This window comes from Streptomyces sp. NPDC031445, from assembly GCF_055581365.1.
The window spans coordinates 226,640-282,104 of sequence record NZ_JBVIJO010000006.1; the positions used below are offsets into that span (position 1 = coordinate 226,640).

General features: G+C 73.5%; 52 protein-coding genes and 1 pseudogene (2 of these 53 cut by a window edge). 35 read left to right on the forward strand and 18 right to left on the reverse strand.

Going from position 1 to position 55,465, the window contains the following annotated elements; all coding sequences use genetic code 11:
- Positions 1–625 carry the 3' end of a glycoside hydrolase family 10-like protein gene (locus ACZ5DC_RS18345; protein WP_468653872.1) on the forward strand. Its footprint begins 650 nt before the window's first position, so 625 of the gene's 1,275 nt are visible here — the last part of the coding sequence; its start codon lies beyond the left edge, outside the window; the stop codon is at positions 623–625.
- On the opposite strand, the gene ACZ5DC_RS18350 is transcribed toward ACZ5DC_RS18345, so the two are convergent.
- Both ACZ5DC_RS18350 and ACZ5DC_RS18355 read right to left on the reverse strand, forming a co-directional pair.
- On the reverse strand, positions 626–823 hold the full coding sequence (locus ACZ5DC_RS18350; RefSeq protein ID WP_468653874.1) for a DUF1918 domain-containing protein: 198 nt from the start codon (positions 821–823) through the stop codon (positions 626–628). It lies immediately after the preceding gene.
- A 19-nt stretch (positions 824–842) separates the two neighbouring features.
- Complete coding sequence (locus ACZ5DC_RS18355; RefSeq protein ID WP_468653876.1) at positions 843–1,754, reverse strand: DMT family transporter; 912 nt, start codon at positions 1,752–1,754, stop codon at positions 843–845.
- On the opposite strand from ACZ5DC_RS18355, the gene ACZ5DC_RS18360 reads away from it, so the two are divergent.
- From ACZ5DC_RS18360 to ACZ5DC_RS18370, 3 genes are read left to right on the forward strand one after another with little or no spacing between them, the layout of a single operon-like run.
- A complete protein-coding gene (locus ACZ5DC_RS18360; protein WP_468653878.1) occupies positions 1,753–3,231 on the forward strand; it encodes an aminotransferase-like domain-containing protein in 1,479 nt (492 codons plus the stop codon). The two genes, ACZ5DC_RS18355 and ACZ5DC_RS18360, sit on opposite strands and share 2 nt — an antisense overlap.
- Before the next feature lie 10 nt (positions 3,232–3,241).
- Positions 3,242–3,694, forward strand: coding sequence for a GNAT family N-acetyltransferase (locus ACZ5DC_RS18365; protein ID WP_468653880.1), 453 nt, complete (start codon positions 3,242–3,244; stop codon positions 3,692–3,694).
- A gap of 49 nt (positions 3,695–3,743) precedes the next feature.
- Positions 3,744–4,337: a histidine phosphatase family protein gene (locus tag ACZ5DC_RS18370; RefSeq protein WP_468653882.1), complete on the forward strand. Its 594-nt coding sequence runs from the start codon at positions 3,744–3,746 to the stop codon at positions 4,335–4,337.
- Here ACZ5DC_RS18370 and ACZ5DC_RS18375 read toward each other — a convergent pair.
- Together ACZ5DC_RS18375 and ACZ5DC_RS18380 are read right to left on the reverse strand one after the other, a co-directional pair.
- Entirely contained in the window at positions 4,319–4,786 is a 468-nt protein-coding gene (locus tag ACZ5DC_RS18375; RefSeq protein ID WP_468653884.1) for a DUF6314 family protein, read from the reverse strand. The genes ACZ5DC_RS18370 and ACZ5DC_RS18375 overlap by 19 nt on opposite strands.
- A 111-nt stretch (positions 4,787–4,897) precedes the next feature.
- Entirely contained in the window at positions 4,898–6,130 is a 1,233-nt protein-coding gene (locus tag ACZ5DC_RS18380) for a cysteine desulfurase (RefSeq protein WP_468653886.1), read from the reverse strand.
- Between the two features lie 82 nt (positions 6,131–6,212).
- Here ACZ5DC_RS18380 and ACZ5DC_RS18385 point away from each other — a divergent pair, with 82 nt between their 5' ends.
- The 11 genes from ACZ5DC_RS18385 (at position 6,213) to ACZ5DC_RS18435 (ending at position 17,412) form a co-directional block, all read left to right on the forward strand.
- Entirely contained in the window at positions 6,213–6,815 is a 603-nt protein-coding gene (locus ACZ5DC_RS18385; RefSeq protein WP_468653887.1) for an ABATE domain-containing protein, read from the forward strand.
- A gap of 248 nt (positions 6,816–7,063) precedes the next feature.
- Positions 7,064–9,616, forward strand: coding sequence for a YfhO family protein (locus ACZ5DC_RS18390; protein WP_468653889.1), 2,553 nt, complete (start codon positions 7,064–7,066; stop codon positions 9,614–9,616).
- Positions 9,617–9,638: 22 nt separating this feature from the next.
- The gene (locus ACZ5DC_RS18395; protein ID WP_366750813.1) at positions 9,639–10,589 is read left to right on the forward strand and encodes a glycosyltransferase family 2 protein; all 951 of its coding nucleotides are present in this window, start codon (positions 9,639–9,641) and stop codon (positions 10,587–10,589) included.
- On the forward strand, positions 10,589–10,957 hold the full coding sequence (locus ACZ5DC_RS18400; protein WP_468653891.1) for a GtrA family protein: 369 nt from the start codon (positions 10,589–10,591) through the stop codon (positions 10,955–10,957). The genes ACZ5DC_RS18395 and ACZ5DC_RS18400 overlap by 1 nt, the downstream gene beginning before the upstream one ends.
- A gap of 46 nt (positions 10,958–11,003) precedes the next feature.
- Entirely contained in the window at positions 11,004–12,032 is a 1,029-nt protein-coding gene (argC, locus tag ACZ5DC_RS18405) for an N-acetyl-gamma-glutamyl-phosphate reductase (RefSeq protein ID WP_468653893.1), read from the forward strand.
- A gap of 88 nt (positions 12,033–12,120) precedes the next feature.
- Positions 12,121–13,275 carry a bifunctional glutamate N-acetyltransferase/amino-acid acetyltransferase ArgJ gene (gene argJ / locus ACZ5DC_RS18410; protein WP_468653895.1) on the forward strand — a complete coding sequence of 385 codons (1,155 nt, stop codon included), beginning with the start codon at positions 12,121–12,123 and terminating at the stop codon, positions 13,273–13,275.
- The gene (gene argB / locus ACZ5DC_RS18415) at positions 13,272–14,180 is read left to right on the forward strand and encodes an acetylglutamate kinase (RefSeq protein WP_468653897.1); all 909 of its coding nucleotides are present in this window, start codon (positions 13,272–13,274) and stop codon (positions 14,178–14,180) included. Before argJ ends, argB begins: the two co-directional genes overlap by 4 nt.
- A complete protein-coding gene (locus tag ACZ5DC_RS18420; protein WP_468653899.1) occupies positions 14,177–15,403 on the forward strand; it encodes an acetylornithine transaminase in 1,227 nt (408 codons plus the stop codon). The genes argB and ACZ5DC_RS18420 overlap by 4 nt, the downstream gene beginning before the upstream one ends.
- 7 nt (positions 15,404–15,410) lie before the next feature.
- Positions 15,411–15,956, forward strand: a complete 546-nt coding sequence (locus ACZ5DC_RS18425; protein ID WP_468653901.1) for an arginine repressor — start codon at positions 15,411–15,413, stop codon at positions 15,954–15,956.
- Positions 15,957–16,064: 108 nt separating this feature from the next.
- Entirely contained in the window at positions 16,065–16,652 is a 588-nt protein-coding gene (locus ACZ5DC_RS18430) for an RNA polymerase sigma factor (RefSeq protein WP_468653903.1), read from the forward strand.
- Positions 16,642–17,412 carry a hypothetical protein gene (locus ACZ5DC_RS18435; RefSeq protein ID WP_468653905.1) on the forward strand — a complete coding sequence of 257 codons (771 nt, stop codon included), beginning with the start codon at positions 16,642–16,644 and terminating at the stop codon, positions 17,410–17,412. The genes ACZ5DC_RS18430 and ACZ5DC_RS18435 overlap by 11 nt, the downstream gene beginning before the upstream one ends.
- A gap of 70 nt (positions 17,413–17,482) precedes the next feature.
- Here the strand turns inward: ACZ5DC_RS18435 and ACZ5DC_RS18440 are convergent, their stop codons facing one another.
- Complete coding sequence (locus ACZ5DC_RS18440) at positions 17,483–19,297, reverse strand: ABC transporter ATP-binding protein (RefSeq protein ID WP_468653907.1); 1,815 nt, start codon at positions 19,295–19,297, stop codon at positions 17,483–17,485.
- Between ACZ5DC_RS18440 and ACZ5DC_RS18445 the strand changes: the two genes are divergently transcribed.
- The gene (locus tag ACZ5DC_RS18445) at positions 19,289–19,690 is read left to right on the forward strand and encodes a hypothetical protein (RefSeq protein WP_468653909.1); all 402 of its coding nucleotides are present in this window, start codon (positions 19,289–19,291) and stop codon (positions 19,688–19,690) included. The two genes, ACZ5DC_RS18440 and ACZ5DC_RS18445, sit on opposite strands and share 9 nt — an antisense overlap.
- A 33-nt stretch (positions 19,691–19,723) precedes the next feature.
- On the opposite strand, the gene ACZ5DC_RS18450 is transcribed toward ACZ5DC_RS18445, so the two are convergent.
- The 5 genes and pseudogenes from ACZ5DC_RS18450 to ACZ5DC_RS18470 all read right to left on the reverse strand — a co-directional run bounded on the left by ACZ5DC_RS18450 (position 19,724) and on the right by ACZ5DC_RS18470 (position 24,324).
- Positions 19,724–20,515, reverse strand: coding sequence for an FAD:protein FMN transferase (locus tag ACZ5DC_RS18450; RefSeq protein WP_468653911.1), 792 nt, complete (start codon positions 20,513–20,515; stop codon positions 19,724–19,726).
- 13 nt (positions 20,516–20,528) lie between these two features.
- Positions 20,529–20,981 (reverse strand): annotated as a pseudogene (locus tag ACZ5DC_RS18455) (FMN-binding protein); the annotation flags it as partial.
- Between the two features lie 16 nt (positions 20,982–20,997).
- Positions 20,998–22,380 carry a ferredoxin reductase family protein gene (locus ACZ5DC_RS18460; RefSeq protein WP_468653913.1) on the reverse strand — a complete coding sequence of 461 codons (1,383 nt, stop codon included), beginning with the start codon at positions 22,378–22,380 and terminating at the stop codon, positions 20,998–21,000.
- A gap of 59 nt (positions 22,381–22,439) precedes the next feature.
- Entirely contained in the window at positions 22,440–22,922 is a 483-nt protein-coding gene (locus tag ACZ5DC_RS18465) for an FMN-binding protein (RefSeq protein ID WP_468653915.1), read from the reverse strand.
- Positions 22,923–22,962: 40 nt separating this feature from the next.
- A complete protein-coding gene (locus tag ACZ5DC_RS18470; RefSeq protein ID WP_468653917.1) occupies positions 22,963–24,324 on the reverse strand; it encodes a ferredoxin reductase family protein in 1,362 nt (453 codons plus the stop codon).
- 156 nt (positions 24,325–24,480) lie between these two features.
- Here ACZ5DC_RS18470 and ACZ5DC_RS18475 point away from each other — a divergent pair, with 156 nt between their 5' ends.
- Entirely contained in the window at positions 24,481–25,221 is a 741-nt protein-coding gene (locus tag ACZ5DC_RS18475) for a response regulator transcription factor (protein WP_468653919.1), read from the forward strand.
- A gap of 20 nt (positions 25,222–25,241) precedes the next feature.
- Positions 25,242–26,714, forward strand: a complete 1,473-nt coding sequence (locus ACZ5DC_RS18480; protein WP_468653921.1) for a sensor histidine kinase — start codon at positions 25,242–25,244, stop codon at positions 26,712–26,714.
- Between the two features lie 157 nt (positions 26,715–26,871).
- Here the strand turns inward: ACZ5DC_RS18480 and ACZ5DC_RS18485 are convergent, their stop codons facing one another.
- The 3 genes from ACZ5DC_RS18485 to ACZ5DC_RS18495 form a co-directional block, all read right to left on the reverse strand.
- Positions 26,872–27,576: a L,D-transpeptidase family protein gene (locus tag ACZ5DC_RS18485; protein ID WP_468653923.1), complete on the reverse strand. Its 705-nt coding sequence runs from the start codon at positions 27,574–27,576 to the stop codon at positions 26,872–26,874.
- 3 nt (positions 27,577–27,579) lie between these two features.
- The gene (locus ACZ5DC_RS18490; RefSeq protein ID WP_468653925.1) at positions 27,580–28,167 is read right to left on the reverse strand and encodes a pyridoxamine 5'-phosphate oxidase family protein; all 588 of its coding nucleotides are present in this window, start codon (positions 28,165–28,167) and stop codon (positions 27,580–27,582) included.
- A 122-nt stretch (positions 28,168–28,289) separates the two neighbouring features.
- Positions 28,290–28,739 carry a hypothetical protein gene (locus ACZ5DC_RS18495; protein ID WP_468653927.1) on the reverse strand — a complete coding sequence of 150 codons (450 nt, stop codon included), beginning with the start codon at positions 28,737–28,739 and terminating at the stop codon, positions 28,290–28,292.
- Between the two features lie 172 nt (positions 28,740–28,911).
- On the opposite strand from ACZ5DC_RS18495, the gene ACZ5DC_RS18500 reads away from it, so the two are divergent.
- From ACZ5DC_RS18500 to ACZ5DC_RS18520, 5 genes are all read left to right on the forward strand, one after another.
- On the forward strand, positions 28,912–30,105 hold the full coding sequence (locus ACZ5DC_RS18500; RefSeq protein WP_468653929.1) for an argininosuccinate synthase: 1,194 nt from the start codon (positions 28,912–28,914) through the stop codon (positions 30,103–30,105).
- 114 nt (positions 30,106–30,219) lie between these two features.
- Positions 30,220–31,653, forward strand: coding sequence for an argininosuccinate lyase (gene argH, locus ACZ5DC_RS18505; protein WP_468653931.1), 1,434 nt, complete (start codon positions 30,220–30,222; stop codon positions 31,651–31,653).
- 92 nt (positions 31,654–31,745) lie between these two features.
- Positions 31,746–32,717, forward strand: coding sequence for an aldo/keto reductase (locus tag ACZ5DC_RS18510; protein WP_468653933.1), 972 nt, complete (start codon positions 31,746–31,748; stop codon positions 32,715–32,717).
- An 84-nt stretch (positions 32,718–32,801) separates the two neighbouring features.
- Positions 32,802–33,353: a TetR/AcrR family transcriptional regulator gene (locus ACZ5DC_RS18515; RefSeq protein ID WP_468653935.1), complete on the forward strand. Its 552-nt coding sequence runs from the start codon at positions 32,802–32,804 to the stop codon at positions 33,351–33,353.
- The gene (locus tag ACZ5DC_RS18520; RefSeq protein ID WP_468653937.1) at positions 33,350–34,873 is read left to right on the forward strand and encodes an MFS transporter; all 1,524 of its coding nucleotides are present in this window, start codon (positions 33,350–33,352) and stop codon (positions 34,871–34,873) included. Before ACZ5DC_RS18515 ends, ACZ5DC_RS18520 begins: the two co-directional genes overlap by 4 nt.
- A gap of 82 nt (positions 34,874–34,955) precedes the next feature.
- Here the strand turns inward: ACZ5DC_RS18520 and ACZ5DC_RS18525 are convergent, their stop codons facing one another.
- Together ACZ5DC_RS18525 and ACZ5DC_RS18530 are read right to left on the reverse strand one after the other, a co-directional pair.
- Complete coding sequence (locus tag ACZ5DC_RS18525) at positions 34,956–36,608, reverse strand: multicopper oxidase family protein (RefSeq protein ID WP_468653939.1); 1,653 nt, start codon at positions 36,606–36,608, stop codon at positions 34,956–34,958.
- Between the two features lie 146 nt (positions 36,609–36,754).
- A complete protein-coding gene (locus tag ACZ5DC_RS18530; protein WP_468654185.1) occupies positions 36,755–37,507 on the reverse strand; it encodes a lysophospholipid acyltransferase family protein in 753 nt (250 codons plus the stop codon).
- Between the two features lie 268 nt (positions 37,508–37,775).
- Here ACZ5DC_RS18530 and ACZ5DC_RS18535 point away from each other — a divergent pair, with 268 nt between their 5' ends.
- From ACZ5DC_RS18535 to ACZ5DC_RS18545, 3 genes are all read left to right on the forward strand, one after another.
- Positions 37,776–38,954, forward strand: a complete 1,179-nt coding sequence (locus tag ACZ5DC_RS18535) for a glycerophosphodiester phosphodiesterase (protein WP_468653941.1) — start codon at positions 37,776–37,778, stop codon at positions 38,952–38,954.
- A 124-nt stretch (positions 38,955–39,078) separates the two neighbouring features.
- Positions 39,079–39,585, forward strand: coding sequence for a sigma-70 family RNA polymerase sigma factor (locus ACZ5DC_RS18540; protein WP_468653943.1), 507 nt, complete (start codon positions 39,079–39,081; stop codon positions 39,583–39,585).
- Positions 39,586–39,630: 45 nt separating this feature from the next.
- A complete protein-coding gene (locus tag ACZ5DC_RS18545; RefSeq protein ID WP_468654187.1) occupies positions 39,631–40,128 on the forward strand; it encodes a GNAT family N-acetyltransferase in 498 nt (165 codons plus the stop codon).
- 72 nt (positions 40,129–40,200) lie between these two features.
- Here ACZ5DC_RS18545 and ACZ5DC_RS18550 read toward each other — a convergent pair whose 3' ends face one another.
- Positions 40,201–40,620 carry a hypothetical protein gene (locus tag ACZ5DC_RS18550; RefSeq protein WP_366750841.1) on the reverse strand — a complete coding sequence of 140 codons (420 nt, stop codon included), beginning with the start codon at positions 40,618–40,620 and terminating at the stop codon, positions 40,201–40,203.
- 1 nt (position 40,621) lies between these two features.
- Complete coding sequence (locus ACZ5DC_RS18555; RefSeq protein ID WP_171158062.1) at positions 40,622–40,981, reverse strand: hypothetical protein; 360 nt, start codon at positions 40,979–40,981, stop codon at positions 40,622–40,624.
- Positions 40,982–41,511: 530 nt separating this feature from the next.
- Here ACZ5DC_RS18555 and ACZ5DC_RS18560 point away from each other — a divergent pair.
- The 8 genes from ACZ5DC_RS18560 (at position 41,512) to ACZ5DC_RS18595 (ending at position 53,249) form a co-directional block, all read left to right on the forward strand.
- Entirely contained in the window at positions 41,512–42,546 is a 1,035-nt protein-coding gene (locus ACZ5DC_RS18560) for a methionine ABC transporter ATP-binding protein (RefSeq protein ID WP_468653945.1), read from the forward strand.
- Positions 42,543–43,280 carry a methionine ABC transporter permease gene (locus ACZ5DC_RS18565; protein WP_468653947.1) on the forward strand — a complete coding sequence of 246 codons (738 nt, stop codon included), beginning with the start codon at positions 42,543–42,545 and terminating at the stop codon, positions 43,278–43,280. Before ACZ5DC_RS18560 ends, ACZ5DC_RS18565 begins: the two co-directional genes overlap by 4 nt.
- Before the next feature lie 85 nt (positions 43,281–43,365).
- The gene (locus ACZ5DC_RS18570; protein WP_468653949.1) at positions 43,366–44,196 is read left to right on the forward strand and encodes a MetQ/NlpA family ABC transporter substrate-binding protein; all 831 of its coding nucleotides are present in this window, start codon (positions 43,366–43,368) and stop codon (positions 44,194–44,196) included.
- 198 nt (positions 44,197–44,394) lie between these two features.
- Positions 44,395–45,033 (forward strand): GNAT family N-acetyltransferase, encoded by a 639-nt coding sequence (locus ACZ5DC_RS18575; protein ID WP_468653951.1) that lies wholly within the window; start codon positions 44,395–44,397, stop codon positions 45,031–45,033.
- Between the two features lie 89 nt (positions 45,034–45,122).
- The gene (cbiE, locus tag ACZ5DC_RS18580; RefSeq protein ID WP_468653953.1) at positions 45,123–46,346 is read left to right on the forward strand and encodes a precorrin-6y C5,15-methyltransferase (decarboxylating) subunit CbiE; all 1,224 of its coding nucleotides are present in this window, start codon (positions 45,123–45,125) and stop codon (positions 46,344–46,346) included.
- 342 nt (positions 46,347–46,688) lie between these two features.
- Positions 46,689–50,972: a nicotinate-nucleotide--dimethylbenzimidazole phosphoribosyltransferase gene (cobT, locus tag ACZ5DC_RS18585; protein ID WP_468653955.1), complete on the forward strand. Its 4,284-nt coding sequence runs from the start codon at positions 46,689–46,691 to the stop codon at positions 50,970–50,972.
- 141 nt (positions 50,973–51,113) lie between these two features.
- Positions 51,114–52,346: a uroporphyrinogen-III C-methyltransferase gene (gene cobA, locus ACZ5DC_RS18590; RefSeq protein WP_468653957.1), complete on the forward strand. Its 1,233-nt coding sequence runs from the start codon at positions 51,114–51,116 to the stop codon at positions 52,344–52,346.
- A gap of 84 nt (positions 52,347–52,430) precedes the next feature.
- Positions 52,431–53,249: a TrmH family RNA methyltransferase gene (locus ACZ5DC_RS18595; protein ID WP_468653959.1), complete on the forward strand. Its 819-nt coding sequence runs from the start codon at positions 52,431–52,433 to the stop codon at positions 53,247–53,249.
- Positions 53,250–53,291: 42 nt separating this feature from the next.
- On the opposite strand, the gene ACZ5DC_RS18600 is transcribed toward ACZ5DC_RS18595, so the two are convergent.
- Positions 53,292–54,740 carry a serine/threonine-protein kinase gene (locus ACZ5DC_RS18600; protein WP_468653961.1) on the reverse strand — a complete coding sequence of 483 codons (1,449 nt, stop codon included), beginning with the start codon at positions 54,738–54,740 and terminating at the stop codon, positions 53,292–53,294.
- Between the two features lie 602 nt (positions 54,741–55,342).
- Between ACZ5DC_RS18600 and ACZ5DC_RS18605 the strand changes: the two genes are divergently transcribed.
- A protein-coding gene (locus ACZ5DC_RS18605) for a hypothetical protein (protein WP_171158080.1) crosses the window boundary here: on the forward strand, positions 55,343–55,465 show its 5' portion. It continues 54 nt past the right edge of the window; 123 of the gene's 177 nt are visible here — the first part of the coding sequence; the start codon lies at positions 55,343–55,345; its stop codon lies beyond the right edge, outside the window.

Sequence of the window (55,465 nt, forward strand, 5' to 3'; positions counted from 1 at the left end):
CTACTTCTACCCCTATCCGGCCGACGGGGAGACCTTCGACGACGACGACGCGTACGACCGCCACGGCGGTGCCTTCTCCTCCCGGGCCGCCTGGCGCCGGGACAACATCGACACCTTCGTGCGCGAGACGGCCGCCGGCATCAAGCGGGTCCGCCCCGGCACCCGGTTCGGCGTCAGCCCCTTCGGGGTGTGGCGCAACGCGTCGACCGACCCGCGCGGCTCCGACACACAGGCGGGCGTGCAGACGTACGACGACCTGTACGCGGACACCCGCACCTGGGTCCGCAACCACTGGATCGACTACGTCGTCCCGCAGCTCTACTGGCACATCGGGGACCCCGCCGCCGACTACGCCCGGCTCCTGGAGTGGTGGGCGCGGGCCGCCGAGGGCACCAGGACCCAGCTCTGCATCGGCGAGGCGCTGTACCGGGCGGGCGCCGCCGGGGAGTCGTCGGCCTGGCGGGACCCGGTGGAACTGTCCCGGCACCTGACCCTCGCCGCCCGGTACCCGCAGGTGCGCGGGCACGTGTTCTTCGCCGCGGCGGACGTGGCCGCCGACCGGATCGGGGCGATGGCACGGGTGGTCGCCGACCACTACTCCGGGCCGGCGGACCCACCGCGCTGACTAGTGCTGTTGCTCGTCCCTGTGCCTGACCTGACAGTCGGGACCGGGGGACATGATCGCCTCGTGCCCGTCCTCGAAACGGACGCGGTACGGCGGGTTGCCCTCCTGCCCGAGCACTTCTACGACTTCCGAGACGTGGTCGTGCTGACCCACCACCCTGCCGTGCTGGACCAGCTTGTCGCCCTTGGACGCGCGCATCTACAGGCCCTCCTCACGATCACGACCGCTGGGTGACGGCGATGCACACGAGCACCGCGAGGGCGGTCAGGGGAGCGGCCACCGTGAAGTGCTCGCCCAGCAGCAGCGCCGACCACACCAGTGTGAGCAGGGGCTGAGCCAACTGCAACTGGCTGGCCCGGGGTATGCCGATGGCCGCCATCCCGCGGTACCAGACGACCAGCCCGAGGAACTGCGAACCGAGCGCCACCCACACCAGGCCGGCGACGCCGTGCGCGCCCAGGCGCACCGGCTCGTACGACAGCGCCAGCGCCGCGGCCGGCACGGTCAGCGGCAGGCACAGCACCAGCGCCCAGCCGATGACCTGCCAGCCCGGCATGACCCGGGCCAGCCGGCCGCCCTCGGTGTACCCGGCCGCGCACACCAGCAGCGCCCCGAAGAGATAGCCGTCGGCCGTGGTGAGCGCGCCGCCGCTCTGGCCGACGGTGAAGGCGAGCACGGCCGCCGCGCCCGCCACGGCCGCCAGCCAGAACCGGCGGGAGGGCCGGGCGCCGGTGCGCAGGGCCGAGAACACCGCGGTGGTCAGCGGCAGCAGGCCCACCACGACGGCCGCGTGGGCGGTGGTGGACGTCTGGAGCGCGAGCGTGGTCAGCATCGGGAAGCCGAGCACGACTCCGGCGGCGACCACCGAGAGCCCGGCGAGGTGCCGCCGCGCCGGCAGCCGTACGCGCAGGGCCAGCAGACAGCCGCCGGCGACCAGTGCGGCGAGGACGCCGCGCACCGCCACCAGCGACCACGGGCCGAAGCTCTCCAGACCCCAGGCGGTCGCGGGGAAGGTCAGGGAGAAGGCGACCACGCCGAGGGCGGCCTGGACGGTGCCGAGCCCCCGGAACTCCCCGGGGGCGTCGACTGCTATCGGACTCGCGGCAGTAGCGCTACTCTGTGCTCTCATGCAAGAGCGTAGCAGTGTGGGCGAACTGGCGGAACAGTTGAAGAGAGAGCTCGACCGCTACTCTCCAGGTGGAAAGCTCCCGTCGAGCCGGGCGCTGGTCGAACGGTTCCGGGTGAGCCCCGTGACCGTCTCCCGGGCGCTCGCCCGGCTCGCCGCCGAGGGCCTGGTGGTCACCCGGCCCGGCGCGGGCGCCTTCCGGGCCCGGCCGCACCGCGGCGAGACCCTCGCCGGCGACACCTCCTGGCAGGAGGTCGCGCTGAGCGCCGACGGCGCCGCCGACCTCGTACCGCGCACCGTGGACGCCTCCGGCGTCACGGTCTCGCTCGCCGCGCCGCCTCCCGGGGTCCTGGAGCTCAGCGGCGGCTATCTGCACCCCTCGCTCCAGCCCGAGCGCGCCATGGCGGCGGCCCTCGCCCGGGCCGGGCGGCGGCCCGGCGCCTGGGGACGACCGCCGCTGGAGGGGCTGCCGGAGCTGCGGGAGTGGTTCGCGCGCGGGATCGGCGGCGCCGTCACCGCGGCCGAGGTGCTGATCGCCGCGGGCGGCCAGGCCGCGCTGGCCACCGCCCTGCGCGCGCTCGCCCCGCCCGGCGCCCCGGTGCTCGTGGAGTCGCCCACCTACCCGGGCATGCTGGCCCTCGCCCGCGCGGCCGGACTGCGGCCCGTCCCGGTGCCCGTCGACCCCGACGGGGTGCGCCCGGACCTGCTCGCGGACGCCTTCCACGCCACCGGTGCCCGCGTCTTCGTCTGCCAGCCGCTGTTCCAGAACCCCACCGGCGCGGTGCTGGCTCCCGTCCGGCGCACCGAGGTGCTGCGCATCGCCCGGGAGGCCGGCGCGTTCGTCGTGGAGGACGACTACGTCCGCCGGCTCGTGCACGCCGACGCCGGCCCGCTGCCCCGCCCGCTGGCCGCCGACGACCCGGACGGCGTCGTCGTCCACGTCGGCTCGCTGACCAAGGCGACCTCGCCCAGCTTCCGGGTGAGCGCCCTGGCCGCGCACGGGCCGGTGCTGGAACGGCTGCGCGCCATCCAGGTCGTGGACAGCTTCTTCGTCCCCCGGCCGCTCCAGGAGGCCGCCCTGGAACTCGTCGGCTCCCCGGCCTGGCCCCGCCACCTGCGGGCGCTGTCGGCCGAGCTGAAGACCCGCCGCGACGCCATGACCAGCGCGCTCGCCCGGCACCTGCCGGACCTGGCCCTGCCGCACATCCCGTCCGGCGGCTACCACCTGTGGGTGCGGCTGCCCGACGGCGCCGTCGGCTCCGGGGCGGAGGCCGCGCTGACCGCGGCGGCCCTGCGCGCCGGCGTCGCCGTCACCCCCGGCCGCCCCTACTTCAGCGCCGAACCCCCCGCCGCCCACCTCCGCCTGAGCTTCGCCGCGGTCGCCGGCACCGGGGAGATCGCGGAGGGGGTGCGGCGGCTGCGGGCGGCGTACGACGAAGCCGTGCGCAATCCGCTCGCCGGCGAGCGGCCGGGCCTGTGAGGATCACCCTATGAGCGATGCATCCGACCTGCCCGAGGGGTACGAGTTCTCCGCCGATTCCGACCGCGTCGACGTCGAACGCGTGCACGGCTGGCTGTCGTCCGACGCGTACTGGGCGGTCGGCCGCCCGCGGGAGACGCACGAGCGGGCGATGGCGTCCTCGCTGAACTTCGGGGTGTACGACACGTGCTCGGGGGAGCAGGTGGCGTACGCGCGCGTGGTCACCGACCAGGCGCTCTTCGCCTGGCTCGCCGACGTGTACGTCGACCCGGAGGTGCGCGGCAAGGGCGTCGGCGCGGCGTTCGTCGCCCGCGTCCGCGCGCACCTGGAGCCGCTCGGCCTGCGCCGCCTGCTGCTGGCGACGCAGGACGCGCACGGTCTCTACGAGAAGCTGGGCTTCCGGCCGCTGGACCGCCCAGAGCTGTACATGGTGCACACCTTCGGGCGGACGGCCGACGCCTGACCGCGCCGCTTCTCTTGACCTGCTGCTCGCCGGGGCCCACCATCACCGCATGCCACTGAGGCTGACGTTCGTCGCCGCCGCGCGCGGTGCCGCGCCGCTCGCGGAGCGCTTCGAGGACGACCGGCCGCTGGACCAGGGCGGCTGGGACGAGGTGCAGCGGGTCGCCCGGGACCTGTTGCCGCTGGCCGCCGCGGAGCTGCGCTACTGCTCGCCGACGCCGCGCAGCCGGGCCACCGGCGACGCCCTAGGTTACGCCCCGCTGGTCCAGCTCGCGCTGCGGGACTGCGACATGGGCCGCTGGCGGGGACTGACGCCGGGCGAGGCGATGGCCCGGGAGCCGGACGCGGTGGACGCCTGGCTCGCCGACCCGCGGTCCGCCCCGCACGGCGGCGAGTCGTTGCTGGCGTTCATCTCCCGGGTCGGCGACTGGCTGGACACCCGGCCGGCGGACGACGGCGGCCGGATCGTCGCCGTGGCCGAGCCGTCCGTGATCCGGGCGGCCCTGGTCTACGCGCTGAAGGCGCCTCCCTCGTCCTACTGGAACATCGACGTCCGCCCGCTGTCCACGACGACGGTCACGGGCCGCGCCGGCCGCTGGAGCCTCCGCTTCGACGGGGTCCCGGCTCAGGCCCCGCGCGGATAGCCGGCCGCTGCCTCGCGCACGTAGTCGGTGGTGAGGACGAGGTCCTTCGCGGGTCCGCCGACCCGCCACACCGTGCGCCAGCGGTCGGCGTCCCGGACGGTGAACTCGCCGCGGTAGAAGTCGGCCGCGCAGGGGTGGCCGGCGAGGTACCGGCCCGTGGTCAGGTCCAGCTCGTGGAAGGGCCGTCCGTCCGCGAACCGCACGTCGGCCCGGCCGGGCGCGGGTCCCGGCAGGAAGCGCAGGGTCCGGGTGGCGGGCCGGGCCACCCCCTGCCAGGTGAAGGTGCCGGACTCCTCGTGCAACAGCCCGCCGCCGTCCAGCGCGGTGAAGACGGTCGTCCCCGTGAAGTGCCCCTCGTCCCCGCTCGCCAGGTCGCGCACGTCACGCTCGACGCGCCACCGCCCGGCCAGATGGGCCAGCACGTCGGGCACCGGCCAGAACTCACGCATGTCCCGGAGCTTACGCGGCCCCGGTCCCGCCGGCTGCGGGGCGCCGGGTGCCCCGCGGACGCGCACGGCCGCCGGCAGTCGGGCGGAGGCGGCGGCGGATCAACCCGCCGGTCACACCCCGAAGTACTTCTGCGCCGCCCGGACGCCGTCCACCAGCGCGTCCACCTCCTGAAGGGTGTTGTAGACGTAGAAGCTCGCCCGGGTCGTCGCCGGGATGCCGTAGCGGCGGACGACCGGACGGGCGCAGTGGTGGCCGACACGGACGGCGACGCCCCGCTCGTCCAGCACCTGGCCGACGTCGTGCGGGTGGACGCCGTCGACCGTGAAGGAGACGGCCGAGCCGCGGTCGGTGAGGTCCGCCGGGCCGACCACCCGGACCCCGGGCACCTCGGCGAGCAGCCGGAGGGCGCGGGCGGTGAGCGTGTCCTCGTGCGCGGCCACCTCGGCCATGTCCAGCCGCTCCAGGTACTCCACCGCCGCCGCGAGCCCCACCGCCTGCGCGGTCATCGGCACCCCGGCCTCGAAGCGCTGCGGCGGCGGCAGGAAGGTGGTGCGGTCCATCTCCACGATCTCGATCATCGAGCCGCCGGTGAGGAACGGCGGCAGCCCGGCGAGGAGCCCGGCGCGGCCCCACAGCACACCGACGCCGTTCGGCCCGAGCATCTTGTGCCCGGAGAAGGCGAGGAAGTCCGCGCCCAGCTCACCCACGTCGACCGGGCGGTGCGGGACGGACTGGGCGCCGTCCACGACCACGAGGGCGCCGTGCGCGTGGGCGCGGTCGGCGAGGGCGCGCACCGGGTTGATGGTGCCGAGGACGTTGGACTGGTGGGTGAGGGCGAGCACCCTGGTGCGCTCGTCCAGCAGCTCGTCCGCCCGGGACAGGTCGAGGCGGCCGTCGTCGGTGAGGCCGAACCAGTCGAGCGTGGCGCCGGTCCGCTCGGCGAGCTGCTGCCAGGGGACCAGGTTGGCGTGGTGCTCCATCTCGGTCACCACGATCCGGTCGCCGGGGCCGAGCCGGCCGGCGTTGCCCAGCGCGTAGGCGACCAGGTTGATGCCCTCGGTGGTGTTCTTGGTGAAGACCACCTCGTCGTCGGCCGCGCCGATGAACCGGGCGACGGTGTGCCGGGCCTGCTCGTACGCCTCCGTCGCCTCGCCCGCCAGCTGGTGCGCCCCGCGGTGCACGGCCGCGTTGCGCGTGAGGTAGAAGTCCCGCTCGGCGTCCAGCACCTGGAGCGGCTTCTGGGTGGTCGCCCCGGAGTCCAGGTAGACGAGCGGCGCGCCGCTCGCCACCGTCCGCCGAAGGATCGGGAAGTCCTTGCGCAGTGCGTCCACGTCCAAGCCCACGACGGCTCACCTCTCACGGTTTCGTACTCGATTAACCGTGAGACACGCTAAGTCCTCCTCACGCGGAACCGCAAGGATTACCATGAGAGCCGTGCATCCCGAGGCCCCCGTCCACCTGCGCCAGCTCCCCGTCCCCGGCGAGGACGAGTACGCCGCGCTGGCGCTGGTCAACACCCGGTTCACGGTCAGCCACGGCCAGGTCGACCTGCTCGACGACACCGAGGCCGCCCACCTGTGGCTGGTCCGGCACGCGCTGCTGCCCGACCGGGTGAGCCTGAACGGCAGGCAGTCCGGCCGGCTGCGGGCCCTGCGCGAGGCGCTGCGGGCCCTGTTCACCGCGCGGGCCGCCGGGACGCGGCCGCCCGCCGACGCCCTCGACACCCTCAACGCCACCCTCGCCGCCGCCCCCGCCACGCCCCGGCTGGCCTGGACCGCCGACGGCCCCCGCCGCGCCGACGTCCCCGACACCGGCAACCCGGCCGCCGCCGCGCTGTCCCAGCTCGCCGAGGACGCCGCCGACCTGCTCACCGGCGCCGACGCGGACCTGCTCACCGAGTGCGCCGCCCAGGGGTGCGCCCGCTGGTTCCTGCGCTCCCACGGCGCCCGCCGCTGGTGCACCACCAAGTGCGGCAACCGGGTCCGGGCGGCCCGGGCCTACGCGGCCCGCAAGGCCGGTTCACCCTGAGAACACCCGCCGGAAAGCGAATGTTTTCCGGAAGGACATCGAATTCACGCGGTGTTTCCCCTGTGCGGAAGAGGCCGCCCTATTTTCCGGTGGGCGGGCAACCATCCGGAATCCCGCCCCGTCTAAGTCGGCGAATCGATGGGGCACACATTCCGTGAGGACCGCCGAAAATGCAGCGCAATACCCCGCCCGGCGAAAGCGGCACCGCGCACGGGAACCCCGCACCGGCACCCGGACAGGAACAGGGTGTGAAAGCGGTCTCCCGGCCGCGGCAGGCCGCCGCCCTGCTCGCCGCCGCCGTCACGGTCACCGCCTTCTGCGCCGGTGACGTACTGGCGCGCGGCTATCCCTTCGGCCCCCGCACCCGCAGCGTCAACGACCTCGGCAACCAGTACGTGCCCTTCCACGCCCACCTGTGGGACCTGCTGCACGGCAGGGGCCACGGCGGCCTCCTCGTCAACTGGCAGTCCGGCTACGGCGCCGGCTTCCTGCCCGACCTCGGCACCTACCTCGGCAGCCCCTACGCCCTGCTCGTCGCCCTCTTCCCGCGCGACGAGATCGACCTCGCCGTCTACGCCGTCACCGTGCTGAAGACCGCCTCCGCCGCGGCGGCCATGGCCTGGCTGCTGCTCACCCTGCGCCCCGGCCGCTGGTGGGCGGCGGGCCTGCTCGGCACCTCGTACGCGCTGTGCGGCTGGAGTACGGCCGACGCCTCCTACAACCCCATGTGGCTCGACGGCCTGATCGCCCTGCCGCTGCTGTGCCTGGTCGGCGAGTGGGTGCTGACCGGACGCCGGCGCCTGACCGGCGTCCTGATCGTCGCCCTCGCCTGGACCGCCAACTTCTACACCGCCTACATGGCCACCCTCGGCGCGGCCCTCGTCCTGCTGCTGCGCCTGCTGCTCGCGCGCCCGCCACGCCGGCAGGCCCTCGCCGCCGCCGGCCGCGCCGCCCTCACCACCGCACTCGGCACGGGCCTCGCCGCCCCGCTCGTCACGGTCGTCTACTTCGGCACGAAGCACGCCTATCCCGGCCGCGTACGCCACTTCGCCCCCGTGCCCACCGAGGACGTGGCCGCCCGGCTGCTGCCCGCCACCTACGGCTTCGGCTCCCCGGCCCTCTACGTCGGCGTCACCGCCCTGCTCCTCGCACTCGCCCTGCCCTTCCACCGGGCGGTCCCGGTCCGGGAGCGCGCCGGGTGGACGGCGCTGGTGCTCCTGGTGGCCCTCTCCCTCCAGTGGGGCCCCACCCACCTGCTGTGGCACGCCTTCGCCACCCCGCAGGGCAGCGCCTACCGGCAGGCGTTCGTGCTGTGCGGCCTGCTGGTCGTCGCCGCCTGGCACGCCGTGGCGTACGGCCTGCCCGACCGGCGCGCCCTCGCAGCCGCGGCCGCCCTGCTCGTGCTGGTCGTCGCCGTCGCGAGCCGCAGCACGCTGGTCCGGCCGTACACCTGGCCGGTGCTGCTGCTCGCCCTCGCGGGCACCGTCGGCGGCCTGGCCCTGCTGGGCCGCGCCGGACACCGCACCCGGCTCGCCGGGCTGGCCGTCGTCCTGCTCCTCGGCGCCCAGGTGGGCGAGACGGCCGCCACCTCGGCCGTGGCCACCCGGCTGCGCCTCGGGCACCTGGACGACTACGCGCCCTGGGGCGAGCGGCAGCGGACGCAGGCGGCGGCGATCGCCGGAGCCGACGACTGGCCGCGGTACCGCACCGACCCCGGCCGCGAGCAGACCGTCGGCAACGACCCGCTGCTGGTGGGCGGCGAGGGCGCCCAGTACTACAGCAGCCTGACCCCGGACGTCCTCAGCCGCACCCTCACCGCCCTCGGCGACGGCTGGACCTCGCGCGGCCGCAGCCCGCAGAGCCTGGACAACGCCGTCACGGACGTCGTCTTCTCCGTCGGCGCCCGGGTGCACTCCCCGCCCGACCCGCACCAGAAGGACCCGTCCCCGTACGCCGGGCCGGTGACCGTCACCCGCCGGGACGTACCGCCGCTGGTCACCGTCCGGGCCGCGCCCGACAGGACACCGTTCGGACCGTCGCCGTACCGCAACCAGGAACTGCTGCTCGGCAGCCGCGTCTACACCGTGTCCCGCGTCACCGTGCGCGACGACGCCGGGCGGCCGCTCCCGTCCCGGCGGGTCGGCACCGGCAACGCCCTGGTCCGGCCGACGATCACCGCCCGGTGCCCCGCCGGCACCCAGGTCCACCTGTGGGCCCCGGACTTCTCCGGCACCGCGCGGCTCGCCGGCGCCGGGGAGCCCGCCCGGTTCCGGTCCCGGTTCCCGCGCAACCGCGCCGCCATGGAGCCGCTCGGCACCGCCCCCGCCTCGGGTCCGCTGCGGATCGAGCTGCGGCCGGACCGGCCCGGACGCATCCCGTCCGCCGCCGTCGGCTGCCTGGACCCGGCGCGGCTGGCCGCGGCCGCCGCCCGCCTGAAGGTGACCGGCGCCACCGAGGTGACCGTCTCCGGTGCCACGGTACGGGCCCGGCTGCGCCCCGGCAGCAAGGGCGTCGCGGTCGTCGCGGCACCCCGGATCGCCGGCTGGCGCTGCGCCACCGGCCACGGACCCGAGCGGCCCGCCGACACCTTCCACGGCCTGATCGCCGTGCCCCTCGACGGCACCGCCACCAGCCTGACCTGCACCTTCCATCCACCCGGCCTGCGGCTGGGCACGGCCGTGGGCGCCGCCTCGCTGCTGACGCTCGTCGTGCTCACCGCCCTCACCGCCGTCCGCCGCCGGCGCGCCCCGGCGCCGCCCACGACCACTTCGCCGCGCGAGTGCCCGACCGCCGCTCGCTGACCGCGCCCAGGGGGGACCCCGCATGCTGATATCGATCGTCGCGCCCTGCTACAACGAGGAGGACGTCCTCGCCCGCTTCCACGAGGAGGTCCAGAAGGTCGCCGAGGAACTGCTGCCGCTCGGCCACGACATGGAGTTCGTGTACGTCGACGACGGCAGCCGGGACCGGACGCTCGCGGTCCTCAGGGAGCTGGCGGACCTCGACTCCCGGGTGCGCTACGTCTCCCTCAGCCGCAACTTCGGCAAGGAGGCGGCCCTGCTCGCCGGTCTGCGGCACGCCTCGGGCGACTCGGTGATCGTCATGGACGCCGACCTCCAGCACCCGCCGGCGCTGATCACGCGCATGGTCGAGCTGCGCGAACAGGGCCACGACCAGGTCATCGCCAAGCGCACCCGCACCGGCGACCGGTTCACCCGGACCCTCACCGCCCGGTTGTACTACCGGCTCGTCAACCGCCTGGTCGACGTCGAACTCGTCGACGGCGTGGGGGACTTCCGGCTGCTGTCGCGCCGGGTGGTGGACGCGGTGCTGGCGCTCACCGAGTACAACCGCTTCTCCAAGGGCCTGTTCGCCTGGGTGGGCTTCCCGAGCACCACCTTCGAGTACCGCAACGCCGCGCGCGAGGCCGGCCGCAGTTCCTGGAACCTGCGCGGCCTGCTCAACTACGGCCTCGACGGCCTGCTGTCCTTCAACAACCGCCCGCTGCGCGCCGCGCTCTGGCTCGGTGTGGGCCTGCTGCTGTGCGCGGGCCTCTACACCGCCTGGATCGTGGGCGCCGCGCTCGTCCACGGTGTCCAGACCCCCGGCTATGTGACCATCATCACCGCCGTCACCGCCCTCGCGGGCGTCCAGATGGTCATGCTGGGAGTCATCGGGGAGTACACCGGCCGCATCTACTACGAGGTGAAGGGGCGCCCGCACTTCCTGGTGAAGGCGACCAACGTGGAACGGACGAAAGATCTCATCCCCTGATGCGGCAGATTCTGACCTTCGCGGCGGTCGGCGTCGTGAACACGGCGGCCTACTACTGTCTTTACCTGCTGTTCCTGACCGCCCTTCCCTATCTGGCCGCGCACGTCCTGGCATTTCTGCTCAGCATGGTCGGGTCCTTTTTCCTGAACGCGCGCTTCACCTACCGGACCCGGCCCACCTGGCGGAAATTCCTGCTGTTCCCGCTGACGAACGTGACGAATTTCCTGATCACCACCGCGGGCGTCTACGTCATCGTCGACCTCCTGCACGCCGGCAGCCGCTTCGCCCCGCTGCTCGCCTCCGCGGCGGCGATCCCGGTCACCTTCCTCGTTTCGCGCCGGGTGATGTTGCCTCGATCGATTGCATAAACGTGCAGCAGTACGTATAGTCATGCCATCCAGGAGGAGGATGGACATGGCGGTACGTGCGGCGGTGGCCGGAGCGAGCGGATACGCGGGCGGAGAGGTCCTGCGCCTGCTCCTCGCGCACCCCGAGGTCGAGATCGGTGCCCTGACCGGGAACTCCAACGCCGGACAGCGGCTCGGCGCGCTCCAGCCGCATCTGCTGCCGCTGGCCGACCGCGTGCTCGCCGAGACCACGCCCGAGGCGCTCGCCGGGCACGACGTCGTCTTCCTCGCGCTGCCGCACGGCCAGTCCGCCGCCGTCGCCGAGCAGCTCGGACCCGACGTCCTCGTGATCGACATGGGCGCCGACTTCCGACTGGAGGACCCGGCCGACTGGGAGCGGTTCTACGGCTCCCCGCACGCCGGCACCTGGCCCTACGGCCTCCCCGAACTCCCCGGCGCCCGCGCCCGGCTCACGGGGTCCAAGCGCATCGCGGTGCCCGGCTGCTACCCGACCGCCGTCTCCCTCGCCCTGTACCCGGCCTACGCGGCCGGACTCGCCGAGCCCGAGGCGGTGATCGTCGCCGCGTCCGGCACCTCCGGCGCGGGCAAGGCCCCCAAGCCGCACCTGCTCGGCAGCGAGGTCATGGGCTCCATGTCGCCGTACGGCGTCGGCGGCGGCCACCGGCACACCCCCGAGATGATCCAGAACCTCAGCGGGGTGGCCGGGCAGAGCGTGCAGGTCTCCTTCACCCCCACCCTCGCCCCGATGCCGCGCGGGATCCTCGCCACGTGCAGCGCGTCCGCCGCCGAGGGGGTCACGGCCGACGCGGTGCGCGCCGCCTACGAGAAGGCCTACGCCGACGAGCCCTTCGTCCACCTGCTCCCCGAGGGCCAGTGGCCCGCGACGGCGTCCGTCCACGGTTCCAACGCCGTTCAGGTGCAGGTCGCGTACGACGCCGCCGTGGGCCGCATCATCGCGATCAGCGTCATCGACAACCTGACCAAGGGCACCGCGGGCGGTGCCGTCCAGAGCATGAACATCGCCCTGGGTCTCGACGAGACCACCGGGCTTTCCACGATCGGAGTCGCACCGTGAGCGACGTACGTGCAGCCGCCGGGCCGCAGACGACGACGATGGCCGCACCGCCGCGCTGCATGGGCGGAGAAGCGAACAAGGAGAAGCAGTGAGCGTCACGGCAGCCAAGGGATTCACGGCCGCGGGGATCGCCGCCGGGATCAAGGAGAACGGCAACCCCGACCTGGCCCTCGTGGTCAACAACGGGCCCCGCCGTGCCGCCGCGGGCGTCTTCACCTCCAACCGTGTGAAGGCCGCGCCGGTCCTCTGGTCCGAGCAGGTCCTCAAGGGCGGCCAGGTCTCGGCGGTCGTCCTCAACTCCGGCGGCGCCAACGCCTGTACCGGTCCCCAGGGCTTCCAGGACACCCACGCCACCGCCGAGAAGGCCGCCGAGGTGCTCGGCCGGGGCGCCATCGAGGTCGCCGTCTGCTCCACCGGCCTGATCGGCGTGCCGCTCCCCATGGACAAGGTCCTCAAGGGCGTGGAGACGGCCGCCGCCTCCTTGAGCGAGCACGGCGGCGAGAAGGCCGCCATCGCCATCAAGACCACCGACACCGTCCACAAGACGTCCGTCGTCAGCGGCGAGGGCGGCTGGACCGTCGGCGGCATGGCCAAGGGCGCCGGCATGCTCGCCCCTGGCCTCGCCACCATGCTCGTCGTCCTCACCACCGACGCCGACCTGGATGACGCGACCCTGGACCGGGCCCTGCGCGCGGCGACCAGGGTCACCTTCGACCGCGTCGACTCCGACGGCTGCATGTCCACCAACGACACCGTCCTGCTGCTCGCCTCCGGCGCCTGCGGCGTCACCCCGCCATACGAGGAGTTCGCCGAGGCCGTACGGCAGGTCTGCGCCGACCTCGGCCGGCAGCTCATCGGCGACGCCGAGGGCGCCAGCAAGGACATCAGGGTCGAGGTGGTCAACGCGGCGAGCGAGGAGGACGCCGTCGAGGTGGGCCGCTCCATCGCCCGCAACAACCTCCTCAAGTGCGCGATCCACGGCGAGGACCCCAACTGGGGCCGCGTGCTCTCCGCGATCGGCACCACCAAGGCCGCCTTCGAGCCGGACCAGCTCAACGTCGCCATCAACGGCGTGTGGGTCTGCAAGAACGGCGGCGTCGGCGAGGACCGCGACCTGGTCGACATGCGCTACCGCGAGGTCCACATCGTGGCCGACCTCGCCGCCGGCGCCGAGACCGCGACCATCTGGACCAACGACCTGACCGCCGACTACGTCCACGAGAACAGCGCCTACTCCTCATGACCACGACGCGCAAACACACGGCACTGCCGAAAGCCCAGATCCTCATCGAGGCCCTGCCCTGGCTGACCCGGCACCACGGCAAGATCGTCGTCATCAAGTTCGGCGGCAACGCCATGGTGAACGAGGAGCTGAAGGCCGCCTTCGCCCAGGACGTCGTCTTCCTGCGGCACGCCGGTCTCAAGCCCGTCGTCGTGCACGGCGGCGGCCCGCAGATCAGCGCCGCCCTCGACCGGCACGGCATCGTCAGCGAGTTCAAGGCGGGCCTGCGCGTCACCACCGAGGACGCCATGGACGTCGTACGGATGGTGCTGGCCGGGCAGGTGCAGCGCGAGCTGGTCGGCCTGCTCAACCAGCACGGCCCGTTCGCCGTCGGCCTGACCGGCGAGGACGCGCACACCATCACCGCCACCAAGCACACCCCCCAGATCGACGGCGAGCCGGTCGACATCGGGCGGGTCGGCGAGATCACCGCCCTCGACACGGGCGCCATCGAGGCGCTGCTCGCCGACGGCCGCATCCCGGTCGTCTCCTCGATCGCCCGCTCCCAGGACGACGGACATGTCTACAACGTCAATGCTGATACGGCGGCTGCGGCACTCGCTGCGGCACTGGGCGCCGAAACCCTCATGGTCCTCACCGACGTCGAGGGCCTCTACGAGGACTGGCCGAACTCCGACGAGGTGATCAGCCGGCTCACCGCCGCCGAGCTGGAGAAGCTGCTGCCGGAGCTGAGTTCCGGCATGGTGCCGAAGATGGAGGGCTGCCTGCACGCCGTGCGCAACGGCGTGACGACCGCCCGCGTCATCGACGGCCGGGTCCAGCACTCGATCCTGCTGGAGATCTTCACCGACGAGGGCATCGGCACCATGGTCGTGCCCGACGAGCTTGAGGGGGACGCGCAGTGACGGGCCACCAGGGCAACCAGGGCAACCAGGAGCTGACCGGGCGCTGGCAGGGCGCGCTCATGAACAACTACGGCACCCCGCGGCTGCCCCTCGTCCGCGGTGAGGGCACCCGGGTCTGGGACGCCGAGGGCCGGCAGTACCTCGACTTCGTCGGCGGCATCGCCACCAACGCGCTCGGCCACGCCCACCCCGCGATCGTCGAGGCCGTGACCCGGCAGATCGGCTCCCTCGGCCACATCTCCAACTTCTTCATGGCCGAGCCCACCGTCGCCCTCGCCGAACGGCTCCTGACGCTGTTCGGCCGGGAGGGCAGGGTGTTCTTCTGCAACTCCGGCGCCGAGGCCAACGAGGCCGCCTTCAAGATCGGCCGGCTCACCGGGCGCACCCACATGGTCGCCACCGACGGCGGCTTCCACGGCCGCACGATGGGCGCCCTCGCGCTCACCGGCCAGCCCGCCAAGCAGGAGCCCTTCCGGCCGCTGCCCGGCGAGGTCACCCACGTCCCCTACGGCGACGCGCAGGCGCTGGCCGCCGCGGTCACCGAGGACACCGCCCTGGTGGTCATCGAGCCGATCCAGGGCGAGAACGGCGTGGTCGTGCCCCCGGCCGGCTACCTCAAGGCGGCCCGCGCGATCACCGCCGCCACGGGTGCGCTGCTCGTCCTGGACGAGGTGCAGACCGGCATCGGGCGGACCGGCACCTGGTTCGAGTACCAGGCACACGAGGGCGTGCTGCCCGACGTCGTCACCCTCGCCAAGCAGCTCGGCGGCGGGCTGCCGCTCGGCGCGACCGTGGCCTTCGGCCGGGCCGCCGAACTGCTGCGGCCCGGCCAGCACGGGACCACCTTCGGCGGCAACCCGGTCGCCTGCGCCGCCGGGCTCGCCGTGCTCGACACCATCGAGGGCGAGGGCCTGCTCGACAACGTCAAGCGGCAGAGCGAGAGGCTGCGGGACGGCGTCGAGGCCCTGGACCACCCCTTGGTCGATCATGTCCGGGGTGCGGGCCTGCTCCTGGGTATCGTGCTCACCGGGCCGCGCGCACCGCAGGTGCAGGAGGCGGCCCAGGAGGCCGGGTTCCTGGTGAACGCGCCCGCCCCCGACGTCGTACGGCTCATGCCGCCGCTGAATCTGCGCGACGACGAGGCGGGTGCGCTGCTCCGGGCGCTGCCCGGCATCCTCGACGCGGCGAACCCCGCCGACGGGGAAGGACGATCCGGAGAATGAGACGACGATGAGCGAGGCGCAGGACTACGAGGCGGGCAACGGTGCCGGGCCCGCCGTGCCGCAGACCCGCACCGCACGGCACCGGCGGATCGTGGACATCCTCAACCGGCAGCCGGTGCGGTCGCAGAGCCAGCTGGCGAAGCTGCTCGCCGACGACGGGCTGAGCGTGACCCAGGCGACGCTCAGCCGGGACCTCGACGAGCTGAACGCGGTGAAGATCCGCAACACCGACGGCGACCTGATCTACGCGGTGCCGAGCGAGGGCGGCTTCCGCACTCCCCGCGCTCCGCTCGGGGAGTCGGCGAAGGAGGAGCGGATGCGGCGGCTCTCCCAGGAGCTGCTGATCTCCGCGGAGGCCTCGGCGAACCTGGTGGTCCTGCGGACTCCTCCGGGGGCCGCGCAGTTCCTCGCCTCCGCCATCGACCAGGCGGAGCTGCACGACATCCTCGGGACGATCGCCGGTGACGACACGCTGCTGCTGATCAGCCGGAACCCCAGCGGGGGCCAGGCCCTGGCCGACCATCTGCTGCGGCTGGCGCAGAACGGGCACTGACCGGGTGCGGGGCCCGGCCGCCCGGCGCAGAATGGGCATGTGATCTTCCGCGGCGAGCGGCCAGCGGGACGGGCAATCCCCTGGCGGCCGTCGAACGTACCCAGAGGTGTGTCGGGTCATCGGTTCGCCGTCGGCCGCCTCCCGGACGAGGCGCTGCTGTCCGGGCTGGCCGCCGGAGATCCGGAGCTGGCCGTCATCTTCGTCCACAGGTTCCAGCACCGGGTCTTCGGCGTCGCCATGGCCGTCACCCGGGACCAGCAGCTCGCCGAGGACGTCGCCCAGCAGACGTTCGAGCGCGCCTGGCGCCACGCGCAGATCTACGACTCGCGACGCGGCTCGGTCATGACGTGGCTGACGACCATCGCGCACAACCTGGCCGTCGACGCGGTCCGGGCCCGGCGGACGGAGCCGGTGGCTCCCGAGGACCTCGAGGACCTCCTGGACGCCGTCACCGAGACTCCCGAGCGGTGGGCACTGGCCGACGAGGCGTCCGCCCAGGTCCGGTCCGCCCTGGCAGGGCTGCCACGGGAACAGGCCAGGGCGCTGATGATGGCCGGCGTCTACGGCATGACGGCCCGGCAGGTCGCCGACGCGGAGCGGATCCCGCTGGGTACCGCCAAGACGCGGATCAGGACGGCGATGGCGCGGCTGCGCGCCGCCGTCGCTTCTCGGGAACGGGGCGGCCATGTCCAGTGACGCGAACTGCGAGAAGCTGCGGGAGATCGGTCCCGAGCTGGCCCTGGGCGTGCTGCCCGGCCGGGAACGGGCCGAGGCGGTCGCCCATCTGGACCGGTGCGCGGACTGCCGGGAGTACGTCCGGCAACTGACCCTGGTCGGCGACCGGCTGGTCGGCCTGCTCCCGGACCGCGAGCCGCCGCCCGGCTTCGAGACCCGCGTGGCGCGCGGCCTCGCCCGGTCGGCGGCGTCCGAGGGGCAGCGGCCGGCGGGCGTCCCCGGCCGCTCGCGCCGGGGCCTGCGCCACGGCGCCCGGCGGCACCGGGTACGGGTCGCCGCGGTCGGAGCCGTGCTCGCCGTCGCGGTCGGCTTCGCCGGCTGGGCAGCCGGCACCGCCGTCGAGGAGGTCACCGCCTCGCCGCCGCCCGCCGTCGAGTCCGAGCCGGTGCTCGTCGGGGACATGACCCCGGCCGGGCGCGGCGGGCAGTCCGCCGGCGAGGTCTACGCCCACCCCGGCACCCCCGGCTGGATGTTCCTGACCGTCGCGCTCACCCGCCCCGGCACCCGGTACACCGGAAGGGTCACCTGTTTCCTGGAGCGCGCCGACGGCACCAGCGTCCGCGTCGGCGACTTCACCGTGCGCGACGGCCACGGCGCCTGGGGCGTGTCCGTCCCCGTCGACCTCACCCGGTACTCCGGGGCCCGTCTGACGTCGTCCGACGGCACCGTCCTCGCCACCGCGCGGCTGCGCGAGGCGCAGGTCGTCACCCCGAAGACGTGAACCGTCCGGAAGGGCGTCGGGACCGGTCGGGTGCCGGGGGCCAGGGGGTCGTCCGGCCCGGCGGTGACGCTCACGCTCCCACCGCTCCCGTGTGCAGCCGGTGCAGCCGGGCGTAGGCGCCGCCCTGCCCGAGCAGGTCGGTGTGGGTGCCGTGCTCGGTGATCCGGCCGTGGTCGAGCACCAGGATGCGCGTGGCGTCGCGCACGGTCAGCAGGTTGTGGGAGATGACGACGGTCGTGCGCCCGGCCATGAGCCGGCGCAGCGGGTCCATGATCCGCCGGCCGGACCGCGCGTCGAGCCCGGCCGTCGGTTCGTCCAGGAGCAGGACGGGCGCGTCCCGGACCATCGCGCGGGCGATCGCCAGGCGCTGGCACTGTCCGCCGGACAGGGTCCGGCCGCGCTGGCCCACCAGGGTGTCGTAGCCCTCCGGGAGCAGCTCGATGAAGTCGTGGGCGTCCGCGGCCCGCGCCGCCGCGACGATGTCCGCGTCCGTGGCGCCCGGCCGCCCGTAGGCGATGTTGTCCCGCACGGTGCCGTGGAAGACGAGCGTCTCCTGGAGCACCACCGCCACGCTGTCCCGCACGTCGGACAGGCCGAGCCGGCGCAGATCGGTCCCGTCGAGGCGGACCGCGCCCCGGTCGGGGTCGTAGAAGCGCAGCTGGAGCTTGGCGACCGTCGACTTGCCCGCCCCGCTGGCCCCGACCAGCGCCAGCGTCTCCCCGGGCGCCGCGTGGAAGGACACGTCCGACAGCGCCCAGGAGGAGCCGCCCGGGTAGCGGAACCACACCCCGTCGAACTCCACGTCCCCCCGGGCGCGGCCGGTGCGCCGGGCGTGCGGGGACTCGGTCACCTGGGGCCGCTGGTCCAGCAGCTCGATGATCCGTTCCGCCGAGGCGGAGGCCGCGTAGAAGGTGGTGCCGAGGCGGGACAGGCCGCGCACCGGGCCGTACAGCTTGCCGATCAGCGCGAGGAAGACCAGCAGTCCGCCGAGCGTGAGCTGCCCCTGGGCCAGCTTCCAGGTGCCCAGGCCCAGCACGGCGAGGCCGCCGGCCACCTCGATGACCTCCACGACGGGCCCGTACACGGCACGGATCCGCGCCGAGGCCATCGCCGCCCGGAACCGGCCCAGGTTCTCCCGCTCGAACCGGCGCTGCTCCCAGCCCTGCCGGTTGTACGCCTGCACCAGGACGACGTTGCCCAGCGACTCCTCGGCGATCGCGCTGAGCGAGCCGCTGCGGCGCCTGCGCTCCCGCGACGCGTCCTTGAGCAGCCGTGAGAAGTGCCGGGCGGCGCCCCAGAACAGGGGCACGACGACCAGGGCGAACACGGTCAGGTCCCAGCGCAGGCAGACCAGCAGGCCCAGGAAGACGGCCAGGCGGACGGCGTAGTAGAGGGCGTCCGCCACGCCCGAGAGCAGGAACGTCTCCACCGCGTCGACGTCGCCCGTGACCCGGGACAGCACGTCGCCGAGCCTGCGACGCTCGAAGAAGCCGAGCGACAGCCCCTGGACGTGCCGGAACACGTCGGAGCGCAGGGCGAGCAGGAAGCGCTCGCCGACCCAGGTGGACGTCACGTCGTCGGCGAAGCCGAGGACGCCGGAGCACAGGACCAGGCCCAGAAAGGCCGGCGCGATCCACAGGAAGGGGTGCAGGTCCCGGGGGACGAGCACGTCGTCCACGAGGATCTTGAACAGCCACAGCTCGGCGGCGTCGACGGCGGGGCCGGTCACGCTGAACAGGGCGACGGGCACGAGCCAGCGCCGGCCGCCGCGGGTGTACGGCCAGAACCGCCGGAACACCTCGCGCGGGGGGACCCCCGGCGCGGTCGCGACCACGGCATCACAGCTCTCCCCGCTCGGGGGCGGACGCCGCAGGACATGCGCCATGGCACGGGTTCCTCGTCACGCGCGTCGGGGCCGCGTCGCCCGGGGCCGCGTTCCCGGGCACCGGCCGGGCGGACCGGGGCCTTGCTCCCGCGGTCCGCCCGGCTTCGTACGCGGTCAGTAGGTGTCGTGGTCGTGGCGGTCGCCGTGACCGTGGCGGTCGTCGTGGTCGTGGCGGTGGCCGTGGCCGTGGCCGTGGTCGTCGTCGCGGTCGTGACCATGTCCGTGCCGCGAGCCGTCGTCCCTGTCGCGGTCCCGCATCGCGGGCAGCAGACTGCTGAAGATGGCCATGTCGTCTCCTCCTGGAAATCGCCCCACAGGGGATACGTCCGAGGGCAGACGTCGGATGGCGTCGCGGGGGAGGGAATTCCGGACGGTGGACCGGCAGCCGCGTGAACTGCCAAGCGGTGAACGGGGAGCGGGCCGCTCTCAGCCCAGCCGCGCCGCCAGCCCCCCGGTGCACCGCACCTCGTCGCCGGCGGTGATCAGCAGGGCCTCCACGTCCGGCAGGGACTCCAGCCAGTCCAGCCCCGCCCGGGAACCCATCGCGAACGCGGCCGTGGCCCAGCAGTCGACGAACGTCAGACGCGGCCCCACGACCGTGACCGCCACCAGGTCCGTCACCGCGGACCGGCCGGTGCGCGGGTCCACGATGTGCGCCCCCCGCTCCGCCGTACCGGACGTCGCCACCGCCAGCTCCTGCGTGCCCGCCGCCGAGACCACCGCCGCCAGCCCGCCGGGCCGGAGCGGATCGGACACCCCCACCCGCCAGGCACGCTGCGGCTCCGGCGCGCCCAGCAACTGCACGTCCCCGCCCCCGTTGACGCTCACTCCCCGCACCCCGGCCACCGCCGCCAGCAGCCGCGCCGCCCGCTCGGCCGCCCAGCCCTTGACGATGCCGGTGGGGTCCAGCGAGCCCCGGTGACGGGTGCTGAACCACCCCTCGCTCACCCGCTCCGCCTCGGCCGCCAGCTCCAGCACCCCGGCCACCTCGGGGGCGCACCGGGAGACGTCCAGCTCATCCCGGGCCAGCCGTGACACCTCGCTGTCCTCGCGGTAGGTGCTGAACAGCGCGTCCGCCCGGTGCAGCCCGGCGACGGCCTCGGCGAGCGCCGCCCGTACCGCGTCCGGCTCCCCGCCGCGCACGTCGAAGGAGAAGACCGTCCCCATCACCTCCTCCGCGTGACGCACCGCGGCGGGCGCCTGAGCCTCCTCTGCCATCGTGTCAGCCACCGGCCCGGTCCAGGGCCGACTGGAGGGACTGCCGGTAGCCCTCGCTGGTGTAGGTGGCTCCGGAGACGGCGTCGATGTCCGCCGTTCCGGCCGCCACGGCTTCCTGGTTGAGTCTGGGGACGGCGAGCTGGGTCTTCTGGTCGCTGAGGCCGCCCTCGGGAGCCTGGACCGCCTCCGCCTTCGTGATCTTCCCCGCGCTGACGGTCAGCCGTACCTGCACGGCCCCGTACTGCGTCCGCACCGCGTCACCGGTCACCGTGCCGGAGCCGGCCGGGGCCGCGCCCCGCGCTCCGCCCTGCGGCGACTCCTGCCCGGCCGCCGGCGCCCGCGGGGCCGCGCCCGCCGACGCGGCGGCCGGATCCGACGCCGGCTTCAGCGACAGCAGCAGCACGACACCGGACACGGTCGCGGCGGTGGCCAGCACGACCCGCCGCACGGGGTGGCTCTTCCTCATCGCTTCGCAGCTCCGCTCACATCTCGAAGGACTCGTGGTGGATACGGCGGGCGGGGACCCCCGCCTCGCGCAGTGCCTCGTACACCGACTGCGCGAACCCGGGCGGACCGCACATGAAGACGTCATGCCGGTCGACGTCCGGGATCTTCCGCCGGAGGTTCTCTGCGGAGATGTCCGGCCGCTCGCCCTCCGGGCTGTTCACCGCGTACATCAGCCGGGCCCCCCGCTCCTCGGCGATGGCCGCCAGCTCGTCCCACAGTGCCAGGTCCTGGGTGGTGTTCGCCCGGTACAGGAGCGTGATGTCACCGGCGGCGCCGGGCAGCGTCTCGAACAGCGCCCGCATCGGCGTGATGCCCACCCCGCCCGCGACCAGCAGCACCTTGCCCCGGCTGCGCCGCTGCGCGGTGAGCGCGCCGTACGGGCCCTCCGCCCACACCTTCGTCCCGGGCTCCAGCTCGCGCAGCCGGGCGCTGTGGTCGCCGATCGCCTTCACCGTGATCCGTAGCATCCCGGGGCGCGGCGCGGCCGAGAGGGAGTACGGGTGCGAGCTGAACCGCATCCCCGGCGCGAGGAACCGCCAGCGGAGGAACTGGCCCGCCTCCGCGCCCATCCGGTGCAGCTTCCGGCCGCCGATCAGCACTGACACGATGCCCGGCGTCTCCTCGATCACCGCTTCCACGTACATGCGGTGCCGCAGGTTCAGCCGGATCGGGGTGAGGATCCGGTACCAGAGCACCAGCGCGGTGACCGCGCCGTACAGGCCGTACCAGAAGGTCTTGGCGGCGGGCTGAACCGCGAAGTCGTTGCCGGTGGTGATCTGGTGCCAGAACGTCAGGAACACCGCCGCGTAGGTCAGCAGGTGGACGTGGTACCAGGTGTCGTACGGCAGCCGGCGGCGTACCGGGCCGATCGACGTCAGCCCGATCACCACGAACAGGCCCGTGCCGACGGCCGCCTTGCCCATGTCCGGCAGCTGGCCGACGGAGTCGGCGGTCTGCTGGACGATGTCCCCGAGGGACCTGCCGGCCTGGCGCGCGTACCCCCACATGACGAGGAAGACGTGGGCGACGACCAGGCACAGCGTGTACCGGCCGCTCATCGCGTGCCAGCGGGCCACCCGGTCGGAGCCGACCCGCCGCTCCAGCGCCGGCACGCGCGCCATCTGGAGCACGACCAGCGCCATCAGATAGCCGGCCAGCAGACCGGTGATCCGGCCCGCGCCGAGGATGCGGCCGGTGTCGTCGGCGATGGACGGGGTGTTGTGCCACCAGAGCCACAGCACGGCCGCCGCGCCCGCCCAGACGGCGAGCAGCAGCGGTACGGCCGGGGAGCGGCGCGGGCGGATGCGGCGCATCGTCTGTCGGCGGGCGGCACGTCCGCCTGCGAGCGTGGTGGTCACGGTTCCTCCGTGGGGACTTGACCCTTGGCCCACAGATACGTGCCGCACGACGGGAGTGTTCAGAGCCCCGCCGAGTCCAGCGCGGACTGGAGTGACTGCCGGTAACCGTCACTGGTGTACGTCGCTCCCGACACCGTGTCGATCTCCGCGCTCTGCGCCGCCAGCGCCTCGCGCCGCAGCTGCGGCAGCGCGTAGCTGTTGATCTCCTGGTCGCGCGGGTTGTCCTGCGGGTAGCTGACGGCCGTGACGTCGGTGAGCCTGCCGTCCCGCACGGTGACGCGCACCTGGACCGGGCCCCAGCGGGTCTGCACCGTGTCCCCGGTGGCCGTCGCGGTCCTGGAGACCGAGCCGGAGTCGCCGCCGGAACCGGAGCCGGAGCCGGGCGCCGGACTGCTCGACGCGGCCGGGGACCTGGTGCTCGCCGACGCCGGCGTGGGCGCCGTGTGCGGCTTCAGCGCCAGCAGCAGCACCGTCCCGGAGACGGTCGCGGCGCTCGCCAGCACGATCCGGCGCAGGGGACGGTTCTTGTTCAACGCGTGCATGTCCGGCTCTTCTCCGTCTCTTCGCGGGCCTTGCCCCGGCTCACAGCTCGAACGACTCGTGGTGGATGCGGCCGTCCGCCACCCCGGCCTCCCGCAGCGCCCGGTACACGTCCTGGGCGAAACCGTGCGGCCCGCAGAGGAAGACGTCGAGGTCGTCGGCGAGACCCGGGAAGGTGGCGCGCAGCGATGCCGCCGTCAGGGGCGGGCGCTCCCCGCCCGGACCGTTGAGCGCGTACAGCACCCGCCCGCCGCGCCAGCGGGCGATCGCCTCCAGCTCGCCGCCCAGCGCCAGCTCCTCGGCCGAGCGCGCCCGGTACAGCAGCGTCACCTCGCCGGGGAGCGTCTCGAACAGCGCCCGCAGCGGGGTGATGCCGACACCTGCGGCGATCAGCAGGGTGCGCCGGCCGGCGGCCCGGTCGGCGGTCAGAGCGCCGTACGGACCCTCCGCCCACACCCGGGTGCCGGGGCGCAGCAGGGAGACGGCCGCGCTGTGGTCGCCCAGCGCCTTGACCGTGATGCGCAGCAGGTCCGGGCGCGGCGGCGCCGACAGGGAGTACGGCGTCGACGTCCGGCGCATGCCCTCGGCGAGGAACCGCCAGCGGAAGAACTCGCCCGGCCGCGCCCCCAGTCCGTCCAGGCGCCGCCCCCGGACGACGACCGAGTACACCCCCGGCGCCTCCCGGTGGACGGAGTCCACACGCAGGCGGTGGCGCAGGTTGAGCCGCACCGGGGCGAGGACCCGGAACCACAGCACCAGCGCCGCCACGCCCAGGTACAGCGCGTACCAGGCGGCGGTCGCGACCGGTGCGCCGTTGAACTGGTCACCGAGGGCCAGCTGGTGCCCGAAGGCGAGGAAGACGGCCGCGTACGTCAGCAGATGGACGTGGTACCAGAACTCGTGGCTCGTCCGGCGGCGCACGGCCCGCGCCGAGGTGACGCCGACCGCGAGGAGGATCACCGTGCCGGCGGTGGCCTTCAGCATCTCCGGGTAGTCGAGGACGACGGTCACCGTCTCGTGCCAGAGGGACGCACGGTCCTGGGCGGCGTACCCGGCGAGGATCAGCACGACGTGCGCGAGCAGCAGGCAGACGGTGTACCGGCCGGCCTGCGCGTGCCAGCGCGCCACCCGGTCCGAGCCGACGCGCCGCTCCAGCAGCGGCACCCGCGCCATCAGCCCGACCAGCACCGCGCAGGCGTACCCGCACAGCAGCCCGGCGATCCGCCCGGCCCCGGTCAGCCACCCGGCCGCCCCGACGACGGACCCGGTGTCCGCCCACCAGAGCGCGAGTACGGCCGCCGCGCCCGCCCACAGCAGGGCCAGCACGGGCCCGGCGGGGGAGCGCCGTGCGGTCACGGGCAGCGGCGGGGCCGGGGCCGCCCGCCGCGTCTCCACGGTGGTCATACGATGTCGCCGTCCTTTCGTGCGTCGGCCAGGCCACTGTGCGGGGCGAAGCTCTGAAACAGCTCTGAGCGAGGCCCCGCCGGGGCGTACTCACAGGAAACTCAGAGTCGGCCGCCGCATCCCCGGCCCCGCGGACCGGCGATGCTGGGAGACGCGATGAACACCACCCCCTCAGGCCGCCCCGCACTCACCCGCCCCGACGGCACCCCGCTGCGCGTCCTCGTCGTCGACGACGACCCCGACCTCGCGGAGGTGCTCACCGGAGCCCTGCGCTACGAGCGCTGGGAGGTGCGCGCGGCCGGCGACGGCGCCGCCGCCCTCGCCGCCGCCCGCGAGCTGATGCCCGACGCCGTCGTTCTGGACGTGATGCTCCCCGACACCGACGGCTTCGCGGTGCTGCGCCGCCTGCACGAGGTGAAGCCCGACGTGTGCGTGCTCTTCCTGACGGCGCGGGACGCGGTCGAGGACCGTATCGCCGGGATCACCGCGGGCGGCGACGACTACGTCACCAAGCCCTTCAGCCTGGAGGAGGTCGTCGCCCGGCTGCGCGGCCTGCTGCGCCGGGCCGGCATGGCCCGCACGCACGAGGAGGGCCCGCGGCTGGCCGTCGGGGACCTGGTGATGGACGAGGACGCCCGCGAGGTGACCCGGGCCGGCGAGCTGATCGACCTCTCGCCGACCGAGTTCGAGCTCCTGCGCTTCCTCATGCGCAACCCGCGCCGGGTGCTCAGCAAGGCGCAGATCCTCGACCGGGTCTGGTCCTACGACTTCGGCGGCCGGGCGCATGTCGTCGAGCTGTACATCTCCTACCTGCGCAAGAAGGTCGACGCGGGCCGCGAACCCATGATCCACACCGTGCGCGGCGCCGGCTACGTCCTGAAGCCGGTGACCAGGTGACCCCGCCGCGTCCCCGTGCTGTGCGTTCCCGTACCGGGCGTCCCCGCACCCTCCGGGCCCGGCTCACCGTCGGACTGGTGACGCTGCTCGCGGTGAGCTGCGCGGCCGTCGGCCTGGCCGCGGTCGTGGAACTGAACGGCTTCCTCACCCAGCGCCTGGACGAACAGCTCACCCAGGTCGGCACCCGCTTCCCGGAGAGCCTGGAACACGACGGCCTGCTGCCCCACGCACGCGACGACCACGACGGCGACGAACAGGGCGACACCCGCCGCATGGCCACCGGCACCTTCGGCGCCCGCCTGCTGAACGGCACGGTCACCAACACGGGGCTGATCCGCTCCGGGGACCCCGCCGCCGACCTGGACGTCGACCTGAGCGCGCGAGACGCCGGCCGGCTGGCCCGGGTACCGGCCGACGGCAGACCCCACACCGTCGCCCTGTCCGCCCTGCACGACTACCGGGTCGTCGCTTCCCCGGGCCGGGACGGGGACGTGCTGCTCGTCGGCCTCCCCCTGGAGCCGGTCCAGGCCGCGGTCCACCGGCTGGAACTGGTGGCCGGCGTCGTCTTCGGCCTCGCCCTGGTCGTCACGGGCGTGGCCGGAGCCTGCTGGGTCCGCTGGTCGCTCCGGCCGCTCAGCCGGGTCGCCGCCACCGCCACCCGGGTCAGTGAACTCCCGCTGGCCAGCGGCGAGGTCGCGCTGCCGCCACGGGCCCCGGACACCGACCCGCACGGCGAGGTCGGCCAGGTGGCCACGGCCTTCAACCGCATGCTGGGCCACGTGGAGGACGCGCTCACCAAGCGGCACGCCGTGGAGGAGCGGCTACGGCGCTTCGCCGCCGACGCCAGCCACGAACTGCGCACCCCGGTCGCCTCCGTCCGCGGCCACGCCGAGCTGGCCCTCCTGCACCCCGGTCCCGTGCCCCCGCAGGTGACCCGCGCCCTGAGCCGCATCACGGCCGAGTCCGCCCGCATGGGCGAGATGGTCGACGACCTGCTCCTGCTCGCCCGCCTGGACGCCGGCCGCCCGCTGGAACGCCGGCCGGTGGACCTGACCCGCCTGGTCCTGGACGCGGTGACGGACGCCCGCGCCGCGGGCCCCGCCCACCGCTGGACCCTGGACCTGCCCGAGGAACCGGTGACGGTGCCGGGCGACGCCCACCGCCTCCACCAGGCGCTGGCCAACCTGCTGGCCAACGCGCGTCTGCACACACCGGCCGGCACCAAGGTGACGGTCACTGTGGAGGCGGGCACCGCCCACGCCACCCTCTCCGTCCACGACGACGGCCCCGGCGTCCCGGAGGACGTCCGGCCCACCGTCTTCGAACGCTTCACCCGGGCGGAACACCGCCGCCGCACCGATGCCCCCGGCGGGGGAGCGGGCCTGGGCCTGTCGATCGTGGCGGCGGTGGCGGAGGCACACGGGGGGAACGTGGAACTGGAGAGCCGGCCGGGTGCCACGTCGTTCACGGTGAGGCTGCCCACGGCGCCCTGACGGGCGCTGTCACAGCTCCGGCCGGAACAGGGCGCCCAGCCCTCTCAGCGGGGCGAGGCGTTCGTACGCGGCGGCGCCCGAGCGCTAGGACCGCGCGCGGGTGGCGAGGGCCTCAGCGGTCAGCGGTGCACCGGGGCGACCCGAACCACCGTCGTCTTCAGTAACGGCCGACCGCCGTGGCCCCCTTCTCCGTGCCGATCGCGATGTGCGGCTTCGCCGCGGGGTCGGTCCAGGTGAGGATGCGGCGCATGGCGTCCTGGGGCACCGACACGCAACCGGCCGTCGCGCCGCGGCCGTTGACGTGCAGGAAGATCCCGGCTCCGCGTCCGCGCACCGGCCGGTCGTAGTTGAAGGCGATGACGAGGCCGTACGCGTACTGGGTGCCGTAGTCGGCCAGGTGCTCGGACTGGGCGGCGCGGCAGTCGGCGGGGAGCGGGTCGACCCAGCGGTTGTAGGAGCGGGAGTCGTTGTCCTGGCACCACCAGGAACTGTCCCGGACCGGGCGGTACGCGACGCGTGTGCCGGCCGGCGCGGCCTTGGTCCCGAAGCCGAAGGGGAGGCCGTACAGCCCGGTCGGTGTCGTGTTCGTGCCCTGGACGCGGGCGGCGCCGTCGACGAGCCCGCCCGCCCCGAACCGGGCCGGTGCGGAGCCGGCCCGGACCCACCGGCCGTCCCGCAGGTCCCACCAGCTGACCGTGCCCGTCGTGGCCGCGGTGTCCGGGGCCTGGGCGACGATCAGCTGGCGGCCGCCGCCGGTGTCCGCCATCCCGGCGGGCAGCGGCACCGGGCCGCCGCCGGGAGCGGCGCCGAGCAGGGCGAGGGCCGAGGCGGAGACGAGGGCGAGGAGCACACCGGGGCGCATGGCTCAGACGGTAGAGGGCGGCAGCGGCAACGGCAGCCCGGGTAGGCCGTCCAGGCTAGTGGCGATGTGCTCCTTCTTCTCGAAGTACGCGTTCAGCGAGACGTCGTCCTCGCGGGCGAAGCGCCTGCCGTGCAGTTCGTGGTCCTCCTCGTACGCCATGTGCGGGACGGCGTATCCGCAGCTGTCCCGGATCAGTTCGGCGTGCACCACGATGACCGCGCGCAGCCCGTGCCGGCCCGGGTCGATGTCCGGGAAGAGGGCGAGCAGTTCCGGGAAGCGCGGGTCGTCACGGAAGACGGGCTCGCCCCGGCCGTGCACGCGCACGATGTTCGGCGGGCCCTGGAAGGCGCACCACATCAAAGTGATCCGCCCGTTCTCCCTGAGGTGCGCGATGGTCTCGGCGGTGGACCCGGCGAAGTCCAGGTAGGCCAGGGTGAGTTCGTCGAGGACGGCGAACGAGCCCTTGAGGCCCTTGGGGGAGAGGTTGACCGTGCCGTCGCCGGAGAGCGGAGCGGTCGCGGTGAAGAAGAGGGGCTGCTCCTCGATGAACGTGCGCAGCCGGCCGTCTATGCGCTCATAGGTCTTTCCCATGTCTGCCGAGTATCGGCAAAGGTTCTTCGACTGTCTAAGTAATTGCCGGATCCGGCGCGGAGAGGTTCACCGTGGCCGCCCCGGCCGGCGCTTCCACGGGGCGGCCACGGCTGCCTGTCACCTCACCGGGTGAGGGTGCAGGCGGCCAGCGGGTCCAGCCCGGCCGGCCTGGCGGAGGCGCGGCCGATGGCGATGACGATGCGGTCGATGGTCGAGGCGCGCTTGTCCTTCAGCGGGCCGAGGATCGCGTTGTTCACGAAGTCGGGTCCGCCCTGGCCGACGGTGTCGGCCAGCCGGGTGTCGGCCTCCTTGATCTGGGTCTGGAGGAGGGTGAGGTCGCGGTCGACCTCGGCTTTCGCGGACGCGGGGACGGCGGGCAGCTTCGAGGCGACGTCCGGGCAGGTGATCGTGCCGGGGCTCGCCAGGGTGCGGGCACCGGCCGCGCCGTCGTCCCCGCCGGGGGTGCCGGCGAGGGCGGAGCCGGCGATCACCGCGCCGGACAGCACCGCGGCGGCGGCGCCGCCGATGACCGCCACGCGACGCCTGTCGTACTTCGGAAGAGCCCTGGACATGCGAATGCCTCACTCGGGTCGGGGAGTGTCGTCGTCGGACGAACGCGGCGCCTGCGTCCGGCGGGGAGTACGAGAAAGCGGTTGCGCGTGTTCAACCCCAGCGGAGATTGACGAATCATGCAGAGTTCTGCATACTCATGCATGTCAGCGAATGCACTGTGAGGAGAAACCCGTGACCGAGCGCGTCGTACTCGCCTACTCAGGCGGTCTGGACACCTCCGTCGCCATCGGCTGGATCGCCGAGGAGACGGGCGCCGAGGTCATCGCCGTTGCGGTCGACGTCGGCCAGGGCGGCGAGGACCTGGACGTCATCCGCAAGCGCGCCCTCGCGTGCGGCGCCGTCGAGGCCGAGGTCGCCGACGCCAAGGACGAGTTCGCCGACGAGTACTGCCTCCCGGCGATCAAGGCCAACGCCCTCTACATGGACCGCTACCCGCTGGTCTCCGCGCTGTCCCGGCCGGCGATCGTCAAGCACCTCGTCGCCGCCGCCGAGAAGCACGGCGCCACCACCGTCGCCCACGGCTGCACCGGCAAGGGCAACGACCAGGTCCGCTTCGAGGCCGGCATCGTCGCCCTCGCCCCCGGCCTCAAGTGCATCGCCCCGGTCCGTGACTACGCCATGACCCGGGACAAGGCGATCGCCTTCTGCGAGGAGAAGCAGCTCCCGATCGCCACCACCAAGAAGTCCCCGTACTCCATCGACCAGAACGTCTTCGGGCGCGCGGTCGAGACGGGCTTCCTGGAGGACATCTGGAACGCCCCGATCGAGGACATCTACGAGTACACCTCCAACCCGGCCGTCCCGCGCGAGGCCGACGAGGTGGTGATCTCCTTCAAGGAGGGCGTCCCCGTCGCCATCGACGGCAAGCCCGTCACCGTCCTCCAGGCCGTCCAGCAGCTCAACGAGCGCGCCGGCGCCCAGGGCATCGGCCGGATCGACATGGTCGAGGACCGCCTCGTCGGCATCAAGTCCCGCGAGGTGTACGAGGCCCCGGGCGCCATCGCCCTGATCACCGCCCACCAGGAGCTGGAGAACGTCACCGTCGAGCGCGAACTCGCCCGCTACAAGCGGCAGGTCGAGCAGCGCTGGGGCGAACTGGTCTACGACGGCCAGTGGTTCTCCCCGCTCAAGCGCGCCCTGGACGGCTTCATCAACGAGGCCAACCAGCACGTCACCGGCGACATCCGGATGACCCTGCACGGCGGCCGCGCCGTCGTCACCGGCCGGCGCTCGCAGGAGTCGCTGTACGACTTCAACCTCGCCACCTACGACACCGGCGACACCTTCGACCAGTCGGCGGCCAAGGGCTTCATCGACATCTACAGCCTGTCGTCGAAGATCGCGGCCAAGCGGGACCTGGCGTAGCCGCGACCGGTCACACGCACGGGTTCACCTCACACGCATCAGCCTGACAGCCGCCTCCTCGCCTGGAAAGGTGGGGAGGCGGTGGCACACCTAGAGCTTCGAGGAGCAACGCAAGTGAGCAGCAACAGCGGTGACGTACGGCTGTGGGGCGGCCGTTTCGCCGACGGTCCGGCCGAGGCCCTGGCGAAGCTGTCCGCGTCCGTCCACTTCGACTGGCGGCTCGCCCCCTACGACATCGCCGGCTCGCGTGCCCACGCGCGCGTGCTGCACACGGCGGGACTCCTCACCGAGGACGAGCTCCAGCGCATGCTCGCCGGACTCGACCGGCTGGAGGCCGACGTGGCGGCCGGCACCTTCGTCGGCACGATCGCCGACGAGGACGTGCACACCGCCCTGGAGCGCGGCCTCCTGGAGCGCCTCGGCCCCGACCTCGGCGGCAAGCTCCGCGCCGGCCGGTCCCGCAACGACCAGGTCGCCACCCTCTTCCGCATGTACCTGCGCGACCACGCCCGGATCATCGGCGGCCTGATCGCCGACCTCCAGGACGCCCTGATCGGCCTCGCCGAGGCCCACCCGAACGTGGCGATGCCCGGCCGCACCCACCTCCAGCACGCCCAGCCGGTGCTCTTCGCCCACCACGTCCTGGCGCACGTCCAGTCCCTGTCCCGGGACGCCGAGCGGCTGCGCCAGTGGGACGAGCGGACGGCCGTGTCGCCGTACGGCTCCGGCGCCCTCGCCGGCTCCTCCCTGGGCCTGGACCCGGAGGCGGTCGCGCGCGACCTCGGCTTCGAGCGCGGCAGCGCCGCCAACTCCATCGACGGCACGGCCTCCCGGGACTTCGTCGCCGAGTTCGCCTTCATCACCGCGATGATCGGCGTGAACCTCTCCCGGATCGCCGAGGAGATCATCATCTGGAACACGAAGGAGTTCTCCTTCGTCACGCTGCACGACGCGTTCTCCACGGGCTCGTCGATCATGCCGCAGAAGAAGAACCCGGACATCGCCGAGCTGGCCCGGGGCAAGTCCGGCCGGCTGATCGGCAACCTCACCGGGCTCCTCGCCACCCTCAAGGCACTGCCCCTCGCCTACAACCGCGACCTCCAGGAGGACAAGGAGCCGGTCTTCGACTCCTGCGACCAGCTCGAGGTGCTGCTCCCCGCCTTCACCGGCATGGTCGCCACCCTCACCGTCCACCGCGAGCGCATGGAGGAACTGGCCCCGGCCGGCTTCTCCCTCGCCACCGACATCGCGGAGTGGCTGGTCAAGCAGGGCGTGCCGTTCCGTGTCGCGCACGAGGTCGCGGGGGAGTGCGTCAAGGTCGCCGAGGCGGAGGGCAAGGAGCTGGACGACCTCACGGACGAGCAGTTCGCGAAGATCTCCGCGCATCTCACTCCGGAGGTCCGCTCCGTCCTCAGCGTCCCGGGCGCCCTCGCCTCCCGCGACGGGCGCGGCGGCACGGCCCCGAGCGCGGTCGCGGTCCAGCTGGCGGAGGTCAAGGCGGACGTGGCGGCCCAGCACCGGTGGGCCGAGGCGAAGAAGCAGGGCTGAGGGGCAGCCCACCGCCCCTGCACCGCGATCACCAGGGCATCGCGGGTTACGTTGGTCGCGAGCCCCACCGAGCCGACCGAACGGAGCCCGCGATGCCCTTCGCGCGACTGGCCACAGCGACGACCCCCACCTGCCACATCGGACTCGGCCTGGCCGCGGTGGGCCGCCCCGGCTACATCAACCTCGGCCGCGACGAGGACCTCGGGGACGACCGCAGCGTCGAGGCACTGCGCACCCGGACCCACGAACTCCTCGACGCCGCCTACGCCCAGGGCGTCCGCTACGTCGACGCCGCCCGCTCCTACGGCCGCTCCGAGGAGTTCCTCGCCGAGTGGCTGAACGCCCACCCCGAGGCCGGCGACGTGGTCGTCGGCAGCAAGTGGGGCTACACCTACACCGCCGGCTGGTCCACCGACGCCGAGCGGCACGAGGTCAAGGACCACGGCCTCGCCACCTACGAACGGCAGCGCGCCGAGACCGACGCCCTGCTCGGCGCCCGTCTCGACCTCTACCAGATCCACTCGGTGACCCCGGACAGCCCGGCCCTTGCCGACAAGGACCTGCACGCCAGGCTGGCGGAAGCCGCCGCCCAGGGGCTCACCGTCGGCTTCTCCACCAGCGGCCCCGCCCAGGCCGACGCCATCCGTGCCGCCCTCGCGGTCACGGTCGGCGGCGAACCCCTCTTCCGTACCGTGCAGTCGACGTACAACGCCCTGGAGACGTCGGCCGGCCCCGCCCTCGCCGAGGCGCACGACGCCGGGCTCACCGTGATCGTCAAGGAGGGCATGGCGAACGGCCGGCTGGCCGAGCCGCACGCCCCGGACGCGCTGAAGGCCGTGGCCGCCGAGACCGGCATGGGCTGTGACGCCGTCGCCCTCGCCTGGATCCTGCGCCGGCCCTGGACCGGAGTCGTCCTCTCCGGCGCCGCGACCGTCCCGCAGCTCGCCTCCAACCTGCACGCCCCCGCCGTCGACCTCGACGAGGACCAGCTGACCCGCCTGGACGCGCTGGCGGAGGACCCGCGCGCCTACTGGGAGCGGCGCGGGCAGCTGCCCTGGCACTGACGAGCACCCCGCTCCGACCACCCTTCGTGAGGCATGTGCGCTCCGCATGAGACATGGATGTCTCACATGGGCTACCTTTGTCTCATGGCCCTCGATCGTGACCACGTGCTGCGCAGCGCCGCCGCCCTGCTGACCCGCAGATCCACCGCGACCATGGACGAGGTCGCCAAGGCCGCCGGGATCAGCCGCGCCACGCTGCACCGCCACTTCGCCGGCCGGGACGCGCTCGTCCGGGCCCTGGAACAGCTCGGCATCGCGGAGTGCGAGGGGGCGCTGGACCGGGCCCGGCCGGAGGAGGGGTCCGCCGCCGAGGCCGTCCGCAGGCTGGTCCGCGAGATCCAGCCGGCCGCCGGACTGCTCGCGTTCCTGTACGGCGAGAGCCAGCTGTGGGAGGGCGACCGGCAGAACGAGGGCTGGCAGCGCCTGGACGCCCGGATCGGCGCCCTGTTCCAGCGCGGACAGCGCGACGGCGAGTTCCGCATCGACCTCAGCCCGGTCTGGCTCACCGAGGCGCTGTACGGACTGATCGCCTCCTGCGCCTGGGCCACCCTGGACGGCCGCGTCGCCTCCCGGGACTTCCCGACCATGATCGCCGAGCTGTTGCTCGGCGGCGCTGTGCGAAGAGAGGAATCATGACCAGCACCGTGCGGCCGGCGCACACGACCGGGGCGGTGAGGCGTCCGGGCCGCTGGGTCGCGCTCTCCGTCCTCGTCCTGGCCGTGCTGCTGGTGGCCGTCGACGCCACCGTCCTCGGCCTGGCGACCCCCTACATCAGCGAGGACCTGAACCCCTCCGGCACCCAGCTGCTGTGGATCGGCGACGTCTACTCCTTCGTCATCGCCGGTCTGCTGGTCTCCATGGGCAGCCTCGGCGACCGCATCGGCCGCAAGCGGATCCTGCTGGGCGGGGCCACGGCGTTCGGCGCGCTGTCCGTGCTCAACGCCTACGCGACGACGCCCGAACTGATGATCCTGGCCCGCGCGTTGCTCGGCGTCGCCGGCGCGACCCTGATGCCCGCCACCCTGGCCCTGATCCGCAACATCTTCCACGACCCGCGCGAGCGCAGCCTCGCCGTCGGCATCTGGGGCGCCACCGCCTCCGCCGGCACGGCCGTCGGCCCGATCGTCGGCGGGTTCCTGCTGGAGCACTTCTGGTGGGGCTCGGTCTTCCTGATCAACCTGCCGGTGATGGCGGTCCTGGTCCTGGTCGGCATCCGCACCCTGCCCGAGTCCCGCAACCCGCACCCCGGTCCCTGGGACCTGAGCAGCGTCCTGCTCTCGCTGGCCGGCGTGATCGGCCTGGTCTACGCGGTCAAGGAGGCCGCCGCCCACGGCCTGACCGGGACCAGCCTCGGCGCCGGTCTGCTGGGCGCGGCGGCCCTGTACGGCTTCGTCCGCCGCCAGCTGACCATGCCGGTCCCGCTGCTGGACATGCGGCTGTTCCGCCGCCCTGGCTTCAGCGGAGCGGTCCTCGCCGACCTGCTGACCGTCCTCGGCATGTCGGGCCTGGTGTTCTTCCTCTCCCAGTACCTGCAACTCGTCCAGGACCGGCGCCCGTTCGAGGCGGGCCTGGCCGAACTGCCCGCCGCGGTGGGCGCGGTGACGGCCGGTCTGGTCGCGGGCCGGGCCGCCCGGCGCTTCTCGGTCCGTGCGGTGGTCTCCGGCGGCCTGGCCGCGGTCGGCGCCGCCCTGGCCGCGCTGACGACCCTCGGCGAGTCCACCGGCTACCCGGTCCTCGGGACCGCCCTGCTGGTCGTGGGCGTCGGCGCGGGCTTCTCCTTCACGGTGACCGCCGACGTCATCCTCTCCAGCGTCCCCAAGGACCAGGCGGGCGCGGCCTCGGCGGTGTCCGAGACGGCGTACGAACTGGGCGCCGCCCTGGGGATCGCGCTGCTGGGCTCCATCGTGACCGGCGTCTACCGCGGCTTCGCGGGCCCGTCCGGCACCCCGGCCGGCGCCCACGAGTCGCTGGGCGCGGCGGTGGAGGCGGCGGCGCACCTGTCCCCGCAAGCGTCGGAGGCCCTTCTGGACGCGGCCCGGGACAGCTTCGTCCACGGCCTGCACCTGGCCTCCGGAGCGGGAGCGGCGGTCCTGCTGGCGGCGTCGGCGGCGGCGTGGTTCCTGCTGAAGGACCAGGCGCTGGAAGGGTCCGGGTGATCCGGCCGGCCCGGGTGCGCGGGCGACCGCGCGACGAGCCGCCACGCGGCCGCGCCCGGAGCACGGCCGGACCACCCCGGACTCAGCGCTTGTAGCCCAGCACCGTCATCATGCCGCTCTCCGAGTGGTACTGGTTGTGACAGTGCAGCATCCACAGCCCCGGATTGTCGGCGTCGAAGTCGAGGACCAGCTTGCGGTGCGGCAGCACCAGCGCGGTGTCCTTGAGCGCCCCGACGGAATCCAACCCCTTCAACGAGAACGTGTGCCCGTGCAGGTGCATCGGGTGCCACATGCCCGTGGCGTTGATGAGGGTGAGCCGCACCCGCTCACCGGCGCGGACGGGGTGGCGCTGCTGCGGGGAGTAGGGCTTGTGGTCGAACCCCCAGTCGAACTTCTGCATGGTGCCGGTGATCCGGATGCGGATCTCCCGGTCGGGGTCCCGGTCGGTGAGCGCCACCGAGTCGGCGGGCAGCAGACGGCGGGCGGGGACGGTGTTGCCGTCGAGTTCGTGCGGGTGGACGTCGGCCCGGGGCAGGTTCCCGCTCCCCTTGCCGGTGCGCAGGACGGCGACGGCCCGGCCCTTCTTGCCCTCGGGCAGCGCGACCAGGGGGAAGACCCCGTCCCGCGCGGTGATCAGCACGTCGTACCGCTCCGCCATGCCGACGAGGAGGGCGTCGGTCCTCTTGTGCTTCACGGGGTAGCCGTCGGTGTGCGTGACGGTCATCGCGTGGTCGCCCAGCGCGACCCGGAAGGCGGTCTCGGAACCGGCGTTGATGATGCGCAGCCGCACCCGGTCGCCGGGACGGCAGCGGAACACCGACGGATCGTCCGGCAGGCGCCCGTTCACCAGGTAGTACGGGTAGGCGACGCTGCCGCCCTCCCCGTTCAGCATGCGGCTGTGGGAGTCGTGCAGCACCCGGTTGGGGCCCGTGGACCTCCCCGCGGACTTCCCGGACCCCGACCGGTGCGCGTCCGGCCCGTGGGCGCTCGGGCCGCCGTGGCCGGGACCCATGGCCATGCCGCCCATGTCCATGCCGCCCATGTCCGTGGCGCCGCCGGGCTTGAGCTGGCTCAGGACGCCCTCGGGCGTGGAGCCCTGCACGCCGTCGAGCCAGTCGTCCAGGACCACGACCCACTCCTTGTCATAGGAGAGGGGCTCCTTGGGGTCGTCGACGATGAGCGGCGCGTACAGGGCCCGGTCGGGCTGCATCCCCACGTGGGAGTGGAGCAGGTAGGTGCCCGGGTGCTTGACGACGAAGCGGTAGCGGAAGTCGCTCCCGGGGTGGATGGCCCGCTGGGTCAGGTCCGGCACGCCGTCCATGTCGCAGCGCAGCCGCACTCCGTGGGAGTGCAGTGTGGTCGTGGCCGGCAGCCGGTTGGTGAGCGTCAGGTCGAGCACGTCGCCGGCCGTGACCCGCACCAGCGGGCCGGGTACCTCCTCGTTGTACGCCCACGTGCGGACCGAACGTCCGCCCAGGTCCAGCTTGGCCTCGGCGGCGGTGAAGCTGAAGGTGCGTTCGCGGCCGGCCCCGCGCTTGCGCTCGGCGGCCAGGACTTCCGGATCCGAAGGGTTGACGTACCCCCGGGGTCCGGCCGGGACGAACCTCTCCCCGCCGTGCGAGTGTTGGGGGCCGGAACTGGGATCGGAACCGGAGCTGGTGCAGGCTGCCAGGAATCCCGCGCCGGCGACGGCGACCGGGGTACGGAGCAGAGTACGCCGAGAAGGTTTGGACATGTCTGAATCAGACATGTTGTGTGGTCATATGGCCGTCCGATACGGCCGAATGCCCGATGTGTCGGGGGCAGATTCCACCGGCAGGCGGACGGCGGCCGGTCCGGCACCGGTCCGCCGAGGCGTCCGGGGGCCGTCTGACGGACCCTCTAGGCGGCCTTCGCCTTCGTGGCGTACATGTCCACGTACTCCTGCCCGGACAGCCGCATCACCTCGGTCATCACCGAGTCCGTCACCGCCCGCAGCACGTACCGGTCCCGGTCCATGCCGTCGTACCGCGAGAACTCCATGGGCTCGCCGAAGCGGACGGTGACCCGGCCGGGCCGCGGGATGCCCCGGCCCCCCGGCTGGAGCTTGTCCGTGCCGATCATCGCGAAGGGCACCACCGGCGCACCGGTCATCAGCGTGAGGCGGGCGATTCCGGTGCGGCCCCGGTACAGGCGTCCGTCGGGCGAGCGCGTGCCCTCCGGGTAGATCCCGAAGATCCTGCCCTCCTCCAGGATGCGCCGCCCGGTCATCAGCGCGGCCACCCCGCCGCTCGCCCCGTCGCGGTCCACCGGGATCATGCCGACGCCGGTGAAGAACCACGCCATCAGCCGGCCCTTGACGCCCTTGCCGGTGACGTACTCGTCCTTGCCGATGAAGCACACCTGCCGCTTGCTGACCAGCGGCAGCACCATCGAGTCGATGAACGTGAGGTGATTACCGGCCAGAATCACCGGACCCTCGCCGGGGATGTTCTCCACGCCCTCCACCTGTGGGCGGAACATCAGGCGCATGATCGGTCCGAGCACTGCCTTGATGAGCGCGAAGCGGGACAACGGGTCCTCCGATGTCAAAGGGGGGCGATATGAGTCTGTGCAGGTGAGGACATTACTCGCGGCGCCGGGCCGCGCGCACATCGGGGACGTCCGGTTCACCGAGGTCTTACGAAGTGTTGACGCGGGTTTACCTGCGGTGGCGTGCGCGGGACGGCGGGTGACCGCCGCGCGCCGATGTGACGGACATCGCGCCGCACGGGAGCCGCCGGCCTGGCGACGACACGTCACCTTCCGCCGTTCGCAGGACATCCGACGGCACCCGGCTGTTCGGACCGGAGCCTCCCTCCCGTCATGTGCACGCCCCTACGATCGGGCCGCACCGATGGACGAAGGCGGCAGGAGAGCGCTCATGGACAGCGACCAGGCGAACGAGCAGACGCAGACGACGGGACGGAGGGCGCTGCTCGGCGCCGCGGTGCTCGGCGCGGGCGGAGCGGTCCTCGGACTGTCCGGCACGGCCCGCGCGGCCGAGGCCCGGACGGCCGGGCACGGAGGCGGCCGCGGACTGAAGGGCCTGCCGGTGCCGACGGTCATCGGCCACCGGGGTGCCAGCGGCTACCGCCCCGAACACACCTTCGGCTCGTACGAGCTGGCCCTGGACCTGGGCGCCGACATCGTCGAGGCGGGCGACCTGGTGCCCACCAAGGACGGCCACCTGGTCTGCCGGCACGAGCCGGAGATCGGCGGCACCACGGACGTCGCCTCCCACCCGGAGTTCGCCGACCGCAGGACCACCAAGGTGCTCGACGGGGTACCCACCACGGGCTGGTTCACCGAGGACTTCACGCTCGCCGAGCTGAAGACGCTGCGCGCCGTCGAGCGCATCCCGGCCAACCGGCCGCACAACACCCTCTACGACGGCCGCTGGGAGATCCCCACCTTCGAAGAGGTCCTGCGGTGGCAGGACGAGCAGACCCGCAAGCGCGGCAAGCAGGTCTGGATCTACCCGGAGACCAAGCACCCCACCTACTTCCGCAAGCTGGGCCTCGGTCTGGAGGAGCGGGTGGCCAAGCTGCTGCGCAAGTACGGCAAGGACGGCCGGAACTCCCCGGTCATCCTCCAGTCCTTCGAGCCCGGCAGCATCCAGCGGCTGAACCGGCTGGTCGACAACCCGCTCGTCGTCCTGCTCTCCTCCGCGAACAGCCGCCCGTACGACTTCGTCGAGGCGAACGACCCCCGCACGGTCGCCGACCTCATCACGCCCAAGGGCCTGCGCGAGATCGCCGGTTACGCCCAGGGCATCGGCCCGACCCTGGACCTGGTCATCCCGAAGAAGGCGGACGGCACCCTGGCCGAGCCGACCACGCTGGTCTCCGACGCGCACAAGGTCGGCCTCATCCTGCACCCCTACACCATGCGGAACGAGAACCCCTTCCTGCCGGCCGAGTACCGCAAGGGCACCGCGGCCGACGCCTACGGCGATGTCTTCGGCGCCTTCAAGACGTACTTCGCGACCGGGATCGACGGCGTCTTCACCGACAACGCCGACACCGGACTGCTCGCCCGCGCCGACTTCCTGAAGGGCTGACGGCTCCCGTCCGGACGGCCGGCGGCACCCCGGCGCGTCAACCGCCGCGCCGCCCGGCACCCCGTTCGGGCTGACTGTGCGCCGCCCCGGCAACCCTCCGCCGGGGCGGTTCGTCGTTCCGCATATGACGCACGACCTGGTCGCCTCCCTGCACCCCCTGCTCACCGCCGAGGCCTCGGCCGAGGCATATGCCTGGGGAGGCGAGCCGGGCGACCTGGAACAGGCCGTCTGGCTGCGGCTCCTGGAGCGGCTGGAGACCGACGGGCCACCGCCGGACCCGCACGGCTGGCTGCGCAAGGCGGTCCGCGCCGAGGCCCGCCGCACCCGCCGCACCACCCGCCTGGAACGGCCCTACGGCGCCGACCCGGCCGACGACCTGCGCGCCGGGCCGGAGCAGCATGCCCTGACCACCGCCCGGCACCGCGCCCTGCGGGACGCGGTGCGCCGCCTGCCCGGCCGCTGCCCCCGTCTCCTGGAGGCGCTGCTGTCGCCCGAGGACCCCACCTACCGGGAGATCGCGGGGGAGTTGGGTATCTCACAGGGCAGTCTCGGCCCGGAACGCTCCAGATGTCTCGGATGTCTGCGCCGATTGCTCACATCGGAGGTTGCGGCACGCGAAGCGCGGGGATAGGAGTGGGGGACGACAGGTGATCAGGTGAGCGGGAGGCATGCGCACATGGGCATGAGCGTGACCATCTCGGTGGCGACCGAACAGGACGCGGAGCAGATCTTCCGGCTCCAGTACCTGTGCTTCCAGAGCGAGGCGGCGCTGTACGGCAACTACCGCATCGACCCGCTCGTGCAGACCCTGGAATCCGTCCGCGCGGAGGTCGCCTCCGACTGCGTCTTCGTCGCCCGGCTCGGCGACGAGGTGGTCGGCTCGGTGCGCGGCAGGGTCACCGAGGACGGCGCGGCGGCCATCGGCAAGCTCTGCGTCCACCCCCGCCTCCAGGGCCACGGCATCGGCGCGAGGCTGCTGCGCGCGGCCGAGGCCGCGCTGGCGGACGAGCGCGGCGCCACCCGGTTCCGCCTCTTCACCGGCCACCGCAGCGAGGGCAACCTCCGCCTGTACCGCCGGTCCGGCTACGAGACGGTCGGCAGGGCCAAGGGCGCCGACGGCGTGGAGATGATCGTCCTGGAGAAGCAGGCGGGCGCGTACGCGCAGACGGCGTGAGGACACGCGCCCCGGACGGGGCGCGGCCGGCCGCCCGAGCGACCGCGCCGTGCCCGCGGCGGCCCACGTCCCTCAGGCGCCCCTCCGGACCGACGCCTTCCGCAGCCAGTACAGCGCGGAAAGCGGCAGGAGCACGGGGATGAAGACGTACCCCATCCCATACTTCGACCACACCGTCGCGTCCGGGAACGCGGACGGCTCGACCAGGGTCCACGTACCGACGATCAGCACGCCCGCGAGCTCCGCCGCACAGCACACCAGCGCCGCCCGGCGAGCCGTCTCCCCGCCGCGCACCAGCGTGTACGTGATGAAGCCGTACACCACGCCGGCCACGGCGGACAGGGAGTACGCGAGCGGCGCCCGGTCGAACTCCGTGGAGATCTGGTACGCGGACCGCGACACGGCGCCGACCACCATCACGCCGTAGAACCAGACGAGCAGCATGCCCGGCCCGCTGATCAAACGGGCCGGCTTCTCCTGCGCCACCGTCACCTCAGCCTCCCCAGATGTCGAAGAGCCGCACTTCCAGCACGGCCAGCACCACACCGCCGGCGGCCACCGTCACCGAGCCCCAGCGGCTCCGCTCGGCCAGCGACATGAAGCCCGCCGCCGGAACGCACGCGAACGCACCCAGCAGATACGCCACGAAGATCGTCGTGCCCTGCTCCGGCTTCTCGCCCCGCGCCAGCGCCACGATCCCGATGACCAGCTGCACCAGGGCCAGCAGCGACACCACGGCCATGCCGATGAAGTGCCAGTCCTTGGTCGGCTGATCACGGTAGGCGGCCCAGCCGCACCAGGCGGCGAGCAGCAGCGCGGCGACCCCGGTCACCAGCGTCAGGGCATTGAGCATGCCGTGACCTTATTACGGCGGAAACGGCCCATCGTCCCCGCCCCCGCCGTACGCGGTCCGCCGCGGCCACCGTGGCATTGGCCACAACGCACCGGGCGGCCGCACCGGACGCCGGCCCGGCGGAGGGCACCGCCGCCCTTGTCCGCACTGGTGAGGGAGGGGGGAGCGGGGCCATCGTGCCTGGCCAGGTGTCCCACCGTGACTGTCCGCCGCTGTCCAGCATGCGGACAGCGGCGGCTGGTCAGGACCGTTCGTCTGCTTTACTTCTCACATGACCACGACGAGCTGCCGCACCCTTGCGACCGAGGCGACCCTGACGCCCGGTGCTCGTTGTATGTGTCGCCTGATGTGTCGAATGTGCGCCTTCTAGAGGGCCCCCGCATCAGCTGAGCCTCGCGCCCCGAAGCGAGACCCCCGGCATGTCCGTGCACCGTAGGCCGTACGAGACGCACCCTCCCCCCTGCCGGAACCGCATGCACCCGTGCCCGGGCACACCCACGCCCGCGCACTCGACAGTGACGGAAACCCACGTGATCACCACCTCGGGCCTGACCAAGGTCTACCGCTCCCGCGGCCGTGAGGTCACCGCCCTCGACGGCGTCGATCTCCACGTCCGCGAAGGCGAGATCTACGGCGTCATCGGCCAGTCCGGCGCCGGCAAGTCCTCGCTCATCCGCTGCGTCAACCTGCTGGAGCGCCCCACCTCCGGCACCGTGACCGTCGCCGGGCAGGACCTCACCGCCCTGGCCGGACGCGGCCCGCGCGCCGGCAGGGAACTGCGCCGGGCCCGCAGCCGGATCGGCATGGTCTTCCAGCACTTCAACCTGCTGTCCTCGCGGACCGTGCAGGACAACGTCGAACTGCCGCTGGAGATCCTCGGCCAGTCCGGCCGCGCCCGCTCCCGCAAGGCGCTGGAGCTGCTCGACCTGGTCGGCCTCGCCGACAAGGCCAAGGCCTACCCCGCCCAGCTCTCCGGCGGCCAGAAGCAGCGCGTCGGCATCGCCCGCGCCCTCGCCGGCGACCCCAAGGTGCTGCTCTCCGACGAGGCCACCAGCGCCCTCGACCCGGAGACCACCCGCTCCATCCTCCAGCTGCTGCGCGACCTGAACCGGCAGCTGGGCCTGACCGTCCTGCTCATCACCCACGAGATGGACGTCGTGAAGTCGATCTGCGACTCCGCGGCCCTGATGGAGCGGGGCCGGATCGTGGAGTCCGGCACGGTCAGCGAGCTGCTGGCCACCCCGGGCTCGGAGCTGGCCGCCGCGCTGTTCCCCGTCGGCGGCGAGGCCACGGACAGCGACCGGACCGTCCTCGACATCACCTTCCACGGTGAGGCCGCCACCCAGCCCGTCATCTCCCAGCTCTCGCGCACCTACAACATCGACATATCGATCCTCGGCGCCGCCATCGACACCGTCGGCGGCCTCCAGATCGGCCGCATGCGCATCGAACTGCCCGGCCGCTACGAGGACAACGTGGTGCCGGTCGGCTTCCTGCGCGAACAGGGCCTGCAGATCGACGTGGTGGGCCAGGAGGCCCTGCTGGTGAAGGAAGGTGCCAAGTGACCTGGTCCGAGATGCAGCCGCTGCTGTCCCAGGCGTGTTCCGAGACGCTCACGATGGTGCTCTGGTCCACCCTGATCGCCGTCGCGGCCGGCCTCCCGCTCGGCCTCCTCCTCGTCGTCACCGACCGGGGCGGCCTGGTCCAGAACGTCGTCGCCAACAAGGTGGTCGGCCAGGTCGTGAACATCGGCCGGTCCATGCCGTTCATCATCCTGATGGTCGCGCTGATGAGCTTCACCCGCTGGGTCACCGGCACGACCATCGGCACCACCGCCGCGATCGTGCCGCTCGCCATCGGCGGCATCCCGTTCTTCGCCCGCCTGGTCGAGACGGCCGTCCGCGAAGTGGACCACGGCCTGGTCGAGGCGGTGCAGTCCATGGGCGGCAACACCTGGACGGTCGTCCGCAAGGTCCTGATCCCCGAGGCCCTGCCCTCGCTGATCGCCTCCACCACGACCACACTCATCGCCCTCATCGGCTACTCCGCCATGGCCGGCACCGTCGGCGGCGGCGGCCTCGGCGACCTCGCCGTCCGCTACGGCTACCAGCGCTTCGAGACCCAGCTCATGTGGATCACCGTCGCCATCCTGGCCGTCGTCATCTCCCTCATCCAGTTCGCCGGCGACTTCGCGGCCCGCTCCCTGTACAGCCGGGGCGGCCGGTCGGGCCCGGCGCCCAAGCTCCGCCTGCTCAAGGCCAAGGAGCCGGCGGCGGCCGACGTCAGCAAGGTCGCCTGAGCTTCCACCACCACCCCGCAACGACGGCGCTTCGCCGACAGCCCCTGATCCGGGGCCGCACCACCCTTAAGGAAAGGCACTTTTCGTGCGTAACACCGCCAAGATCACCACCGCCGTCCTCGCCGCCGGAGCCGTCACCTTCGGGCTCACCGCCTGCGGCTCGGACAAGGACTCCGGCTCCTCCGACTACAGCGGCCCGCTGGTCGTCGCCGCGAGCCCGACCCCGCACGCCGAGATCCTGAACTTCGTCAAGGACAAGCTGGCGAAGAAGGCGGGCCTCGACCTGGAGGTCAAGGAGTTCACCGACTACATCACGCCGAACACGGCGACCGAGGACGGTTCGGTGGACGCCAACTACTTCCAGAACCAGCCGTACCTGGACGACTTCAACAAGAAGCGCGGCACCCACATCGCGCCCGTCGTCACGGTGCACCTGGAGCCGCTCGGCCTGTACTCCCACAAGGTCAAGAAGGTCGACGCCCTCAAGAGCGGTGCGACCATCGCCGTCCCGAACGACGCCGTCAACGAGGCCCGCGCCCTGAAGCTGCTCGCCGCCAACGGGCTCATCACCCTCAAGGACGGCGTCGGCACCGAGGCGACCCCGCAGGACATCACCAAGAACCCCAAGGACCTCAAGTTCAAGGAGGTCGAGGCGGCCCAGACCGCGCGCTCCCTGGACGACGTGGACGCGGCCGTGATCAACGGCAACTACGCCATCTCCGCCGGCATCAAGCCCGCCAAGGACGCCCTGGTCCTGGAGTCCGCGAAGAACAGCCCGTACGGCAACTTCCTCGCGGTCAAGGAGGGCAACCAGAAGGACCCGCGCGTGAAGAAGCTCGCCAAGCTCCTCACCTCGCCCGAGGTCAAGAAGTTCATCGAGGACAAGTACCAGGGCTCGGTCATCCCGTCCTTCTGAGCCGTCAGGGGCGGCGGCACGGACGGCACCCTCGCCGCCGGCGCCACCGCCGTCCTCGCGACGCACGGGGTCCACTCCCTCACCGGGTGTGGACCCCGTCGTGCGGTTCAGTGGTCCCATGCTGCATGCTGGGCAGTTCAGCAGACCTGACGGTCCTGACGGTCTCTCGAGGAATTTCCGAAGGTTACGGAGCGGCGCATGACGAGCACCTTCCCCAACATCTCCATCAGCACGGAGCGGTTGGTGCTGCGCCCCCTCGACGAGGACGACGCGCCCGCACTGGCGGACATGATGAACGACGAGCAGGTCGTCGCCTGGACCACCGTCCCGCACCCCTACACCGAGGCCGACGCCCACCGGTGGATCACCCGCGTCGCCCCCGGCGAACGCACCGCAGGGCGCGGGATAGTCCTCGCCGTCACCGAGTTCCTCACCCAGCGGCTCGTCGGCGTCGTCCACCTCAGGAACACCGACTGGCGCGTCCGCTCCAGCCAGATCGCCTACGTCATCGCCCCCTGGGCGCGCGGCGAGGGCTACGCCTCCGAAGCCGTCCTCGCCACCGCGCAGTGGCTCTTCCACGACCAGAAGTTCGAACGGCTCGAACTGCGCACCGCCGCCGACAACACCGCCTCCCAGCAGGTGGCCCAGAAGATCGGCTGCATCAGCGAGGGCGTCCTGCGCAACGCCTGGACAGCCCGCGCCAGGACCGGGGACGGTGCCTGGACCGAGGTGCGCACGGACGTCATCGTCTGGAGCCTGCTCCCGGAGGACCTCGCCGGGGCCGGCGAGCAGCCGGCCGACAGCGGGGGTTTCACGTCGTACTCGGACTGGAACTGAGCCTCCCCGGCACCACCAGGTACGCTCACGGAGCCCGCCCCGGGCTCTTCCCCCCAAGACCCGCGCAGAACCACTGGAGACTGACGACGATGGCCGACCGGGTCACGGTGATCGGCTGGGACGGCTCGCCGCCGACCGACGCGGCACGGGCCGCCCTCGGAGCCGCCACCCTCGTGGCCGGCGCCGCCCACCACCTGGCGCTGCCCGAACTCCCGCCCACCGCCGAACGCGTCCGCCTCGGCAGCCCCGCCCTGGCCGCCCGCCGCATCGCCGCCCACCGCGGCACCGCGGTCGTGCTCGCCGACGGCGACCCCGGCTTCTTCGGCGTCGTGCGCACCCTGCGCGCCCCGGAGTTCGGCCTGGAGGTGGAGGTGGTCCCCGCCGTCTCCTCCGTCGCCGCCGCCTTCGCCCGCGCCGGCATGCCCTGGGACGACGCCCAGGTCGTCGTCGCCCACCCGCGCAGCCTGCGCCGCGCCGTGAACGTCTGCCGCGCCCACACCAAGGTCGCCGTCCTCACCTCGCCGGGCGCCGGCCCCGCCGAACTCGGCCTCCTCCTGGAGGGCGTGCCCCGCACCTTCGTCATCTGCGAGGAACTGGGCACCGAACGCGAACAGGTCAGCGTCGTCACCTCGGACAAGGCCGCCGACCACACCTGGCGCGACCCCAACGTCGTCATCGTCATCGGCGGACCGGCCGGCGCGCAGGAGGGCGGCGGCTGGATCGCCGGACGCGACCCGGGCGCCGGACCGCGCGGCTGGGTGCAGCCCGACGAGAGCTACGGCGCCGGTGCGGCCGGCGGTCTCGGCGAGGGCGAGACCCAGCTGCTGCGCGCCGCCCAACTCGCCCGTCTCGGCCCGCGCGTCGGCGACCTCGTCTGGGACATCGGCTGCGGCAGCGGCGCGTTCGCCACCGAGGCCGCGCGCGCCGGCGCGGCCGTCATCGCCGTCGACCACGACCCGGCGGCCTGCGCCCGCACCGAGAACGCCGCGCGCCGCTTCGGCGTCCAGCTCCAGATCGTCCACGGCAGCGCCCCGCACGTCCTCGAAAACCTGCACGAACCGGACGTCGTACGGGTCGGCGGCGGGGGACCGGCCGTCGTCTCCGCGGTCGCCGACCGGCGCCCGCAGCGGATCGTCACGCACGCCGCCACCCGGGACGCCGCCGAACGCGTCGGCCGCGACCTGACCGAGCACGGATACCGGGTCGAGTGCGCCCTGCTCCAGTCCGTCGAACTCGACACCCGGGCCTGGACGGAGACCGAGCGGAACGTGGCGTTCCTGCTCAGCGGGGTATTGCCGGACCGCGCCCCGTGATCCTGTTGTCGTACCGCGCGCGGTAGGCTGGCCGATCGTTGTACCGCACCGGTGGGCCGAACTTCGTTCACCAATGTCCGGAACGCACGCCCGTTTTGGGGTGGGTGTGGTACGGCGGAACCGGAGGACGCGCAACGTGGCGCAGTCCACAACGGGCTGTCGCGGATCTTGCTGTCGCGACGGCACGGCGACCGGGACAATGCCACTGAATGGCTTTGTCGCCTTTTCCGGCGGGTCGTTCGTGCCGCTGGGCACGGACGCTCGTTCTTCACTGCGGGCGGTCGGTGCGCCGTTCCGGGTGAGCTGGTCGTAGGAGCACTAACCGATGGGCGAGGGGTACGCATGACCGACACCGGCCAGGTCCCGGGCGAGGGGCAGCCGGAGAGCGCAGGCATGGTGGAGCAGCCGGGCGTCCCCGCGCACGGTGCGTACACCTACCTCTCCGAGGCTCCCGCCGAGGACGAAGACCTGCTGCTGCCGGGTGCCCAGGGCGCGTGGGGCAACGAGGTGCCGCCACCCGCTCCGGAACCGGTGGTGGAGGCCGTCCACGAGCCGGGCCCGCACGAGACGGCCGGACGTGACAGCGGCTCGGTCGACCTCAGCGGTGTCCGCCTGCCCGATGCGGGCCCGGCGTCGGTGCCGCCGTCGCCCATCCTCTCGGCGCCGCACGACCCGACGGCCGCCCCGCAGCCGCCGCGCCGCCCGCTGCACCTCGGCCCGCCGATCCCCGACACCTCCGCCAGCCCGGTCCGCTCCCTCGCCGACCGCGGCCCCGCGGGAGCGCCGGTACGGCAGCCGGGACCGGCAGTGGGCGGCCCCGAATACCTCGAAGCCCAGTCGCAGGCGGCCCCGCAGAGCGCGGCACCCTGGGGCGCGGCACAGGCCGCCCCGCAGGCCCCGGCTGCCGAAACGGTTGGCCCCTCCGACGCGGCCCAGGCCGCGGTGGCCCGGCTCACCGGCCAGGCGTCCTCCCCGGCCGACACCGGCCACGTGCAGGTCGTCCACGGTCACGACGGCGTCCAGCCGGCCCACGCGCACGACGGGGTCTACACGGCACCGGCGACGCCGGGCGCGGCTTCCGGTGACGCCGGGCCCGCCGCCGACGCGGCGCCCGCTGCGGTACAGGCCGCTGACGGAGCGCCGGGACCGGCGCACGGGGTGCCGCCGACGGCGGAGGTCCGGAGCGTTCCGGCCGAGGCGGTGCCGGGACAGGCCGCACCGACCGGCGCGCCGCCCTCGGAGGCCACCGGTGCCGAGGGGGCCGCGGAGGCGGTGGCGGTCGCCGGGGCGGCGGCCCAGGAAGTGGCCGGGGACGCGGCTCAGCCGCCGACACCGGCGGAGCCGGCCGAGCCGGCGCAGTCCGCCGAGCCCGTGCAGGCGCAGCCCGCCGAGGTCACGCAGCCCGCCGAGGCGGCTCAGCCTGTCGAGGCTGTGCAGGTTGCGGAGCCTGTGCTGGTTGCCGGTGCTGGGGAGGTCGCGGCTGCGGAGCAGGTCGTCGCGCAGGCATCCGACGTTGCGCCGGCTGCCGAGGCGGCTCAGCCTGTCGAGGCTGTGCAGGTCGCCGAGCCTGTGCAGGTTGCGGAGGCCGTGCAGGTTGCCGGTGTCGGGGAGGCCGCGCCTGCGGAGCAGCTCGTCGCGCAGGCTGCCGAGGCGGCTCAGCCCGTCGAGGCTGTGCAGGTTGCCGAGCCTGTGCTGGTTGCGGAGGCCGTGCAGGTCGCCGGTGTCGGTGGGGTCGCGGCTGCGGAGCAGGTCGTCGCGCACGCTGCCGAAGCGGCTAAGTTCGCCGAGCCCGCGCAGGCGGCTGCCGCTGGGCAGGCTTCCGACGCGGTGCCGGCTGCGGATGAAGTCCAGGTCGCCGAGGTGCCGCAGGCCGCCGAAGCCGGGGATGTCACTGACGTGGCGCAGCCCGCCGGTGCCCCGCAGGCCGCCGACGCCGCCCAGGTCCCCAGCGGCGGCCAGATCGCCGAGGTGCCGGAGGTCGCCGTCGCGCAAGCCGCCGACGCCGCACAGCCCCGCCTTCCCGCAGAGGCTCAGGCGCCCGCCGAAGCCCAAGCCGCCGTCACCCCCCAGGGTGTGATGGAGTCCGCCGACGCGGTTGCCGTCCAGAACGCGGCCGCGACGCACGAAGCGGCCACCGTCCAGCCTGAGGAAGCGGCCGGCGCCCAGCCTCAGGACGCGCCCGTCCAGGTGACCGTCGACAGCGCCGAGCCGGCCGTCGCCGAGCCCGCCGTCGGAGCCGAGCCCGCCGTCGCCCAGGCACCGCAGCCCACCGCCCCCGTCGCGGAGGCACCGCACGGTGACGGCGTCCAGGCGCCGGAGCCAGCCGCCCCGGCCCCCGCGGAAGCACCCCGAGCCGACCCGGTTCCCCAAGCCGACCCGGCACCTCACGCCGACCCGGCGCAGGCGCCCGTACCCGCAGCCGCCGCCGGGCAGGCCCCCGTGCCCGCCGCGCCCGCCGGTGACAGCGCCGCCGAGACCGTAGGGGTGGCCGAGCCGGCCGTGCTCCAGGGTCCGCAGCTCGCCGAGAGCGTCCCGCAGGCCCCCGGCGCCCCGGCCGTCCCGCAGCCGGACGCCGCCGTGCCCGACGCCCCGCATTCGCAGGGCCCCGCGCAGGAGCCCGCCCAGGTCCCGGAGCAGCCGCTGCCCTCCGGGCTCCCCGTGGGCGCGGATCCTCGGCCGCTCGGGGAGTTCGTGCCGGTGGAGGGACAGGTTCCCACCACCCCGCACCTGGCGCCCACCCCGCCGCACCCCCTCGTCCTGCCCGCACCCCGCGACGGCGAGCCTGCCCCGGCGCCCGCCCCCGATGTCGTCCAGCACGCGGAGGACCTGCGGACCAGGGGCGCCGACCAGGAGGAGGACACGGTCCCGGTGGCGGAGGCACGCCAGGCCGCCGGCCCCGCCGCGCCGGGCTACGCCGACGCCGAGCGCGAGGCCGTCCTGAAGGTGATGCGCGAGCGCCGCGACATCCGCAACGGCTTCCGCAGCGACCCCATCCCGCACGAGGTGCTGCTCAGGGTCCTGGAGGCCGCGCACACCGCGCCGTCCGTGGGCCACTCGCAGCCCTGGGACTTCGTCGTCATCCGGTCCGCCGAGACCCGGCGGACCATGCACGAACTGGCGATGCGGCAGCGCGAGGCGTACGCCAGGTCGCTGCCGAAGGGCCGGGCCAAGCAGTTCAAGGAACTGAAGATCGAGGCCATCCTCGACACCCCGGTCAACATCGTCGTCACCGCCGACCCCACCCGCGGCGGCCGGCACACGCTCGGCCGTCACACCCAGCCGCAGATGGCGCCCTACTCCTCGGCGCTCGCGGTGGAGAACCTCTGGCTCGCCGCCCGCGCCGAAGGCCTCGGCGTCGGCTGGGTCAGCTTCTTCGACGAGCGGGAGATGGTCCGCGCGCTCGGCCTGCCCGAGCACCTGGAGGTCGTCGCCTACCTGTGTGTCGGGTACGTCGACGAGTTCCCGGACGAGCCCGAGCTGATGCAGGCCGGCTGGTCCAAGCGACGCCCCCTGTCCTGGGTGGTGCACGAGGAGACGTACGGCCGCCGCGCCCTGCCCGGAGAGGAACCCCACGACCTGCTTGCCGAGACCGTCGCACAGATCCGCCCGCTCGACGCCAAGGCGCTCGGCGAGGCGTGGGAGCGCCAGAAGCGCATGACCAAGCCGGCCGGCGCGCTCGGCATGCTGGAGATCATCTCCGCACAGCTGTGCGGGCTGTCCCGGCAGTGTCCGCCGCCGATCCCGGAGCCCGCCGCCGTCGCCATCTTCGCCGGCGACCACGGCGTGCACGCCCAGGGCGTCACCCCCTGGCCGCAGGAGGTCACCGCCCAGATGGTGGCCAACTTCCTCGGCGGGGGCGCCGTCTGCAACGCCTTCGCCAGTCAGGTCGGCGCCGAGGTGTGCGTCGTGGACGTGGGTGTCGCCGCCGACCTGCCGGCCACCCCCGGCCTGCTGCCCCGCAAGATCCGCGGCGGCACGTCCGACATGACCACCGGACCCGCGATGACCCGCGAGGAGGCCAAGGCGGCCATCGAGGTCGGCATCGAGACCGCCCGCGACCTGGTGGCGGCCGGCAACAAGGCCCTGCTCACCGGTGAGATGGGTATCGCCAACACCACCGCCTCCGCCGCGCTGATCTCCGTGTTCACCGGCGCCGACCCGGCGGAGGTGACCGGGCGCGGGACGGGCATCAACGACGAGACGCTCGCCCGCAAGACGGAGGTCGTCCGCCGCGCCCTGGAAGTCCACCAGCCGGACCCGGCCGATCCGATCGGCGTCCTCTCGGCGCTCGGCGGCTTCGAGCACGCGGCCATGGTGGGCCTGCTGCTCGGCGGTGCCTCGCTGCGCACGCCGGTGATCCTGGACGGCGTGAGCGCCGGCGCGGCCGCCCTCGTGGCCCGCGCCATCGCCCCGGAGGTCCTCGCGGCCTGCATCGCCGGCCACCGCAGCGCGGAGCCGGGCCACGTGGCGGCCCTGAACAAGCTGGGCCTGCGCCCCCTGGTCGACCTGGACCTCCGTCTCGGCGAGGGCACCGGCGCCCTGCTCGCGCTGCCGCTGGTGCAGAGCACGGCGCGGGCCATGCACGAGGTGGCCACGTTCGATTCGGCGGGGGTCACGGAGAAGTAGGCCCGGCGGCACGGGCGGTCCGGTGTTCAGCTGCCGGACCACCCGTGCCCCGTACCCTGCCCTCCGCTTAAAATCTGCACGTCAGGGCCGCTCCGAAGGTGCAGCGCGCCCATCGCACAGCTGCACGAGGAGCCGTCCCTCATGGCCGAACACCCCGCCTACCCCGTAGGTCTCCGCCTCTCCGGCCGTCGCGTGGTCGTCCTCGGCGGCGGCCAGGTCGCCCAGCGCCGCCTCCCGGCGCTCATCGCGGCCGGCGCGGACATCGTCCTCGTCTCCCCGGAGGCGACCCCCTCGGTGGAGGCCATGGCGGACGCGGGCGAGATCACCTGGGTGCGGCGCGGGTACGCGGACGGCGACCTCGCCGAGGCCTGGTACGCCCTCATCGCCACCAGCGACCCCGCGGCGAACACGGCCGCCTCCGCCGAGGCGGAGCGCCACCGCGTCTGGTGCGTCCGCTCCGACGACGCCGACCAGGCGACCGCCTGGACCCCGGCGACCGGCCACAGCGAGGGCGTCACCGTCGCCGTGCTCACCACGCACGCGCGGGGCCGCGACCCCCGGCACACCGCGGCCATCCGGGACGCGGTCGTCGAGGGCCTGCGCGACGGCACCCTCGTCGCCCCGCACCACCGCACCCGCACCCCGGGCGTGGCCCTGGTCGGCGGCGGCCCGGGCGACCCGGACCTGATCACGGTCCGCGGCCGGCGCCTGCTCGCCGAGGCGGACGTCGTCATCGCCGACCGGCTCGGCCCGCGCGACCTGCTCGCCGAGCTCCCCCCGCACGTCGAGGTGATCGACGCGGCGAAGATCCCGTACGGCCGGTACATGGCCCAGGAGGCCATCAACAACGCGCTCGTCGAGCACGCCAAGCAGGGCAAGGCGGTCGTCCGGCTCAAGGGCGGCGACCCGTTCGTCTTCGGCCGGGGCATGGAGGAGGTCCAGGCGCTCGCCGAGGCCGGCATCCCGTGCACCGTGGTCCCGGGCATCTCCAGCTCGATCTCGGTGCCGGGCGCGGCCGGCATCCCGGTCACGCACCGGGGGGTAGCCCATGAGTTCACCGTGGTCAGCGGCCATGTGGCGCCCGACGACGAGCGCTCCCTGGTCGACTGGGCCTCGCTGGCCAAGCTCACCGGCACCCTGGTGGTCCTGATGGGCGTCGACAAGATCGGGAAGATCGCCGAGACGCTCGTCGCCCACGGCAGGCCGCCCGCGACGCCGGTCGCCCTGGTGCAGGAGGGGACGACGGCCGCGCAGCGGCGCGTGGACGCCACCCTGGCCACGGTCGCCGAGGCGGTCCGTGCCGAGGACGTGCGGCCCCCGGCGGTCATCGTCATCGGCGACGTGGTGCGGGTCGGCCCCGCGCCGGTGGCCTGACCCCGGCCTGATCATGCGTAACCCGGGGTAACCCAGCTCTTCCCGACCGTTGGCACCACCTCCAGGACAAGGCAGTATCACCCCGTGGCCGATCTCATCACCGTCGAGGATCCCGACGACCCGCGCCTGGCCGACTACACGGGCCTGACCGACGTGGAGCTGCGCCGCAGGCGCGAGCCCGCCGAGGGCCTGTTCATCGCCGAGGGGGAGAAGGTCATCCGCAGGGCGAAGGACGCCGGCTACGAGATGCGGTCGATGCTGCTCTCGGCCAAGTGGATCGACGTCATGCGCGACGTCATCGACGAACTCCCCGCGCCGGTCTACGCCGTCAGCCCCGAACTCGCCGAACGGGTCACCGGTTACCACGTGCACCGCGGCGCCCTCGCCTCCATGCAGCGCAAGCCGCTGCCGACGGCCGGCGAACTGCTCCGCTCCGCCCGCCGGGTGGTGGTCATGGAGTCGGTGAACGACCACACCAACATCGGCGCGATCTTCCGCTCGGCGGCGGCCCTCGGCATGGACGCGGTGCTGCTGTCGCCCGACTGCGCCGACCCGCTGTACCGGCGGAGCGTCAAGGTCTCCATGGGCGCGGTGTTCTCGGTGCCCTACGCCCGGCTGGGGACCTGGCCCAAGAGCCTGGACTCGGTGCGCGAGGCCGGTTTCACCCTGCTCGCGCTCACTCCGGACGAGAAGGCCCGCACCCTCGACGAGGCCGCCCCGCACAGGATGGACCGGGTGGCGCTGATGCTCGGCGCCGAGGGCGACGGACTGTCCACGCGGGCGCTGGTCGCCGCCGACGAGTGGGTCCGCATCCCGATGTCCCACGGCGTCGACTCGCTCAACGTGGGCGCGGCAGCGGCGGTCGCCTTCTACGCGGTGGCCACGGGCCGGCCGGAGTCCTGACCGGGCACACCCCGGCCCGCCGAACCGCCCCGCGGGCGGCCCTCAGTTACCGGCGTCGCGGCTCACGGCGGACGTGTCCGGGTTCGGCACGAACGTCGCTTCGCCCAGCGGGAAGTGGCCCGGCTGGGTGTGCCGCTGCCGGGGGACGCCGTCGTCGCCGAGCCCGCGCGCCGGTCCCTGGCAGCCCTGGGCCACCGCGATGCCGAGCGCCACGAGCAGCGTGACCACCACGAACACGAACAGGCGCTGGCGCAGCAGCCGCGGATTGGCCGGCCGCAGCAGGCTCCCCGTAGGGCGCTGCCGCGGCCGGCCGGAACCACCGCGCTGAGCGGGCCGGCCGCCACCGGAGCGCGGACCCCTGCCGCGCGGCACCGGGGTGGGGCGCGCCGTACCCGGCCGGGAGGACCCGGCGCCGCGTGAGGGCACCCCGCCGCGCGAGGACGCCCCGCCACGGGACGGCACCTCGCCGCGCGAGGACACCCCGCCCCTGGAGGACACCGAGGGCGCGCCGCCCCGGGCGGGGGTGCCGCCGCGCGGCAGCGGGGTACCGGGGGAGGCTCGCCGCTGGGTGCGCTGCTGCTCGGGGTAGGTGTCGGCGAGCCGTCCGGTGGGCCGGTCCGCCTCGGCGGCACGCGGCGAGGGCGGCCGCACGCCGTCCAGGCCCTGCGCCTCCCGGGCGGCGATCTCCTTCAGCCGCAGCGACAGCTGGAGCGTGCTGGGCCGCTCGTCCGGGTCCTTCGCCAGGCAGGCCCGGATCAGCGGGGCCAGCGCGTCCGGGACGCCGTACAGCTGCGGCTCCTCGTGCACCACCCGGTACAGCATCACCTCGGAACTGCCCTGCCCGAACGGCGAGTCGCCGGTCGAGGCGTACGCCAGGGTCGCGCCCAGGGAGAAGACGTCGGTGGCCGGGGTGACCGCGGCCCCGCGCACCTGCTCCGGGGCGAGGAAGCCGGGGGAGCCGACCGCGGTGCCCACGTGGGTGAGCGTGGAGGCACCGGTGGCCCAGGCGATGCCGAAGTCGATGATCCGCGGCCCCTTCGGGGACAGCAGGATGTTGGAGGGCTTCAGGTCCCGGTGGACGACCCCGGCCTCGTGCACGGCGACCAGCCCCTCGGACAGGGCCGCGCCGATCGCCGCCGTGTCCGCTGCGCCAAGAGCGCCCTCCTCGGCGACCTTGTCGTGCAGCGACGGGCCCGGTACGTACTGGGTGGCGAACCAGGGCCGCTCGGCCTCCAGGTCCGCGGCGACCAGCCGGGCCGTGCACCCGCCGCGGATCCGCCGGGCCGCCGACACCTCGCGCGCGAAGCGCGACCGGAACTCCTGGTCCTCCGCGAGATCGGGCCTGATCACCTTCAGGGCGACCCGCTGCCCCTTCTTGTCGGAGCCGAGATAGACCACGCCCATCCCGCCCGCGCCGAGCCGTCGGTGAAGCCTGAACGAGCCGACGACGCGCGGGTCCTCGCGCCTCAGGCGCATCATCGCCATGTTCATCCCCGCTGCCCGGTCCCTGTGACGTGGCACAGCTTACGTTTCCACGGCCGCCGGCGCGCAGAGGCCGCGCCCTCCGGGCCGGATGGATTGTGTCGGCCGTCCGGGGGAGGTGAAAGGCGGTCAGCAGGCTCCGGCGGGCGGCGACTTCGCGCCACCGGTGGCCTCAACCGGTCGGTGGGGCAGGCCGGTTGACGTCCTGCTGGGCCGCGGTGCACGGGCCGGTACGCCCACCGGCCCGTGCCCGGCGGCGACCCGCGACCGCGCCCGCGCCGCGGATGCCGGTCCACCCCCGGCGCTCCCTCCGACCCGGACGGGAGTGATCGAAGTCACTCAACTCATCCCATAGAGCGCGCCGGAAATAACAGGACGAAGCGGGCTACCCCTCCGGGAAGACCCCGAGACGCCGGCCCACGTCTCCACCCAGGGGAGTACGTCGCAGGTCACGGCTCATCCTCATGGAGGCCCGGCAATCGGTACGCGGGCATGACGCCCGGTGGGAGCCGCGCGCCTAGATTTGAGGTCAAGCGGCGGGTGCAGCACTCGTCCCCCGAGGTCACCACCCGCCGCTGCCGACGACAACCGAAACGGTCAGGAGAGGGACCATGGCCCACACGGCACCGCGACGCACGGCGCTCGCCCCCCGCCGGACGGGCCGCCGCCACCCCCTGGTGGCGACGCTCATGGCCCTTCCCCTGGCGGCCCTGCTCCTGCTCGTCTTCGACGGC

Excerpts from the sequence above, each read along its gene's own strand:
- ACZ5DC_RS18350 (WP_468653874.1), bottom strand. The coding sequence starts at position 823 with ATGCGCGCGTCCAAGGGCGACAAGCTGGTCCAGCACGGCAGGGTGGTG.
- ACZ5DC_RS18360 (WP_468653878.1), top strand. The coding sequence starts at position 1,753 with ATGCAAGAGCGTAGCAGTGTGGGCGAACTGGCGGAACAGTTGAAGAGA.
- ACZ5DC_RS18355 (WP_468653876.1), bottom strand. The coding sequence starts at position 1,754 with ATGAGAGCACAGAGTAGCGCTACTGCCGCGAGTCCGATAGCAGTCGAC.
- ACZ5DC_RS18365 (WP_468653880.1), top strand. The coding sequence starts at position 3,242 with ATGAGCGATGCATCCGACCTGCCCGAGGGGTACGAGTTCTCCGCCGAT.
- ACZ5DC_RS18370 (WP_468653882.1), top strand. The coding sequence starts at position 3,744 with ATGCCACTGAGGCTGACGTTCGTCGCCGCCGCGCGCGGTGCCGCGCCG.
- ACZ5DC_RS18375 (WP_468653884.1), bottom strand. The coding sequence starts at position 4,786 with ATGCGTGAGTTCTGGCCGGTGCCCGACGTGCTGGCCCATCTGGCCGGG.
- ACZ5DC_RS18385 (WP_468653887.1), top strand. The coding sequence starts at position 6,213 with ATGAGAGCCGTGCATCCCGAGGCCCCCGTCCACCTGCGCCAGCTCCCC.
- ACZ5DC_RS18395 (WP_366750813.1), top strand. The coding sequence starts at position 9,639 with ATGCTGATATCGATCGTCGCGCCCTGCTACAACGAGGAGGACGTCCTC.
- ACZ5DC_RS18400 (WP_468653891.1), top strand. The coding sequence starts at position 10,589 with ATGCGGCAGATTCTGACCTTCGCGGCGGTCGGCGTCGTGAACACGGCG.
- argC (WP_468653893.1), top strand. The coding sequence starts at position 11,004 with ATGGCGGTACGTGCGGCGGTGGCCGGAGCGAGCGGATACGCGGGCGGA.
- argB (WP_468653897.1), top strand. The coding sequence starts at position 13,272 with ATGACCACGACGCGCAAACACACGGCACTGCCGAAAGCCCAGATCCTC.
- ACZ5DC_RS18425 (WP_468653901.1), top strand. The coding sequence starts at position 15,411 with ATGAGCGAGGCGCAGGACTACGAGGCGGGCAACGGTGCCGGGCCCGCC.
- ACZ5DC_RS18435 (WP_468653905.1), top strand. The coding sequence starts at position 16,642 with ATGTCCAGTGACGCGAACTGCGAGAAGCTGCGGGAGATCGGTCCCGAG.
- ACZ5DC_RS18445 (WP_468653909.1), top strand. The coding sequence starts at position 19,289 with ATGCGCCATGGCACGGGTTCCTCGTCACGCGCGTCGGGGCCGCGTCGC.
- ACZ5DC_RS18440 (WP_468653907.1), bottom strand. The coding sequence starts at position 19,297 with ATGGCGCATGTCCTGCGGCGTCCGCCCCCGAGCGGGGAGAGCTGTGAT.
- ACZ5DC_RS18450 (WP_468653911.1), bottom strand. The coding sequence starts at position 20,515 with ATGGCAGAGGAGGCTCAGGCGCCCGCCGCGGTGCGTCACGCGGAGGAG.
- ACZ5DC_RS18465 (WP_468653915.1), bottom strand. The coding sequence starts at position 22,922 with ATGCACGCGTTGAACAAGAACCGTCCCCTGCGCCGGATCGTGCTGGCG.
- ACZ5DC_RS18470 (WP_468653917.1), bottom strand. The coding sequence starts at position 24,324 with ATGACCACCGTGGAGACGCGGCGGGCGGCCCCGGCCCCGCCGCTGCCC.
- ACZ5DC_RS18475 (WP_468653919.1), top strand. The coding sequence starts at position 24,481 with ATGAACACCACCCCCTCAGGCCGCCCCGCACTCACCCGCCCCGACGGC.
- ACZ5DC_RS18485 (WP_468653923.1), bottom strand. The coding sequence starts at position 27,576 with ATGCGCCCCGGTGTGCTCCTCGCCCTCGTCTCCGCCTCGGCCCTCGCC.
- ACZ5DC_RS18490 (WP_468653925.1), bottom strand. The coding sequence starts at position 28,167 with ATGGGAAAGACCTATGAGCGCATAGACGGCCGGCTGCGCACGTTCATC.
- ACZ5DC_RS18495 (WP_468653927.1), bottom strand. The coding sequence starts at position 28,739 with ATGTCCAGGGCTCTTCCGAAGTACGACAGGCGTCGCGTGGCGGTCATC.
- ACZ5DC_RS18510 (WP_468653933.1), top strand. The coding sequence starts at position 31,746 with ATGCCCTTCGCGCGACTGGCCACAGCGACGACCCCCACCTGCCACATC.
- ACZ5DC_RS18515 (WP_468653935.1), top strand. The coding sequence starts at position 32,802 with ATGGCCCTCGATCGTGACCACGTGCTGCGCAGCGCCGCCGCCCTGCTG.
- ACZ5DC_RS18520 (WP_468653937.1), top strand. The coding sequence starts at position 33,350 with ATGACCAGCACCGTGCGGCCGGCGCACACGACCGGGGCGGTGAGGCGT.
- ACZ5DC_RS18525 (WP_468653939.1), bottom strand. The coding sequence starts at position 36,608 with ATGTCCAAACCTTCTCGGCGTACTCTGCTCCGTACCCCGGTCGCCGTC.
- ACZ5DC_RS18530 (WP_468654185.1), bottom strand. The coding sequence starts at position 37,507 with ATGTGCGCGCGGCCCGGCGCCGCGAGTAATGTCCTCACCTGCACAGAC.
- ACZ5DC_RS18535 (WP_468653941.1), top strand. The coding sequence starts at position 37,776 with ATGGACAGCGACCAGGCGAACGAGCAGACGCAGACGACGGGACGGAGG.
- ACZ5DC_RS18540 (WP_468653943.1), top strand. The coding sequence starts at position 39,079 with ATGACGCACGACCTGGTCGCCTCCCTGCACCCCCTGCTCACCGCCGAG.
- ACZ5DC_RS18545 (WP_468654187.1), top strand. The coding sequence starts at position 39,631 with ATGGGCATGAGCGTGACCATCTCGGTGGCGACCGAACAGGACGCGGAG.
- ACZ5DC_RS18555 (WP_171158062.1), bottom strand. The coding sequence starts at position 40,981 with ATGCTCAATGCCCTGACGCTGGTGACCGGGGTCGCCGCGCTGCTGCTC.
- ACZ5DC_RS18575 (WP_468653951.1), top strand. The coding sequence starts at position 44,395 with ATGACGAGCACCTTCCCCAACATCTCCATCAGCACGGAGCGGTTGGTG.
- cbiE (WP_468653953.1), top strand. The coding sequence starts at position 45,123 with ATGGCCGACCGGGTCACGGTGATCGGCTGGGACGGCTCGCCGCCGACC.
- cobT (WP_468653955.1), top strand. The coding sequence starts at position 46,689 with ATGACCGACACCGGCCAGGTCCCGGGCGAGGGGCAGCCGGAGAGCGCA.
- cobA (WP_468653957.1), top strand. The coding sequence starts at position 51,114 with ATGGCCGAACACCCCGCCTACCCCGTAGGTCTCCGCCTCTCCGGCCGT.
- ACZ5DC_RS18600 (WP_468653961.1), bottom strand. The coding sequence starts at position 54,740 with ATGAACATGGCGATGATGCGCCTGAGGCGCGAGGACCCGCGCGTCGTC.